The organism is Persicitalea jodogahamensis, from assembly GCF_014651615.1.
GTDB lineage: Bacteria > Bacteroidota > Bacteroidia > Cytophagales > Spirosomataceae > Persicitalea > Persicitalea jodogahamensis.
This window is the reverse complement of sequence record NZ_BMXF01000001.1, coordinates 692059-749729: the sequence shown is the minus strand read 5'-3', so window position 1 is coordinate 749729 and position 57671 is coordinate 692059. Positions and strand designations below refer to the sequence as shown.

General features: G+C 50.9%; 43 protein-coding genes (2 of these 43 only partly in view). 28 read left to right on the top strand and 15 right to left on the bottom strand.

What is annotated here, in order from left to right:
- Both IE117_RS03035 and IE117_RS03030 read left to right on the top strand, forming a co-directional pair.
- On the top strand, positions 1-94 hold the 3' portion of the coding sequence (locus IE117_RS03035) for a polyprenyl synthetase family protein (RefSeq protein ID WP_189562862.1). Its footprint begins 881 nt before the window's first position; 94 of the gene's 975 nt are visible here — the last part of the coding sequence; its start codon lies beyond the left edge, outside the window; its stop codon occupies positions 92-94.
- 111 nt (positions 95-205) lie between these two features.
- On the top strand, positions 206-826 hold the full coding sequence (locus IE117_RS03030; protein WP_189562861.1) for a rhomboid family intramembrane serine protease: 621 nt from the start codon (positions 206-208) through the stop codon (positions 824-826).
- A 65-nt stretch (positions 827-891) separates the two neighbouring features.
- Here the strand turns inward: IE117_RS03030 and IE117_RS03025 are convergent, their stop codons facing one another.
- From IE117_RS03025 to IE117_RS26505, 3 genes are all read right to left on the bottom strand, one after another.
- The gene (locus IE117_RS03025) at positions 892-1554 is read right to left on the bottom strand and encodes a phosphatidylserine decarboxylase family protein (RefSeq protein WP_189562860.1); all 663 of its coding nucleotides are present in this window, start codon (positions 1552-1554) and stop codon (positions 892-894) included.
- A gap of 101 nt (positions 1555-1655) precedes the next feature.
- On the bottom strand, positions 1656-5003 hold the full coding sequence (gene secA, locus IE117_RS03020) for a preprotein translocase subunit SecA (RefSeq protein ID WP_189562859.1): 3348 nt from the start codon (positions 5001-5003) through the stop codon (positions 1656-1658).
- Positions 5004-5460: 457 nt separating this feature from the next.
- Complete coding sequence (locus IE117_RS26505) at positions 5461-5652, bottom strand: GNAT family N-acetyltransferase (RefSeq protein WP_374757958.1); 192 nt, start codon at positions 5650-5652, stop codon at positions 5461-5463.
- Between the two features lie 264 nt (positions 5653-5916).
- Here IE117_RS26505 and IE117_RS03010 point away from each other — a divergent pair, with 264 nt between their 5' ends.
- Entirely contained in the window at positions 5917-6519 is a 603-nt protein-coding gene (locus tag IE117_RS03010) for a 2OG-Fe(II) oxygenase (RefSeq protein WP_189562857.1), read from the top strand.
- On the opposite strand, the gene IE117_RS03005 is transcribed toward IE117_RS03010, so the two are convergent.
- The 3 genes from IE117_RS03005 to IE117_RS02995 all read right to left on the bottom strand — a co-directional run bounded on the left by IE117_RS03005 (position 6516) and on the right by IE117_RS02995 (position 8793).
- The gene (locus IE117_RS03005; RefSeq protein ID WP_189562856.1) at positions 6516-7775 is read right to left on the bottom strand and encodes an MFS transporter; all 1260 of its coding nucleotides are present in this window, start codon (positions 7773-7775) and stop codon (positions 6516-6518) included. The two genes, IE117_RS03010 and IE117_RS03005, sit on opposite strands and share 4 nt — an antisense overlap.
- Before the next feature lie 92 nt (positions 7776-7867).
- On the bottom strand, positions 7868-8308 hold the full coding sequence (gene arfB, locus IE117_RS03000) for an alternative ribosome rescue aminoacyl-tRNA hydrolase ArfB (RefSeq protein WP_229580258.1): 441 nt from the start codon (positions 8306-8308) through the stop codon (positions 7868-7870).
- Complete coding sequence (locus IE117_RS02995) at positions 8287-8793, bottom strand: GNAT family N-acetyltransferase (protein ID WP_189562854.1); 507 nt, start codon at positions 8791-8793, stop codon at positions 8287-8289. Before IE117_RS02995 ends, arfB begins: the two co-directional genes overlap by 22 nt.
- A 167-nt stretch (positions 8794-8960) precedes the next feature.
- On the opposite strand from IE117_RS02995, the gene IE117_RS02990 reads away from it, so the two are divergent.
- The 3 genes from IE117_RS02990 to IE117_RS02980 all read left to right on the top strand — a co-directional run bounded on the left by IE117_RS02990 (position 8961) and on the right by IE117_RS02980 (position 12603).
- The gene (locus IE117_RS02990) at positions 8961-9707 is read left to right on the top strand and encodes a DUF3291 domain-containing protein (protein ID WP_189562853.1); all 747 of its coding nucleotides are present in this window, start codon (positions 8961-8963) and stop codon (positions 9705-9707) included.
- A gap of 85 nt (positions 9708-9792) precedes the next feature.
- Complete coding sequence (locus IE117_RS02985; RefSeq protein WP_189562852.1) at positions 9793-10488, top strand: YjjG family noncanonical pyrimidine nucleotidase; 696 nt, start codon at positions 9793-9795, stop codon at positions 10486-10488.
- 78 nt (positions 10489-10566) lie between these two features.
- Positions 10567-12603, top strand: a complete 2037-nt coding sequence (locus IE117_RS02980) for an FAD-dependent oxidoreductase (RefSeq protein WP_189562851.1) — start codon at positions 10567-10569, stop codon at positions 12601-12603.
- Here the strand turns inward: IE117_RS02980 and IE117_RS02975 are convergent.
- A complete protein-coding gene (locus IE117_RS02975; RefSeq protein ID WP_229580256.1) occupies positions 12583-13017 on the bottom strand; it encodes a group III truncated hemoglobin in 435 nt (144 codons plus the stop codon). The genes IE117_RS02980 and IE117_RS02975 overlap by 21 nt on opposite strands.
- A gap of 110 nt (positions 13018-13127) precedes the next feature.
- Here IE117_RS02975 and IE117_RS02970 point away from each other — a divergent pair, with 110 nt between their 5' ends.
- From IE117_RS02970 to IE117_RS02940, 7 genes are all read left to right on the top strand, one after another.
- Positions 13128-14204, top strand: coding sequence for a S41 family peptidase (locus tag IE117_RS02970; RefSeq protein ID WP_189562850.1), 1077 nt, complete (start codon positions 13128-13130; stop codon positions 14202-14204).
- Positions 14201-14983, top strand: coding sequence for an acetylglutamate kinase (argB, locus tag IE117_RS02965; protein ID WP_189562849.1), 783 nt, complete (start codon positions 14201-14203; stop codon positions 14981-14983). Before IE117_RS02970 ends, argB begins: the two co-directional genes overlap by 4 nt.
- 165 nt (positions 14984-15148) lie before the next feature.
- Positions 15149-16492, top strand: a complete 1344-nt coding sequence (locus IE117_RS02960) for a c-type cytochrome (protein ID WP_229580254.1) — start codon at positions 15149-15151, stop codon at positions 16490-16492.
- A gap of 17 nt (positions 16493-16509) precedes the next feature.
- On the top strand, positions 16510-19929 hold the full coding sequence (locus IE117_RS02955; RefSeq protein WP_229580252.1) for a CRTAC1 family protein: 3420 nt from the start codon (positions 16510-16512) through the stop codon (positions 19927-19929).
- Between the two features lie 96 nt (positions 19930-20025).
- Positions 20026-21279: a vanadium-dependent haloperoxidase gene (locus tag IE117_RS02950; RefSeq protein WP_229580250.1), complete on the top strand. Its 1254-nt coding sequence runs from the start codon at positions 20026-20028 to the stop codon at positions 21277-21279.
- Positions 21280-21506: 227 nt separating this feature from the next.
- Positions 21507-24851 carry a SusC/RagA family TonB-linked outer membrane protein gene (locus tag IE117_RS02945; RefSeq protein ID WP_229580248.1) on the top strand — a complete coding sequence of 1115 codons (3345 nt, stop codon included), beginning with the start codon at positions 21507-21509 and terminating at the stop codon, positions 24849-24851.
- A gap of 37 nt (positions 24852-24888) precedes the next feature.
- Positions 24889-26589 carry a SusD/RagB family nutrient-binding outer membrane lipoprotein gene (locus IE117_RS02940; RefSeq protein ID WP_189562847.1) on the top strand — a complete coding sequence of 567 codons (1701 nt, stop codon included), beginning with the start codon at positions 24889-24891 and terminating at the stop codon, positions 26587-26589.
- A gap of 84 nt (positions 26590-26673) precedes the next feature.
- On the opposite strand, the gene IE117_RS02935 is transcribed toward IE117_RS02940, so the two are convergent.
- Together IE117_RS02935 and argH are read right to left on the bottom strand one after the other, a co-directional pair.
- Complete coding sequence (locus IE117_RS02935; protein WP_189562846.1) at positions 26674-28203, bottom strand: FG-GAP repeat domain-containing protein; 1530 nt, start codon at positions 28201-28203, stop codon at positions 26674-26676.
- Complete coding sequence (argH, locus tag IE117_RS02930) at positions 28200-29552, bottom strand: argininosuccinate lyase (RefSeq protein ID WP_189564208.1); 1353 nt, start codon at positions 29550-29552, stop codon at positions 28200-28202. The genes IE117_RS02935 and argH overlap by 4 nt, the downstream gene beginning before the upstream one ends.
- 324 nt (positions 29553-29876) lie before the next feature.
- Between argH and IE117_RS02925 the strand changes: the two genes are divergently transcribed.
- Positions 29877-30782 (top strand): DUF1338 domain-containing protein, encoded by a 906-nt coding sequence (locus tag IE117_RS02925; protein WP_229580238.1) that lies wholly within the window; start codon positions 29877-29879, stop codon positions 30780-30782.
- A 101-nt stretch (positions 30783-30883) separates the two neighbouring features.
- Here the strand turns inward: IE117_RS02925 and IE117_RS02920 are convergent, their stop codons facing one another.
- Positions 30884-33769 carry a putative LPS assembly protein LptD gene (locus tag IE117_RS02920; protein WP_189562844.1) on the bottom strand — a complete coding sequence of 962 codons (2886 nt, stop codon included), beginning with the start codon at positions 33767-33769 and terminating at the stop codon, positions 30884-30886.
- Between the two features lie 80 nt (positions 33770-33849).
- Here IE117_RS02920 and IE117_RS02915 point away from each other — a divergent pair, with 80 nt between their 5' ends.
- The 3 genes from IE117_RS02915 to IE117_RS02905 all read left to right on the top strand — a co-directional run bounded on the left by IE117_RS02915 (position 33850) and on the right by IE117_RS02905 (position 37530).
- The gene (locus tag IE117_RS02915; RefSeq protein WP_189562843.1) at positions 33850-34641 is read left to right on the top strand and encodes an N-acetylmuramoyl-L-alanine amidase family protein; all 792 of its coding nucleotides are present in this window, start codon (positions 33850-33852) and stop codon (positions 34639-34641) included.
- Between the two features lie 54 nt (positions 34642-34695).
- On the top strand, positions 34696-35691 hold the full coding sequence (locus IE117_RS02910; protein ID WP_189562842.1) for an MlaD family protein: 996 nt from the start codon (positions 34696-34698) through the stop codon (positions 35689-35691).
- Between the two features lie 225 nt (positions 35692-35916).
- Positions 35917-37530 (top strand): acyl-CoA carboxylase subunit beta, encoded by a 1614-nt coding sequence (locus IE117_RS02905; RefSeq protein ID WP_189562841.1) that lies wholly within the window; start codon positions 35917-35919, stop codon positions 37528-37530.
- 16 nt (positions 37531-37546) lie between these two features.
- Here IE117_RS02905 and IE117_RS02900 read toward each other — a convergent pair whose 3' ends face one another.
- A complete protein-coding gene (locus tag IE117_RS02900) occupies positions 37547-39112 on the bottom strand; it encodes a hypothetical protein (protein WP_189562840.1) in 1566 nt (521 codons plus the stop codon).
- Between the two features lie 209 nt (positions 39113-39321).
- Here IE117_RS02900 and IE117_RS02895 point away from each other — a divergent pair, with 209 nt between their 5' ends.
- Positions 39322-40566: a M43 family zinc metalloprotease gene (locus IE117_RS02895; RefSeq protein WP_189562839.1), complete on the top strand. Its 1245-nt coding sequence runs from the start codon at positions 39322-39324 to the stop codon at positions 40564-40566.
- Positions 40567-40620: 54 nt separating this feature from the next.
- Here the strand turns inward: IE117_RS02895 and msrB are convergent, their stop codons facing one another.
- Positions 40621-41064: a peptide-methionine (R)-S-oxide reductase MsrB gene (msrB, locus tag IE117_RS02890; RefSeq protein WP_189562838.1), complete on the bottom strand. Its 444-nt coding sequence runs from the start codon at positions 41062-41064 to the stop codon at positions 40621-40623.
- A 344-nt stretch (positions 41065-41408) separates the two neighbouring features.
- On the opposite strand from msrB, the gene IE117_RS02885 reads away from it, so the two are divergent.
- The 4 genes from IE117_RS02885 to IE117_RS02870 all read left to right on the top strand — a co-directional run bounded on the left by IE117_RS02885 (position 41409) and on the right by IE117_RS02870 (position 47861).
- Positions 41409-43817: a TonB-dependent receptor domain-containing protein gene (locus IE117_RS02885; RefSeq protein ID WP_229580236.1), complete on the top strand. Its 2409-nt coding sequence runs from the start codon at positions 41409-41411 to the stop codon at positions 43815-43817.
- 167 nt (positions 43818-43984) lie between these two features.
- Positions 43985-45172: a hypothetical protein gene (locus IE117_RS02880; protein WP_189562837.1), complete on the top strand. Its 1188-nt coding sequence runs from the start codon at positions 43985-43987 to the stop codon at positions 45170-45172.
- Between the two features lie 104 nt (positions 45173-45276).
- Positions 45277-46380 carry a caspase family protein gene (locus IE117_RS02875; RefSeq protein WP_189562836.1) on the top strand — a complete coding sequence of 368 codons (1104 nt, stop codon included), beginning with the start codon at positions 45277-45279 and terminating at the stop codon, positions 46378-46380.
- Between the two features lie 20 nt (positions 46381-46400).
- Positions 46401-47861, top strand: coding sequence for a C1 family peptidase (locus tag IE117_RS02870; protein ID WP_189562835.1), 1461 nt, complete (start codon positions 46401-46403; stop codon positions 47859-47861).
- 2 nt (positions 47862-47863) lie between these two features.
- Here the strand turns inward: IE117_RS02870 and IE117_RS02865 are convergent, their stop codons facing one another.
- From IE117_RS02865 to IE117_RS02855, 3 genes are all read right to left on the bottom strand, one after another.
- Positions 47864-48037 carry a Z-ring associated ZapG family protein gene (locus tag IE117_RS02865; protein WP_189562834.1) on the bottom strand — a complete coding sequence of 58 codons (174 nt, stop codon included), beginning with the start codon at positions 48035-48037 and terminating at the stop codon, positions 47864-47866.
- 90 nt (positions 48038-48127) lie between these two features.
- A complete protein-coding gene (locus IE117_RS02860) occupies positions 48128-50149 on the bottom strand; it encodes a tetratricopeptide repeat protein (protein WP_189562833.1) in 2022 nt (673 codons plus the stop codon).
- A gap of 123 nt (positions 50150-50272) precedes the next feature.
- A complete protein-coding gene (locus IE117_RS02855) occupies positions 50273-51472 on the bottom strand; it encodes a glycosyltransferase (RefSeq protein WP_189562832.1) in 1200 nt (399 codons plus the stop codon).
- Positions 51473-51508: 36 nt separating this feature from the next.
- Here IE117_RS02855 and tgt point away from each other — a divergent pair, with 36 nt between their 5' ends.
- The 6 genes from tgt to IE117_RS02825 all read left to right on the top strand — a co-directional run.
- On the top strand, positions 51509-52642 hold the full coding sequence (gene tgt, locus IE117_RS02850; RefSeq protein ID WP_189562831.1) for a tRNA guanosine(34) transglycosylase Tgt: 1134 nt from the start codon (positions 51509-51511) through the stop codon (positions 52640-52642).
- Positions 52643-52842: 200 nt separating this feature from the next.
- Positions 52843-54303: an OmpA family protein gene (locus IE117_RS02845; protein ID WP_189562830.1), complete on the top strand. Its 1461-nt coding sequence runs from the start codon at positions 52843-52845 to the stop codon at positions 54301-54303.
- 118 nt (positions 54304-54421) lie between these two features.
- A complete protein-coding gene (glf, locus tag IE117_RS02840; protein WP_189562829.1) occupies positions 54422-55531 on the top strand; it encodes a UDP-galactopyranose mutase in 1110 nt (369 codons plus the stop codon).
- A 7-nt stretch (positions 55532-55538) separates the two neighbouring features.
- Positions 55539-56300 carry a polysaccharide biosynthesis/export family protein gene (locus IE117_RS02835; RefSeq protein WP_189562828.1) on the top strand — a complete coding sequence of 254 codons (762 nt, stop codon included), beginning with the start codon at positions 55539-55541 and terminating at the stop codon, positions 56298-56300.
- Complete coding sequence (locus tag IE117_RS02830) at positions 56297-57061, top strand: tyrosine-protein phosphatase (protein ID WP_189562827.1); 765 nt, start codon at positions 56297-56299, stop codon at positions 57059-57061. Before IE117_RS02835 ends, IE117_RS02830 begins: the two co-directional genes overlap by 4 nt.
- Positions 57045-57671, top strand: the beginning of a protein-coding gene (locus IE117_RS02825) for a GumC family protein (protein ID WP_189562826.1). It continues 1812 nt past the right edge of the window; the window shows 627 of its 2439 coding nt (coding positions 1-627); the start codon lies at positions 57045-57047; its stop codon lies beyond the right edge, outside the window. Before IE117_RS02830 ends, IE117_RS02825 begins: the two co-directional genes overlap by 17 nt.

Sequence of the window (57671 nt, the reverse complement as noted above, 5' to 3'; positions counted from 1 at the left end):
AGGCTTTGACTGTCTGGAAAGGCTGCAAGCCGAACCCGCTCGAAAAGAACCACTTTTAAGCTTCGTGCATCAGCTGGTCGAGCGGGAGAACTAATCGTCGATGAGCGATTGATTGAATGACGGGGCCACCCGAGCGGGGAATCTTTCTTTCGTCTGCCTGCTTTATCATCCAATCAACCTCTTATCCTCTCATTCAAAATTGCCCATGTCTCTCACACTTATCATTATTCTTGTTACAGTCGCAATCAGCTACTATTCCTGGCAGAATCCCTCGACGCTGGAAAACATGGTCCTGAATCCTTATAAGGTTTCTAAAAAAGGCCAATACTACCGTTTCATCACGTCCGGTTTCGTTCACGCGGATTTCATGCACCTTTTGTTCAATATGCTCACGCTCTGGTTTATCGGCGAGGGCATCGAGCGACTTTTCGGGATGTTGTTCGGGGGCAACGGGCGGATTTATTTTGGAGCTTTGTACCTGCTCGGAATCATCGCTTCGGATGTTCCTACCTTTTTGAAGCATCGAAACAACTCAGGATACAACTCCCTGGGAGCATCGGGTGGGGTAGCTGCCGTATTATTCGCAGCGGTACTTTACGCGCCGTTGCTGGAAATCTGCCTTTACTTTTTGTTGTGTATCCCCGGCTTCATCTTCGGCATACTGTTCATCGGTTATTCCTACTACGAATCCCGGCGGGGAACGGGTTTTGTCAACCATGATGCCCACATGTACGGAGCTATCTTCGGGTTGCTCTTTATGGCGGCAGTATACCCGGCAGCTGTACCAGGGTTTTTCCAGCAAATTAGTGGCTGGCGGTTATTTTAATTGAAAAAGTACCCTCACTCCTAGCTAATGATGGATTAGGCGAGCGTACGCAGTTACGCCTGACCCTATGACTTCAACTCGGCAAGAACCGTTACGCTACCCACTGTCTTATCGTTCAGGTTCACTTTTATTTCGGCGTCCAACGGCACGAATACATCTACACGCGAGCCAAATTTGATAAAACCCATCTGGGTACTTTGTTTCACTCGATCGCCTTCCTTGACGTACCAGCGGATGCGCCGGGCCACGGCGCCCGCAATCTGACGAAACAGGATCTCTACCCCCTGTGAGTTCTGAATCACGGTAGTTGTGCGCTCATTGTCGGTACTGGATTTCGGATGCCACGCCACGAGGTACAGCCCGGGATGGTACTTGAAGTACTTCACCACGCCGCTGATCGGATTCCAATTAACGTGAACGTTGAGCGGCGACATAAATATGCTGATCTGACGTCGGGGGCCTTTGAAATACTCATTTTCCACCACCTCTTCTATTACCACTACTTTGCCGTCGCAGGGAGCTATAATCCGGCTTTCGTCGGTAGTTACGACCCGCGCGGGAACACGAAAAAACTGGACGATCAGAAAAAAGAACACAACACTGGCAACCAGTAAAAGCCAATGCAGCCAGACTAACTCAGGTATAAAATAACGCACGCCCCAGTTGATCAGGAGCAAAAGTAGAGCCGTACCGCCCATTATTACATAGCCTTCCTTATGGAGTTTCATTTTTTAAAGTTTATGAATTTATCAGTCAATGAATCAGAGTTATAGAGCACTCACTCACAAACCCTGAACAGCGCAGGCTGCCCTTCATAGGATCCAAACTACTATTCCATTACCACGCAAACTCCGTTTTCCACATCCTGCTCCACTTTCTTATACTTAATATTTTTCAAGACACGGCCATCGCGATACTGCACCGTTACTTTCTGATTGCGATCAGCAATTTTGATCGAACGGGCAGGTTGCTGCTTTACGGTATTTTCCATGTGACGTGCATGCTGGTTGGGACCATTTTCTCCAGAGTCTTCGGTTTCCTCTCCCCGGTTAGTTTGCAGGGCCGGATTCGGCTGCCGACGGGCTGGTGGTCGCTGTACGTTTTCCGGCGCAGTCTGCTCCTGAGGAATATCAGCTTTCATCAGGAACGAAAGCATGTCGAAATTCACCTTGCTCAGGAAGCGCTTGAATAGCTCGACGGATTCGAATTTGTAAATCAATAGCGGGTCTTTCTGCTCGAACACGGCATTCTGCACCGACTGCTTCAGATCGTCCATTTCGCGCAGGTGCTCCTTCCATTCCTGGTCGATAAGCGAAAGCACGATAGCCTTTTCCATCTCGCGGACAATTTCACGTCCCTCAGTTTTGATGGCTTTTTCCAGATTCACCACAACGCCCGCCTGCCTCATTCCGTCAGTAAACGGAATCATGATTTCGGAAATCGTAGCGCCGCGCTCGGCATGAATCTGCTTCAATACAGGGAGGGCCTTTGCGGCAATCGTCGCGTTCTTTTCGCGGTAATGCTTCTCTGCCGCCTGGTAAAGTTTTTGAGAGCGCTGAGCGGCATTCATCCCGCCGTATTCACTTTCGTCGAAAGGCGGTTCAATGCCAATGGCAGTCAGTGTGGCCAGTTCAAATTCGGCGTAATCGCTACCAGTACTAGCCACGATATCCTCGCAAACGTCGAACAGCGTGTTGGCAATGTCCACCGCCAGGCGTTCACCAAACAGAGCATTGCGACGACGGCGATAAATGGCGTCGCGCTGGTAGTTCATCACATCGTCGTACTCAAGTAGTCGCTTCCGGGTTCCGAAGTTGTTCTCCTCTACCTTACGCTGAGCGCGTTCAATCGACTTAGTAATCATGCTGTGCTGAATCACCTCCCCTTCTTCCAGGCCCATGCGATCCATGACCTTGGCCATGCGGTCAGAGCCGAAAAGTCGCATCAGATTATCTTCCAGCGATACAAAAAACTGCGACGAGCCCGTGTCGCCTTGCCGTCCGGCACGTCCTCGCAGCTGGCGGTCGACCCGGCGACTTTCGTGCCGCTCGGTACCGATAATAGCCAGCCCGCCCGCTGCTTTGGCATCAGGCGTCAGCTTGATGTCGGTACCGCGTCCTGCCATGTTGGTGGCGATAGTCACCGTGCCGGGAATACCCGCCTGAGACACCACGTCAGCCTCGCGCTGGTGCTGCTTAGCGTTAAGTACCTGGTGGGGTATCTTACGTAAAGTCAGCATCCGGCTTATGATCTCCGAATTTTCGACGGAGGTGGTACCGACAAGCACCGGACGGCCACCTTCAACCATCTCCACGATTTCGTCGGCCACAGCATTGTACTTTTCGCGCACCGAGCGATACACTTTATCTTCTTCGTCCTTCCTGATCACAGGAACGTTAGTCGGGATGGATACGACGTCCAGTTTATAAATTTCCCAGAATTCGCCAGCCTCCGTTTCGGCCGTTCCAGTCATACCCGCCAGTTTGTGGTACATGCGGAAGTAGTTCTGTAAAGTGACGGTGGCATAAGTCTGCGTGGCGTCTTCGACTTTTACACTTTCCTTGGCCTCTATAGCCTGGTGCAGCCCATCAGAGTAGCGGCGACCATCCATGATACGACCGGTCTGCTCATCCACAATCTTAACTTTTCCGTCCATAATGACGTACTCGACGTCCTTTTCGAACAGATTATAGGCTTTCAGCAACTGGTTGACTGTATGGATCCGCGCAGCTTTTACAGTATAATCGCGAATTAAGGCCTCTTTCTTTACGACACGCTCTTGTTCGTTGAGTTCCGCATCTTTCTCTATATCATTTAGCTCGACAGCGATGTCGGGCATGATGAAAAAGTTGGTCTCAACCGACTCGCCGGTCAGGAAATCAATGCCTTTTTCGGTGAGTTCAATGCTGTTTTGCCGCTCGTCGATGGTGAAGTAAAGTGGCGCGTCAGCTTCGGGCATCCGTTTCTGATTTTCGGCCAAATAGATACCCTCGGTTTCCTGCAAAAGGGCTTTCATACCGCCCTCACTCAAAAACTTGATGAGAGGTTTATACTTAGGCGTTCCGCGGAAAGCACGGAACAGTGCCAATCCACCCTCTTCCTTATCTCCGGCAGCAATCTTTTTCCGTGCGTCGTTTAGCAGTTCCATGGTCAGCTTACGCTGCGCTTCCACGATACGGGCTACACGAGGCTTGAGTTCCATATACTCCTGCTCGTCGCCTCTCGGCACAGGACCACTGATAATAAGGGGAGTCCGGGCGTCGTCGATCAGCACGGAGTCAACTTCATCCACCATTGCAAAGTGGTGCTTCCGCTGCACGAGCTCCTCCGGCGAGCGAGACATATTGTCACGGAGGTAGTCAAAGCCGAATTCGTTGTTGGTACCGTACGTCAGGTCAGCTTTGTAAGCGTTGCGCCGGGCCAAAGTATTGGGTTCGTGGCGGTCGATACAGTCCACGCTCATGCCATGAAACTCGAACAAAGGGGCATTCCATTCCGCATCACGTTTGGCAAGGTAGTCGTTTACCGTTACAATGTGAACGCCTAGTCCGGCCAGGGCATTGAGGAAAGCGGGCAGCGTGGCTACCAGTGTTTTACCTTCACCTGTGGCCATTTCAGCAATTTTACCCTTGTGCAGCACTACACCCCCTACCAGCTGTACATCATAATGCACCATCTGCCAGCGGGTAGGCTGGCCGATCACATTCCAGGTACTCTGCCAAATGGCTTTCTCGCCGTCGATTGTAACGTGCGACTTCTTCGCTGCCACTTCGCGGTCGAAGAAGGAAGCGGTCACCTCCAATTGGTCATTTTCCTTGAAGCGACGGGCCGTTTCCTTGACGATAGCAAAACCTTTTGGCAGAATTTCTTCCAGCACTTTCTCCAACTCTTGGTTGCGCTCCTCGCCAAGATCATCGATTTGCTTGAATATCGCTTCCTTGCTATCTACGTCTGGCTCGTCCTCTGCCTGCTGCTTGAGCGTAGCTATTTGGTCGTCGATTGGTTTGAGTTGCTCAGCGATGTATGCGCGCAGGTCAGTAGCCCGCTGCCGCAGTTCGTCGTTGGAAATAGAGGCCAACTGCTCGAACTCAGCGTTAATACGACCCACATAGGGCGTGAGTTCCTTCAAGTCGCGATCGGCCTTAGTGCCGAAGAGTTTACTGAATATTTTTAACATGGTGATTTCTTATATAGTGTTGAAGCCGCTCCTGGTCAAGGGTATCGTCAATTTATCGAACAAAATTTGAACGCATGCGAGCGGCGAAACTTTTCCAATTAATGTTTTGAAAAATAATACGCCCGAAAGCCGCTGAATGCCAGATTGTCAGTCAGACTGAGTTTCAAATCGCAAAGTTAATTCTTTGGCCGTTGGTTTTATAATTTGATTTTGCAGAAGTAGAGGGAAGATTGATTATTAGCAGGTTGCAGAGAATTCAAAGGGTACTTTTACCAGATATGAAGATGATAAGCAGCAGATGGCAGGTATGAATCTGAGCGGCTAGGCCGATTTCATCGCTGAATCCTCACTCAGCTTGTCGTACACATTCAGGCTGATAAATTTGCCGTTTTTCACTTCCCAGTCAGCCATCGTACCTTCATGCCGGAAATCGAATTTGGTAAAGAATCGTTACCGTTTACATTTCCGGTTTCCACAAATCATTTGATTCTGCGCAGGATGAGTGGTCAAAACCGTAACGACAGATATGGCTGAAAGTTTCTGACATGGCCCCTTTCCCCCAGTAGTCTGTGAGCAACCAGAACCCGATTTCGATCTTTATATGTTCCATTGATAGGTTACTCAGCTCGGCACCGCCATGATCAGTCATTACAGGCATATTCTTTTCCCTCTGTCCAATTCATTACCACTGCCAACACCCCAAAACCTCTGCAAAGTAGGACCAGTATCGGATTTGACTTTAAAGTTTAGTATCAAAAATAGACTCCTCATTCACTCAATTTGAGTGAATGAGCCATAGTCTTGTCCTCGACATGGATTCCCAGTATATTCACGCCAAATTTCTCGGAATTCGCAAACTTGACTCTTGAGTACAGCTATCCTGAATCATACAACCTAAACGCTTCTTAAAAAAATGCCTAAGTTATTCCCTTACATGCACGTCGAAAATTTTCTCAGCGACGAGCTTAGCCAGCAGATATTCGACTACGCCGTCGGGAATGAGGACAAGTACACGTCTGCACAAGTCGGTAAAGAGGGCAAAGTCAATGAAAAGATGCGAATTTCAAAAGTATGGCGTGACCTTGGCCCATTCGATGCCATACTCCATGAAAAAATTCACGCATTTTATCCTGAAATGCTGAAAGGGTTAAAAATGGCAGATTTTAAAAGAAGGGAAAAACTCGAACTTGAAATAGCAGCTCATGGCGACGGTGCTTTCTTTAAGCCCCACATTGATATGCGACTGGGCGAAACCGGTGACCGGGTTCTGAGCGCAGTGTACTACATGCACAGTATGCCCAAGGCATTCAGCGGGGGACAATTGAAAATCTACCCACTTGAAATTATGCCCGGCGACGATGAACCCGTCATGCTGGAACCTACCCACAATTCACTTTTAGTATTCCAGTCTTATGTCCACCACGAGGTGCTGCCCATCGTTTGTCCGGGGGCGACGTTCAAGGATTATAGATTTGCGATCAATTGCTGGGTTCATAAAGCGTCACCTGCCTCCTAAGCTTCCAGAAAATCCAGATCCTTATCATGCGTTTCCGGAATAGTAAGCGTGGAGTAAAATCCAATGGCATAGGCTAGCACGCCCACCGCAAATCCCGCCAGGATGACATCCAGCGAAGGCTTCCAGGCTACAAAAAGCATATTCATCGGAATCAGGGCACCGCGCACGAAGTTGGGTACGGTGGTGGCCGCCGTCGCCCGCAGGTTGGTGCCGAACTGCTCAGCTCCCACCGTTACAAACATGGCCCAGTAGCCTGTACCCAGACCCAGCCAGCAGCAAAGTGCATACAGCATTTCGGCAGATTTTATGCCGGCAAAAAGGAAAAGCAAGACACCAACCAGCGAAAAACCCATCATCCAGGCGATCGCTTTCTTTCGTGAACGCAATGCTTGGCTGAGAAAGCCGCTGCCGAAATCGCCCGCCGAAATACCGATATAAGCCCACATAATAGCGAGACCGGGATCAATCGTTTCAGGAATGCCCAGCGCTTTGCCGAACTGGTTGCTCTGGTAAGCCAGAATCCCGATACAAAACCAGGTGGGCATACCGATACCGATGCATTTGAGGTACTTGATGAAGCGTTCTTTGTTGGTAAAGAAAGAGAAAAAATCGCCTTTCATCACGTGCGCCTTATCGGTGATATCCTTGTAAATCCCCGATTCCACTACGCCGACCCGTAGCAGCAACAGCAAAAAGCCCATTGCGCCGCCCACGAAATAAGCGATGGTCCAGTCGCCCGAGAGCCGGACGGTGAAAGTACCTACCACTGCTCCCAGTAAGCCAACGCCCGCCACCAGTGAGGTACCGATGGCCCGCAACTCCTTGGGCAAGCTCTCTGACACCAGCGTGATCCCTGCTCCCAGCTCTCCTGCCAAGCCGACACCCGCCACGAAGCGCAGCCATTTGTAGGCTTCAATCTTATCCATGAATTCTATCTGGGGAATAAAACCACAGGCAACGTTGGCCAGCGAATAAGTAATGATGGAGCCAAAAAGTACCGACAACCGTCCTTTCTTGTCACCCAGAATTCCCCATAAAAGGCCGCCTAGCAATAACCCGATCATTTGGTAATTGATGATGTCGGTTCCCACGGCGTCGGCCTGTTCCATGGTCAGGCCCAAACCCAGCAGACTGGGAATACGCACAATGCCGAAAAGCTGCAGATCGTAGATATCAACGAAATAACCCAGGGCAGCCACAATGACCGGGAGGCTGAACAAGTGCTGATATTTAGTTTTACCTTGGTAGGTCGTCATAAAGATAAGGGAGGGGTATGAAGAAAAGGTGAGAAGTGAAACCTAAGCTGCTCAAAAAAAAATTCTGCAAGAAAAGTCAAATCAACGGCATTTTACTCTCTCGGCGGTTTTCGGCGCATCTTTTTAGTTTCTGAGCGTTGCTTTTTGGACTGGATTCTGCGTCGATTCGAGGCCAGCGTGGGGCGCGTAGCCCGACGGCGGCGCGGCACAACAAAAGCTTCCCGGATAAGACGGTCAAATTTCCGGATTACCCTTTCCTTATTGGCCAGTTGGCTACGCTCGGTTTGGTGGATCAGAATCAAGACGCCTTCGTTTGTAAGTTTATTGGCAAGCTTTTTCAGCAGAAACTCTTTCTGCTCTTCATTCAGTGCCTGTGAATTGGGGATATCGAGTCGGAGTTCGACTTTCGTTTCGACCTTGTTCACGTTCTGCCCCCCTTTGCCGCCGCTTCGGGCGGTCTGAAAGGCAATCTCGGGGTGGAGTACTTCGGGATTTATTTTGAGTTCAGATATCATGGTTGCTTTCCGGTCCATTTCATGAAGTTTTTCATCTCCACAAAGCCCAGTTTTTCATAAAGAGGCTTTCCGGCGGACGAGGCATTCAGCGTTACATGCCCGATCTCTTCTTCCTCACACCACTGTAGCATAGTTGTCACAAGCGATTTTGCCAAGCCAAAGCGGCGGTAATCAGGCTCAGTAAACATGTTCAGAATGTGTGCCTGCATTTCCAGGGGACAACTCAGGCCGCTTTCCAATGGAAAGGGCGCGATGCGGCGCAGCAATAAACCACCGCCGGCCACAATTTCGTCGCTATTGTTAGTCACCAGCCATCCTTGATAAGATTGGTCGGCCACAGCTTCTTCAAAGTACCGGACACATTGTATATACATCTCCTCATAACCTTCGGCCAGCAGGTCATTCATCGCAAGCCACATTTCGCAGCGGTGCCGGGCCAGGGTTTGCGCATCGGCAGGCGTGGCACGCCGGATGACGAATTCAGGTAATGTATCAGTTCCCATTGTAGCAAAGTACCGGACTTTGTATGTCCTTTTCGATCGACCGGGACATATTCTCCCCGTTCGAACAAAAATAGTGATCAAAATGTAAGATTTACCCGGCGTACCCGACTGGAACGGGGTTTGTTACACTTTTCGATCCGGTATCCATACACTAACCACCCATTCAATTGTTCCAAATACTTCACCCCAGCAAAGCACTCGACCCCGTGACGACGTTCACGGTATTCAAGTTTGCCAAAGAAAAGATCTGGTGGGCCTTTGGCCAAATGGGTCGCAAAACCCTGGAAAATCCCAAAGGCGCGACATTCAGCAAGATGCTCGGCAGCGGGCGTAAGGGCTTCGACATTATTCCCAATTTTCGTCAATACACTTTTCTGGCCCAATGGGAGAGCGCACAATGCGCCGACGAATTCTTTGCGTCTCCCGATTTCAGGAATTATGCTGCCCAGACCGCAGAACACTATACGATCAAAATGAGTACGATCCAGTCACACGGCCAATGGGATGGGGCGGAACCTTTCCAGACTGCGGAAAATATCGAAAAAGAGTACACGGGCCCAATTGTCGTACTGACCCGCGCGAAGATCAATTTCACCAAACTACTGGATTTTTGGCGACACGTCCCCAAAGCTCACCTTTCCTTAAAAAAGTCCAAAGGCGTACTGCTCGCATTCGGCATTGGTGAAAACCCCATTACCCAGCAGGCCACCATCAGCGTGTGGGATAGTGTGGAGTCGCTGAAAAAATTTGCCTATCACCGTCCCGGACATAAAGAAATCGTGAAGCGCACCCGACAACGCGGCTGGTACAGCGAGGAATTATTTGCGCGATTCATCCCTGTTGCAGTGGACGGTGGGGTACTTTTTGGATACCCAAAAATCGACAGCCCATCCGAATCAACCGTTGGTTTTTAATTTTTTAAGCGACAGTTTTGTTCGACCTTAGACACACGCAGTGTGCTATTCCAGCAACCTGAACCCATTAAAATATATTAGATTCTTGCCTTACCAACACTTATTTTTCGACCTCGACCATACACTCTGGGATTTTGAACGCAGTTCCGGCGAATGTCTGACCGAAATATACCAGACCTTCGATATGGCAGGGATGGGTATTAATTCGATAGATGATTTTGTTAGTACCTATCTTCGAATCAACTACCAACTCTGGCGGGAGCTGGAGCGTGGCGAAATCCCGCATGGGCACATCCGTGAACATCGGTTTCGGCGGGTGTTGGAAGAGTTTGGCGTTCATGCCGGTATTGATTTCCGTCCTATGGAGGAAGCCTATATGGAAATGTTGCCCACAAAATCATATCTCATCGATGGCTCGCTGGAAGTACTGAACTATGTTCGGGACCAGGGCTATATATTGCACGTGCTCACCAACGGCTATGACCTGGTGCAGGGCAAGAAGATGCGGAGCGCGGGAATCTTCGATTATTTCGTTCATATCGTGACTAATGAAAAAGCCCAGGCTCGCAAGCCCGACCGTCGCATTTTCGAGTATGCCCTCCAATGCGCCGGAGCAGGGTGCGACAACGGCCTGATGATCGGCGACAACTGGGAAGCCGACATATTGGGAGCTAAGGGCGCCGGGATGGATACCGTTTACTACAATCCGGCAGGAAATGTTTTCGATGAAAGTCCTACCCACGATATTCGGCATTTGCGGGAGTTGATGGAAATTTTGTAAGTATAGTACCTTCCTTAATTACTTAATTTCTACAGCGAGATTACTCCTGCGTCCTTTACAAAATTCAACAAAGTTTTTATGAGGGTACTTTTCCGACTTACACTTCTGCTACTTTGCGCTTCTACCGCCTTTGGCCAGAAAACTTACGACATCTGCGTCTATGGTGGCACGTCGGCGGGCGTCATCGCGGCTTACACCGCCAGGATGCAGGGTAAATCAGTGCTCCTGATCGAACCCACCAAACGCCTCGGCGGGCTGAGTTCTGGGGGACTGGGCCAAACGGACATCGGAAACAAATACGCCATCACGGGTGTAGCGCGTGACTTTTACCGCCGTATCGGACAACATTACGGCAAATTCGAGCAGTGGACTTTCGAGCCACACGTGGCGCTGAATCTTTTTAACGAATACATCGACCGGGCCAAAGTAGAGGTTTGGTACGACTACCGGCTTTTTTCGGTAGACAATCAGAAGGGAAAAATTCAGGAAATTGTGGTGGAAAATTCGCTTTATCCTGAACCCAAGACAAACCGTACCGTCCGGGCAAAAGTCTACTTAGACTGTACCTACGAGGGCGACCTGATGGCCAGGGCGGGTGTCAGCTACGTGGTGGGCCGTGAAGACAACGAGGTTTACGGCGAAACCTGGAATGGAGTTCAACTGCTCGACAAACACCAGTTTCCACCCGGAATCAGTCCTTATAAAACACCTGACGACCCAAGTAGCGGTTTGCTATGGGGCATCAGCACGGAACCGCTTTACCCGATTGGAAGCGGCGACAAAAGTGTGCAGGCTTACAACTTCCGCATCTGCCTCACCAGCGACCCGGCCAACCAGATTCCGATCACGCGCCCCGCCCGCTACGATTCCACCAAGTACGAGCTGCTACTGCGGCAAATTGCCATCGAAAAGCCTAAACACATTAACTGGGGTGTGATGCACATTGCCGACATGCCCAATAACAAGACCGACATCAACAACAAGGGCGGCCTTTCCACCGACATGATTGGAGCCAACCATGCTTATCCCGAAGCCGACTACGATACGCGACAAAAGATTGTGCAGGATCACTTGGACTATACCAAAGGCTTCCTCTACTTCGTGGGCCATGATCCCCGAATGCCTGAACATCTGCGGAAGCAAATGCTGGAATGGGGATATCCCAAAGACGAGTACCTGGACAACGACCATTTTTCACCCCAACTCTACATCCGGGAGGCGCGGCGCATGAAGGGCGAATACGTAATGACACAGCACCACTGCGAGGGCGAAGAAGTAGCCCCGGATGCCATCGCCCTGGCTGCATACAGCATGGATTCGCACAATTGCCAGCGGCTAATGGTACCCAACCCTGCCACCGGGAAAATGATGGTACAGAACGAGGGCGACGTACAGGTGCATGGCTTCGGCCCCTACCCGATCAGCTACCGCGCCCTCACGCCTAAGCGTACCGAATGTACCAACCTATTGGTGCCCGTAGCCCACTCGGCCAGCCACATCGCCTACGGCTCTATCCGCATGGAGCCCGTGTTCATGGCCCTCGGTCAGGCGGCAGCCCAGGCAGCGGTGCTGGCGGTGAATAGTCAAACTACCGTGCAGGAAATAGACATCGCCGCATTGCAAAACAGACTTAAAAACGATCCGCTGGCCGACGGCAGCACACCCGAAATTCTGCTCGACAACGATGTGACACCGAAGGCTGTGACGATAAGCGGCAAATGGCGTATTGAACAAGGGGGTGGAAAGTACGCTGCTTCGCAGTTGGTGGACGACGCCAGGAGTGAGGAAATCAAGTCAGTACGCTACACCCCTGAGATTCCAAAAAATGGCAAATACACCGTTTATGTTTTCAACCCTTATCCGGGTGGAGGTGGCGGAAATCCCGCCCAGTACGATGGGGCAAAAACAGGAAAGTCCAGCCGCACTAATTTGAAAATAAAAGCCGGAAAAAGAACGGAAAAGGTAGAATTGGCAACCCAAACGCAGGTTAATGAATGGATCGAAGCCGGTACTTATAGTTTTGTCAAAGGCGGAGAAAACTTTGTTGAAGTATCAAACGAGGGCTCAGAAGGTACCGTGGTGGCCGACGCCGTGCTATTCGTTCCGGTGAAGTAAGGAGGTGTTGGTACCCGCGTTTATTTGTCCGATGCGGTGTTCCATGACCGCGGCAATATTCATGGCCCGCATTTTGGCTTCAGCAGCCTTCTCGCCTTCAAATAACTCATCCACGGTCTGGTAAAAGAGCGCGAGCCAGGCATCAAAGTACTCGGGTCGGAAAGGATGGCTTTCGTTCAGCTTGAAGTGCGGCGGCATGGGTCGGCCCCGGTAGTTCCCGCTACCGAACAGAATACCTTCCCAAAAATCGTACATCTTGGGCAGGTGTGTGTCCCAGTTGACGTTCGCTATTTCGTTGAAAATTATGCCGATGGTGGGATCATCACGTACTTTGTCATAGAAAGTATTGACAAGATTTTCCACATCGGCGCGGCTGGTTATCTCAGGAAGCATAGGTACTTTTGGGGTAGTCATCGTTTCTTCAACAGCGTTGATCACTTCTTCCGTTCAGGCATCAAGTATGATATTAGTCATTAAAGCGGTGGATAAAGAACGAAGAGTCCTTTTAAGAAATTTGGCAAACTATGTTTCTCAAAATAGTCTCCATTGTCAGCGCCATCGTTCTAGCGATCTGCTTTTCCTGCCAAACCTCACAGAAGCTTTTTAAACGGAAACCCACGGAAAACAATGTCTCTCCGCAGGCTCTTGATTATTTTGAAAAGGCATTCGGATACATTCGTTCCGAGGCCTATCACCGAAAAGAGATTGATTTTGACAAGATTGGAGTGGCGGCGCTTGAAAAAATGGTCAACGCCCAAACTTCCGCAGACACTTATGGCGCCATTGCATACGTACTAGCCGAGTTGAAGGACCGACATAGCTTTTTTACTCCACCCTCTAATACGCGCGAGATGTTGGCTCCGCATGTTTCCGGAGAAAGGACGATGCCTTTCGAAGCCTCCGTCATTGATAGGGAATATGGCCTAATTGTGCTCAATTCTTATAATTCTCCTTATAAATCGGAAACAAAACCAATCGCTGACAGTCTCTATCGCACTTTACAGTACTTTGGGGAGAAAAACATCAAGGGAATTATCATTGACATGCGATTCATGGAGGGCGGGACGTACGTTCCTTTTGTTGGAGGTCTTGCGCCCTTGCTTGATCACGACCTCTCAACCGGCCATGACATGTTGTTTGGCTATGTTTATAGTAATGGCAGAAAAGAACAAATTGGAACGTACAAAGGAAGCATTTTTACAAAAGGTGGCCGTAAGCAGGCTCAGCTTATCCAACTTTCTAACTGGAAACCCTTACCGGTAGCAAACCTGCCCATTGCTATTATCGCCGGAAAATATACTGCTAGTGCAGGCGAGATGATTTTAATTCCCTTTCTTAGTCTGCCTAACGTACGAACTTTTGGCGAGCCAACATACGGTGTACCCACCGGAAAAAGCAATATCTTTCTCGCGGATAGTGCGATGATCTCACTAGCAAATTCTGCCACCTTTGACCGCAACGGAAAAGTGTACGACGGGCCGATTGAACCCGATGTCAATATCAATACTTTTAAGAACGGAAGTCCACCAGACAGTTTGGTAAAAGTTTATCTGGCGGACAGCTTAGCCAAAGCCTGGATCGATAAAAAAAGCTTTCAATGAAATTAACAGTAATAAAAATCGGCGGCAACGTCATTGACAACCCTGATGCCTGCGCGGCTTTTCTCAAAGCCTTTGCCCAACTCCAAGGCCCAAAAATCCTTGTCCACGGTGGTGGCAAAATCGCCACACAGACCGCCGCCAAACTCGGCATTGAAACCCAAATGATCGATGGCCGCCGCCTGACCGACCGACCTATGCTCGATGTGGTAACGATGGTATACGGAGGACTAGTGAATAAAAACCTGGTAGCCCAGTTGCAAGCCAACGATTGCAACGCCATTGGCCTCACGGGCGCCGATGGGGGCATTATCCGTTCGGTCAAGCGTCCGGTCAAAACGATCGACTATGGCTTTGTGGGGGACATCGAGGAAGTGAATTCCGGGCAAATCGACGCTTTGCTGTTAAGTAGTTTGGTACCTGTCATCGCGCCGCTGACGTACAGCCGTGAGGGCTTATTGCTCAACACCAACGCCGATACGATGGCTTCGGCGACAGCGGTGGCGATGGCTGAGCGGTACGAGACAAATTTGGTTTATTGTTTCGAAAAAAAGGGGGTACTTTCCGATCCTGACGACGATGAGGCCGTTATTCCAACGCTGAATCCCGCGTCCTACGCAGCCTATAAAGAAAGTGGAGTCATTTATAAAGGTATGATTCCGAAGTTGGATAACGCTTTTGCTGCCCTGCAATCCGGCGTAAAGCGGGTGATAATCTGTCACGCTGACGATTTGATAATGGCGTCGGAAGGGAAGGCCGGCACGGTGCTGGATTTGACTTAAAATTTCAAAAAGAAAACTGCCGGAAAATAATCGCTCTGAACGCGGAAGAGTGGATTGTTTCTGTATGCGAGTTACGGGAAATGCCGCCGGAGCCAGAGCGCAATTAGCCTTCTTTATTGAAATTTTTTAATTTTGAGAAAAGCGCGGCTCACCTTTTCTCGAAAAATGATTCTAAAACCAATAAAGTACCTCTTCTCCTGTCTGGCCGTAATTTGTCTGACCGCGGCAACGGCTCGTGCTCAATCCGTTACTTTTTACGAGAACATTCAGCCCATAATTCTTAATAATTGCGCGGTTTGCCATCGTCCGGGTGAAGCCGCCCCCTTTTCCCTCATCACCTACGAAGATGTAGTAAAGCGGTCTAAATTCATTCGCAAGGTAGTCAGCACCCGCTACATGCCGCCCTGGAAGGCGGATGACCATTACGTGGATTTCGCCAATAACCGTTCGTTGGATGATTCGGAAATTGCCAGCATCGTAGCCTGGATAGACGCCGGCACGCCCAAAGGAAAAGGAAATCAAAAAGCCGAAAAGGCCCTGCTCGAGCGGGCCGAAGCAGGGACCGCCTACGAGCGTAAGCCTGACCTGACACTTAGGATGTCGGAACCCTTTGTCCAGCAAGGCGACGGGAAGGAACGATTCATGGTGTTCAAAGTACCCTTTGAAATGGCAGCGGCAGCCAACGTAGAAGCTATAGAGTTCACTTCGAATAATAAAAAAATCATTCACCATGCCAACTTCGCCATCCATCCGGTGGAAGACGCCACCATCGACTTGTACAATACCGTCACCAGTGTCAACCTGAGCGGCGATTCGAAAAGCGACTACCTGCAATGGCTGAAGTACAAGAAAGAAATGACCTACTACGGTGGATGGATTCCCGGAGCTACCTTCGAAACTTACCCCAAAGGCATGGGTTGGGTGATGCCCCGCCGGGGTGTAGTGCTCCTTACGGTTCATTATGGGCCTTCGGCGATAGATGCGGAGAGTATCAACGGGGTCAACTTTTTTTTCAAGAAGGAACCGATTGAACGCGAGGTGAAAGTCATCAGTCTGGGTTCGGGTGGGATCGGCCAAAAGGACATTACGCCGCCATTTATGATCTTTGCCAACGAGGTCAAATCGTTCGCGCTGCGCGTGGCGAATAATCAGCCCGACGTGTCGTTGCTTTATGCCTGGCCGCACATGCACCAATTGGGTAAGTCGTTTAAGGCATACGCTACCAAGGCCGATGGAGATACGATTCCGCTGGTCAGGATTCCGGCCTGGGACTTTCGCTGGCAGGAAATATATCGCTATAAAAAGCCCGTGCTGCTTCCCAAGGGAGCCGTCGTACACATCGAAGGCACTTACGACAACACGGCCCAGAATCCGATGAATCCCCACGACCCGCCGGAGCTGGTACTTTCGGAGGGCAGTATGCGCAGTGACCAGGAAATGATGACGCTGATTCTGATGTACGTCGAACGAAAGGAAGAGGATAGCCAGTTGACTTTTGACTGGGAATAAAGAACCTAAAAAACTTTATGCAGAGTACTTTATCTAAACTTTTTCCGGATAGTTTGAAACTACTCCTGCTAATGGCAGGATGCTGTCTGGGGCACGAAGCCATCTCCCAAACCCTCTTTACTCGCCTGCCGGGCGAAGTGACGGGCGTGAACTTTGTGAACAAGATTGAAGAAGACGATTCCCTGCACATTTTTCGATACGAGTACCTTTACAATGGCAACGGCGTAGGCGTGGGCGATTTCGATAACGACGGTTGGCCTGATCTGTTTGTGGCGGGCAATACGGTACCGAATAAGCTATACCTCAATCGCTCGGCCAAAAAATCGGGCACGATCCAGTTTGACGATGTCAGCAAAAAAGCGGGCATCGAGGGCAATGGTACCTGGGCCGTCGGTGTGAGTGTCGCCGACGTAAACCAGGACGGCTGGCTGGATGTGTACGTCTGTCATTCGGGATTTTTTCGGGATAGCATGCAGCTTTCCAATGAGCTTTTCATCAATCAAGGGTTAGTAAAGGGGGTCCCGGTTTTTAAGGAAATGGCCCGCAAAATGGGCCTCGATGCTCCCGGAACGCTCTCCACGCAAGCGGCATTTTTCGACTACGACCGCGACGGAGATCTGGATATGTTCCTGCTGAACCATTCCAATAACACCGTCGATGCTTTCCTCAATACCCGTGAGGTGCGACGTGCTTTCAGTCCACACTTCGGCAATCGCCTGTTTCGGAATGAAGGCGGCAAAAACTTTCCGCGTTTTAAGGATGTGACGCAGCAGGCGGGTATTGTCAACAATGCCCTGAACTTCGGCCTGAGTGTGACTGTGGCTGATATCAACCAGGACGGCTGGCCCGACCTATACACCAGTAGTGATTATGCGGAGGTAGATGCCTACCATGTGAACAACCGCGACGGTACTTTCACCGAATCACTGCGCGAGTCATTTACTCATATTTCCGAGTTTTCGATGGGAGCGGACGTGGGTGATTTTAATAACGACGGCCGCCCCGATGTGCTGACGCTCGACATGCTACCCGCCGACAACTACCGTCAAAAATTACTGAAAGGTCCGGACAAGTACGATCAGTACCATCTGCTGCTTGATAGTGGCTACTACCACCAGCAAATGCGCAATATGCTCCATTTGAATGTGGGCCAAAACCTAGAAAAACAAGTAAAATTCAGCGAGATAGGCCAACTGGCGGGCATCTCCAATACCGACTGGAGCTGGGCCGGACTCATGGCCGACTTCGATAACGACGGTTGGAAGGATATTCTGATTACGAATGGTTACCTGCGGGATTTTACGAATATGGACTTCCTGAAATACACCGTTGCCGATGAGCAGTTGAAAGAAGCCGCCAAGGGGAATCTCAATTTCAGGACCTACGGATTGGTGCAGAAAATGCCTTCCAACAAGCTACAAAACTACGTACTGCGCAACCGGGGCGGCGAAGCAGCTGATGGGTTACGGTTTAAGGATGTGTCCGACCAATGGGGCCTGACCGAAGCTACGGTTTCCAATGCCGCCGCCTACGCCGATTTCGATCAGGACGGCGATCTGGATATTGTGATTTCGAATATCAACGAGCCAATCTTTATTTACCAAAATAACGCCCCGAAGAATAACTACCTCACGCTGCGATTGCAGGGAAAAAAGTCCTCGGCTAGTACTTTGGGAGCCAAGGCGTGGACATACGCTGGTGGGAAAATGCAGTACCAGGAGTGTTACCCGGTGCGCGGGTACTTGTCGTCGGTGACTACGGATTTGCATTTTGGTTTGGGCAAAGAAACCAAGGTAGATTCCGTCGTGGTGGCTTGGCCTTCGGGCGAACGCACGCGCTTGGTCAACCCTAAGGCCAATCAGTTGCTGGTAGTTGATGAAGGCAAGGCTGAGAAAGGTAGTTTGAAAAATATTCTGGTGAAAGAATCTGCTCCGACACTATTCGAGCAGCTCGCTCCCTCGCAGACCGGCCTGGACTTTTACCACCAGGAAAATGAGTTTGTTGATTTCAAGGTAGAGGTACTTATTCCCTACCAGTTGTCGCGCATGGGCCCTGCCCTGGCGCGGGGCGATGTCAATGGCGATGGCCGGGAAGACCTGTTTTTTGGTGGAGCGGTCAATCAGTTTGGTGCTTTGTACCTACAAACCGCTGATGGTCGCTTCACTGCCGCACCCATTCAGCCGTGGCGGCAGCACGTGACATCTGAGGAAGTAGCGGCGCATTTTTTCGATGCGGATGGCGATGGCGATCTGGATTTGTACGTCGCCAGCGGTGGTAATGAGTACGAAGCACAGTCACCAGAATACCAGGATCACCTGTATATTAATGAAGGAAGCGATACGCTTCGCTTCGTCCCGACGGCATTGCCTGCCATGCTAAACCCAAAACAGTGCGTTGCCAGTGCCGATATAGACGGCGATGGCGACCTGGATCTGTTTGTCGGAGGCCGCGCCGTTCCGGGTGCCTTTCCTGAAGCCGCCCGCAGCTATTTGCTCCGCAACGACAGTCAATCAGGACAGGCACGTTTTACGGACGTCACCGCCGAATGGAGTGAGCAACTGCTTGCACCCGGCATGATTACCGCCGCGGTATTTACGGATTTGAATAAAGACGATCGCCAGGACTTGGTACTTGCGGGCGATTGGATGGGCATTCGCACATTTGAAAATACAAAAGGAAAGTTTGAAGAAGTTAAAAGTGCGGGCTTGCAGAACACCGAAGGCATGTGGGCATCCCTCACCGCCGTCGACCTCGATGGCGACGGTGACCTGGATTTCGTGGCGGGCAACTGCGGATTGAATACGCAATTCAAGGCCTCTCCCGAAAAGCCCATGACCCTTCATTACGACGACTTTGACAAAGACGGGCTTGTCGATCCGATCATCAGCTATTATATAGGGGATAAAAGCTACCCGATGTTCTCGCGGGACGAAATGCTGGATCAGGTAGTTCCGCTCCGGCGAAAGTACCTTTCGTACGAGTCGTACGCCGGCGCCACCGTAGCGGACATGTTTGGCGCGGAAGCCGCTGCCCAATCCAAAAAACTCTCCTGCACCCAACTGGCAAGCGTGGTGTTGGAAAACAAAGGGAGCTTCGATTTTGTAGTACACGAACTACCACGCTCCGCACAATTTTCCCGAATCAGCGGTGTCCTGGCTGACGACCTGAACGGGGACGGTAAAAAGGACCTGGTTGTGGCGGGCAACTTCGCACCTTACCGCGTGCAACTGGGCCCCGCCGATGCTTCTTTCGGTTTGGTTTTGCGGCAAACTACGCCCCTGAATTTTGAGGCCGTCGGGCCGGAAGATACGGGTCTTTGGGCCAGCGGCGACGTACGCTCGCTGGAAGTAGTTAGCGTCAATGGGGAAAAATGGCTGGTGCTGGGCCGGAACGACGATGAAACAACAGTATTTCGAATCAATCAAATTGAAAAATAGAATCAGATGCGTAGTTTCAGGCATATACTCTGTACGATAGGCTGCCTTTTTGTGGCAGAGGCGGCGGGTGTATGTCAGTCTCAGTCTCCCACTGAATTGTTTCATCGCGCCCAGAAAAATCTTACCCGCACGATCGTTCACGATATATTTTCGCCTCCGGTAGCCAGTCGTGTCTATATGTACGCCAATGTCGCGGCTTACGAAATTCTTGTACTGGATAAGGAAAACTACCTGAGCCTACACGGCCAGATTTCGGGCATTCCGAATGTAGCGTCTATCCCTGCGCAGGGTACCATAAACTACCCTTTGGCCGCGCTTCAGGCTTTCTTCAAAACGGGTGGAAAGCTGGTGTTTTCCGAAAACTTATTGCAAGACAGCGTGGCGGTGCTCCTTCACGAAATCGGCGAAGATGACCCGGAAGTCTATAAAAACTCTCTGCGTTTTGGACAGGCCGTCAGCGATAGCATCCTGAAATGGGCCGCAGAAGACCAGTACCGCGAAACGCGACGCACCCGCCGGTATGCCTATAGCAAAGCACCCGGCAAATGGATTCCTACCCCGCCGGGCTACATCCCCGCCGTCGAACCCTACTGGAACCGCATTCGCCCGCTGACGCTCGATTCGGCCCAGCAATTCAAGCCCGCACCGCCACCCGCATTCAGTACTGATCCCAAAAGTGAATTCATGCGCCAAACACGGGAAGTGTACGATATAACGCGAAGTATGTCAAAAGAGCAAACGCTCGTTGCCAGCTACTGGGATTGCAATCCTTTTTACCTGAATACCCAGGGACACTTAAATTTCGCAACCAAAAAACTATCCCCCGGCGGGCATTGGATGTCCATCGCGGGGCGGGCAGCCGCCACTGCGAAACTGGATATGGTCGCCACCGCCGGAGCCTACCTGATTACTTCTATCGCGCTTTTCGATGGATTCATCAGTTGCTGGGACGAAAAGTACCGCAGCCAATTGATTCGTCCTGAAACGGTTATCAATACCTACATCGACGAAAAATGGCGCCCGCTGCTTCAAACGCCCCCCTTCCCAGAGTACACCAGTGGACACAGCGTTATCTCCACCGCTTCCGCTACCGTTCTGGCCGACTATTTTGGAAGCGCCTTCGCTTTCGTGGACGATACGGAGGTCGAGTACGGCTTGCCTGAGCGAGCTTTCGGATCATTTAGGGCAGCATGTGATGAAGCTGCCATCAGCCGGCTGTATGGGGGCATTCACTACCGGGCAGCTATTGAGGAAGGCCAGGTACAGGGTGAGCTGGTTGGCAAGATGGTTTTGCAGAAGATCAATCTGAGTCAGAGAGATAACCACCCGCGCGCTGTAAAGAGCAGATGATGCGCCTCGGCCATTCTGTCAAGCAAATCCGTTGATTCTCTTTATATCTTTTCAGATTGACAGGAATCAAGAATCATTTTTAATTTTTTTTAATAAACAGTCTTGTTGCTTCAAAAAAATCCATATCTTTGGATATATGTTTGGTTCTCATTAGATTAACCATACTATACATTATACGTTTACCATCCTTACTTTATTAAATTTTTACAACTAACTATCTATCTACTATGCGATTAAAAAATCTACCTTCTTATCGCGTGCTCATGCTACTCTTCGCGCTGTTCGCTGGCACGACGAGTGGTATGGCGCAAAATCGACAGGCCGTCTCCGGTACTGTCAGCGACCAATCGGGCGTGCCTTTGCCGGGTGTATCCTATTTGGTAAAAGGCACTAACAATGGTGGTGCCACCGATGCGAGCGGAAAATTTCGGGTCAACATCGCTTCTGACGACGCCATTCTGGTTTTCTCTTCCATTGGCTATCTGGGCAAGGAAGTACCCGTCGGAAATGCCAGCACTTTAACCGTCACACTCGAGGAAGACACCAAACTACTCAATGAAGTAGTTGTTACGGGCTTCGGTATGACCACGGAAACGCGCAAGCTTTCTTTTTCGGCTACTACTATCGATGGCACGGATATCACCCGTACCAACAATGCCAATATGGTCAATGCCCTGCAGGGAAAAGTCGCGGGTGTCATGATCAACCAGGGCACGGGGGGACCTATGTCCTCGTCACGCATTCGTATCCGGGGTAACGCCTCCCTGAGTGGCAACACTCAACCACTGTTCGTCATTGATGGCGTGCTGATCCGTCCCGGTACTTCAGGAGCTAACTCTTGGGGCGCGGGCCAGGACTTCGGTAACATTATGAAGAACATCAATCCTGACAACATCGAGTCAATGACGGTGTTGAAAGGTTCTGCAGCCAGTGCACTCTACGGCTCAGAGGCACTGAACGGCGTAGTAGTTATTCAAACCAAGAAAGGACGCACCAACACAGGGCTGGGCGTAACCTACAACCTCACGACCTCATTTGAGAATGCGTATCAGTTCCTGGATTTGCAGAATCAGTATGGCGCCGGATTGGGGCCGTTTCCGATCGGCGCCGATGGTACACGCGAAGTGGAACGCGCCAACAATAACTGGGTTTACAACTACGGACCCAAATTTGACGGGCAGCCCGTTCGTGACCTGGATGGCCGCATGATCCCCTGGCAGGCCAACGATCCGTTGAGCTTTTTTCAGACGGGTAAGTATATTAACCACAACGTTGCCATTGAAGGAGGAAACGATCGGGGATCTTTCCGGGCCTCTTATTCGGGGCTGAAAAATACCACCATTATGCCCGCTGGTACCGAAATGAAGCGGAACAACTTCAATATTCGCGGCACACAGAAGATCGGCAAAATATTCAGTCTCGATGTGAGTGCAGACTACACGGACAACGACATGGTCAACCCTATCCGTCAGGGAGGCAACTTCAATCCCGTGTTCAGATTTGTATTCAGCCGTCCTCGTTCACTTGACATCGATTACTGGTCCAAAAACTACGAAGATCCGGTTGCGGGCGGACGCCGTCAGGGTGCCAACGACCCCTATTTCATCAGCCAGTTCATGTGGGATACTTTTGAAGACCGTCAGTTACGGAATGAGAAGGTTTTCCGTACCAACGTAGACCTAAACGGTAAGCTTACCCCCTGGCTGAGCTTCTTGCTGCGGGGTAACATCCAAACGCAACTTACCACAGGAAGTGGCCGTCAACCCGGACCCAACGCAGGATACTCGGGAGGCTATTACAGTGAGTTCACCGAAAACGAAAATCAATCCCGTATTCAGGGCTTGTTGATGGCCAATCATCAATTCGGGGATAATTTCAACGTCAGCTTTAATATTGGCGGTGAAAGTAACCGCATCAATGGAGGACGCAGGTTCTCTGCCTCTACCAATGGTGGATTGCGGGTACCGAGGGTTTATTCACTAGCCAACAGCCAGAATACCCTGAATTACGATAACGGACTAGCGTCTTCCCGCCGCATTGATGCACTCTACGCTTACGGGGATGTGACATATCGTGACGCACTGACGCTTAATTTCAGCGTCCGGAATGACTGGTCGTCCACGCTCACTTACGCCGACGGCAGTGGTGATTACTCTTACTCCTATCCTGCTGTGGGTTTGGCCTGGATATTCACTGAGTCACTCAATAGCACCCCCAATTGGTTGTCGTTTGGCAAGCTGCGCGCCAGTTATGGCTTCACCGGTGGTGACACAGACGCCTACTCTACTAACCGGGCAGGAAATTACAGTCCTCAAGGACAGTACACTTTGCCCGATGGTAGTCAGATCAATGTTTCCGGTTTCAGCGACAACACGCTTCCTAACTACAATCTGAGGAATCGCCTCGCCCGTGAATGGGAACTGGGGGCTGATGTTCGATTCTTCAGCGGTCGCATTGGCTTGGACTTTACCGTATACAATAAGTTGACCCGTAACGAGATCCTGAGCTTACCGATTGCTTCGGAATCAGGTCTCAATCGTAAACTGGTGAACGCGGGTGAGATTCAGAACAAAGGTATTGAGCTGATGATCAACGCCACACCTATCAAGAGGGGTAAGTTCGAGTGGAACACCAACATCAATTTCACCCGCAACCGTAACAAAATCCTTGACCTGGTGGAAGGTACCGATACCTACGAGCTGGCTCTTGGATTTGGAGCCGATGTCCGTTCCATCGCTAAAGTTGGCGAGCAGTACGGTATGCTGGTAACGCCTTACGGCTTCGCTACTTACGAGTCTGCGGATCCCAATAATCCTGCCAATGGCCAGCGCGTTATTGGCGCGGCCAGCGGAACCACTGGCGGCTACCCTTCGTACCTGCGGAGCGGTGCTTACGGTCAGGGCAACAAGGAGCTCGGAACGATGATGGAGAATTTCCTGCTCAGTAACATGAACAACTTCCGCTACGGCAACTTCACGGCCACCGTACAGTTGGACGGCAAGTTTGGTGGGTTGATGGGCTCCGGCACGCACCAGTATGGTTCGGCCAACGGTAGTTTCGCAAACAGCTTGTTCGGACGCGACGCCGAAACCGGCGGTATTCAGTTTACCGATGCGCAGGGCAATGTCCGCAACGACGGTATCATTCCGGAAGGTGTACTAGCCGATGGCTACGAGGTGAAAGTGGGCGACAATCTGGTCGATCTGGGAGGAATGCCTTATTCCGAAGCAGTAGAAAAAGGCTACCTGACTCCTATCCCTGCTTATGCTTACTACGAAAACCTTTCACAGTGGAGTTCCGGAATTCGTGAATACTCCGTGTTCGAGAACTCGTGGGTATCACTCCGTGAGGTATCGGTGGGCTATAGCGTTCCTGCCTCGGTTCTTGAGAAAATTAAAGTGCAGTCGTTGCGCGTGAGCCTTGTGGGCCGTAACCTGATGTACCTCTACCGCACGGCCAAAGATGGCATTAACCCCGAAGGCCTATACAGCAACCGTCCGGGTGAGTTTATGGAATACGGCGGACTGCCGTTCAGCCGTAACCTCGGCGTTTCGGTCAATGTCGGTCTTTAATCCCCATTCTTTGGTTTACTAAAAAAATAGAAACAATATGAAATTCACAAAATATAAATTTGTGTTGTTGGCAACCATCGGGTTTCTGACAGCATCCTGCGAAAAACAAGCCTTCGTGGACATCAATACCGATCCTGACGTCCTGACGGAAATTCCACCCCAAAATCAGTTTCTGCAGGCCACGAGCCAGATTCATGGCCAGGATTTTGAGGCGTACTACGATCTGTACCGGCGAATCATGCCATGGATGCAGTACACGACTGACCTGAACGGTAACCAAGGGGCATTTACCCAAAACTTCGATAACTTTTCGGGTCGCTACGGCAGACTTTATAACGGAATTGGAGATCGCCTTACTGATATTGAGAAATTGGTGGAGGATTTGCCAGCCGAGGAGCAGCCCCGTTACACGAACATGATTCGTATAGCCAGGATTCTGAAGGCCTACTATACCTTTTACGTCACCGACATCTACGGCGCTATTCCGTATTCCGATGCCTTCCAGGGTAGGTACGGTGGTACTTTAACGCCAGAGTACGACACACAACAGGAAATCTTTACTCAGCTCGATAGCCAGATCAAAGAGGCGGTGTCAACTTTGAAGGCTAGTCCTACGGCCCCTCAGATCAGCTTGGGCCAGTATGATCAATACTTTGGTGGCAACGCCCAAAAGTGGATAAAGGCAGGCAATGCTTTGCGGCTCAAGATCGCGATGCGCCAGCTCAAAGTAAACAAAGGCCCCGCCGAGACAATCATCAAGGAAGTACTGGCCATGCCCGCTACCGACCTGATGTCCTCGAATGAGGATGGCTGGGTGTTCACCGCTTACGCTGGTTTCACGGCAGGAGGCAACTGGGATCCCACCTCACTACGTGCACCCAAGCCCATCGTGGACTTCATGTGGAAAACAAAGGACCCGCGCATTGATGCTTTCTTCACTCCGAATCTATTCTCACAGGTGAATGTCGATCGTCTGATCGCGGCTGGAAAGCTGCCCGCGGGTACCACGGCACCCGAGCGTCGTTACGTAGGTAGTTTCACCAGTCCCGACGATGCGCAGCGCGCGGTCAACATCCAGCGCTATTACTCGCCTCCACAAATCGTGGTCAACGGCCAAAACGTGCTCATCGATACGCTGTCGTTCATTCAGCCTCGCCTGTTCCGGCCCGCTCAAGCTGACGCTCAGGGTAACGTGGGTGGCGGACTTAACTACATCCCTGTAATCACTTATTCGGATTTTGCATTTATGCGCGCCGAAGCCGCAGCACGCAGCATTACTGGCGAAAGCGCCAAAAACTGGTACGAAATGGGTGTGACGAGCTCTATCAATTGGTACGACAAGGTAGCTGTGGGATCCAACCTGACAAACTACACCCCCGTGACTCAGGCCGAAATCACTGCTTATCTGGCTATGCCGGAAGTAGCTTTCGATCCGAGTAAAGCGATCAATCAGATTGCCAGCCAGGCATATCTTCATTTCCTGAAGCAGCCAGCCGAAGGCTGGGCCAACTGGAAGCGTACCGGGTTCCCCAATCCTACCTCGGTAGTTCCCATGCCCACGCTTACAAACAACGGGGCCGCATTGACCATTGCGCGCCGCGCACCCATCGGGCTGCTCAACGAGAATGATCCAAACTACCTGAACAAGAAAGCAGCTTATGATGCCATGCTTGCCTTACCGGGTTTTGGCAATGATTTGCAGGACGCCAAGGGCCGCGTTTGGTGGGATGCACCCTAATTTTTAGATTGATTGCATAACACCTAAAAAAGGAGAATCGAAATTTCGATTCTCCTTTTTTCTTACCTACCCATCCTTGTTTGATTAACGAAAGGTATTCTCAAGTACCACTACCCCTTTTTTCTCCGTTTTCCAGCGTTCCAGAAATGCCTTTGGCGTAGGCGTGATAGCCAGGTAAAAAGAGCCCAGCAGAATGTCCAGATCTCCATCCTGATCCACATCGGCGGCATCCATGGTGAGCCAGCGGCCACGATTGGGATCGGGGAAAGTACGGGGCGTAAAGACATTGTTTCCTTTGTTTTCCAGGTACACAAAACTCCGTACCGGTTTGAGGGCAAAATCAGGAAAAAAGGCGATGGCGGCAATGTCGAGGTCACCGTCCTGATCGAAGTCGCGGGCGAGGGCCTGCGTGGCTCCGTCGAGTGGAAAGAAGAATTTCTCTTCGAACTTATCCTTGCCTTTATTGATAAAAATTCTAATACCGTGGTAGGGCTTTAAGGTATAGGTCTTATCACCATTATCGCCGTTGGCGTACAGAATATCCAGCTTACCGTCATTATTAAAATCCACCAGCTCAAAGAAACCCGAGCCATAGGAAGGCGGGAAACGTAGCAGGATTTTCTTGGCAAAATTTCCTTTGCCACCATTGAGATATACGGCAATCTGCTCGTCGCCCTGTGCGTAAAGTACCCACAAATCGGGGCGACCGTCGCCGTCGTAGTCTTGCCAGTAGGTCATGCGCGCGCCGGGCCGCTCTTCGATCACATGCATGGTCATTGAGTCGGTAGTTGTAGCGGCGTACCAAGCTAGTTTGCCGATGTAGTTTCCGTATTCACAAACGATCACATCTTCCCGCCCGTCCTCATTCACATCGGCGTAGGTGGCATGTACGGGCCGTTGCAAATCGCCTACCACGCGTCGTCCGCGCCAGTTTCCGTCGGTCTTCCGGATGGAAAGTAATGAACCTTTATGCTCATCGTTCGGATCCATGTACCCCATGCTGAGCACATTCCAGCCGCCGTCCGACTGCGCCCTGAAACCGGAGAACGGGCTTTCAAAATTGAACAATGAATCCACCGCTTGTAGCTTTGGATTCAAAACGTGCATCGCCCCCGAGCGGTGGCTGGTCCAAACCTGACGACTGAACGGATCGTAACGTACCGCCGTCACTGTCGCTTCCAGCGGGCTGAGGATGTTTTTTAAGCGGAAACCAGGTAACGACTGCAGGCTATCCTGCCGGGGACGCGGCAAAGTTTCGGGCGCATTCCGCACATAATAATCCACTATACTCGCCCACTCCTCCTCACTAACCAGGGGTTCTTTGGGAAAGATATCAAGTTGCTCTATATGTAGTTGCGATTCGTAATTTTGAAAAAAACCGGAATCGGTTTCAACGGTTTTCAGCCCCAGCCGAGGCGCCATGTAGGGTAGTGCCCCCTCGGCCCAGGTTTTTTTGTCCAACAATGAAGGCTCCGGAAAAACATGGCAGCCGGCACAGTACTGGTGCGCCAATACTTCGCCGTTGGGCTGCTGACCCGTCCCACACGACCAGTAAGCCAGTGCGCCTACCGCCAGCAGTGTGGTACTTAACCAGATCCTTTTGAATGAAATCACGCTTTGAGTAAGTTCTGAAAAGCCTTTTCCACCTTATCAAACTCAAAACGAGCCAATTCGTTATCCATACGTTGGTATATTTCTTCCAGATTCAGGTTGCCGATGCTGCCTTCGTGGGTATGTTTGAGGTCGCGCGAAGGCCGTAGTTCATCGCCGCTATAATTTCCCTCCCCTATTTCCTTGCCCACTTGCCGGTATGCGTCTCGGAACGGCACGCCCTGCATCACCAATTCATTCACTCGCTCGACGCTGAACAGTAAATCGTAACGGCTCTCGTCCAGTAGGTTCGTTTTGACTTCCATATTTTCCAACATAAAGGCGGCTACGTCCAGACAATCCAGCATTTCGTCAAACGCGGGCATCAGGATTTCTTTCAAAAGCTGCATATCGCGGTGGTAGCCCGAAGGCAGATTACTCAGTACCAGCGTCACCTCCATCGGCAGGGCTTTCAGGCGGTTGGTTTTGGCGCGGAGAAGCTCGGCCACATCGGGGTTCTTCTTGTGCGGCATAATACTACTTCCCGTTGTGAAGGCATCGGGCAGCACAATGAAGCCAAAATTCTGGCTATTGTACAAGCATACATCCATCGCCAGGCGCGATACGGTAGCGGCGAGCGACGCCAGGGCTGTCAGCGCGGCTTGTTCGGTGCGCCCCCGGCTCATTTGGGCATATACTACATTATAATGCAAACCCTCGAAGCCCAGCAATTCGGTCGTCATCGTACGATTCAGGGGAAAAGATGAACCATAACCCGCACCCGAACCCAGCGGGTTGCGGTTGGCCAGGCGGTAGGCGGCGTTGAGTTGCACGACGTCGTCAATAAGCCCTTCGGCGTACGCCCCAAACCACAGTCCAAACGACGACGGCATGGCAATCTGCAAATGCGTGTAGCCAGGCAGCAAGTCATTTTTGTGCTGTTCGGCGCGGCTTTGCAGCACGTTGAAGAGTTTTTCAGTGGCCTGCACAACCTGTGTAAGGCGGTCGCGAACGTAGAGTTTCAGGTCAACCAGTACCTGGTCGTTGCGGGAGCGGCCGCTGTGTATCTTCTTGCCGGTATCACCAAGTTTTCGGGTGAGTAGTAGTTCCACCTGCGAATGCACATCCTCGACGCCCTCTTCAATGATGAATTCTGAGGTTTGTGTTTTTTTATAAATCGCTATGAGTTCAGTTTGCAAATCAGCCAGTTCGTCGGCTGTAAGCAAACCGATGGATTCAAGCATTATCGCGTGGGCCAGGTTGCCCAGTACGTCAAATTCGGCCAGGTGGAGGTCCAGTTCGACATCACGACCCACGGTGAAGCGTTCAATTTTTTCGGAGATGACGGTATTTTCTTTCTGCCAAAGTTTCAAAATGTAGGTAGTTTTCGGGTAAGGTACCATAGACGGGCGAGCTGCCCGTACCACAAAGCCCAAAGTTCGGGAGGTTTTGGGGATTATCCGAGGACTGCAGTTGGTTTCTGATTTGCTGGCTTAAAGGCAGGAATAGTGTGGATTCTGCTGGTATGTACGGGTGTTGAAGTCGATTTTTGAAAGAATTCAGTTGTCACTGCCCATAATCCATTCCAGGATTTAGAAAACGTTTGTTAGTCAAAAAATTTTGGCAAGATTGAATTCCAAACCCCTGCCTTTCGTTTTTTCAGAACAAAACCTTCGACGACCATTTTTATGAATCAGATGCAATCTTCAGAAAACCCACCGCTCGAAATAGTAATGAATGGCCTCATGCGCCGCTACCAGGAGCGCGTCCCCGATGTGAATATTATACTCGATGCTATGGTAGATGAAGGTATTATACCTGACACCGGAAATATCGAAAACGACCACATCGCCTTTCGTACGCTGGGCGTACCGCATTTGGGGATAGCCTCTTTCGAGAAAATCTTCCTGCACTATGGCTACCAGAAGCGTGACTACTACTACTTCGAGGGCAAAAAGCTCGACGCCTATTGGTTCAGTCCGCCGGAGCCAAACTACCCGCGAATTTTCGTCAGCGAATTGCGCGTAAACGAGCTTTCTCAGGAATCGCAAAGCATTATTCGAAGCTACACCAGCGAAGTTAAAAGCGATCCTGTGGACAGTCTGGATTTAAACAATGGCGAAGCGGTGGATGCCTTTCTCCACCAGCCACTCTGGCGTACTCCGACCCTGAGTGATTACCTTACTTTGCTGGAAGAAAGCGAGTACGCTGCCTGGGTAATCTATAACCGCTATTACCTCAACCACTTTACGATTAGCGTCCATAATCTGCCCGAAGGCTACAATACCGTAGCGGAGTTCAACGAATTCCTGGAAAAACACGGGATCAAACTCAATAACTCCGGCGGCAAAATTAAAGAAAGTCCCGACGGCGGTTTACTACAAAGCTCCACCGTGGCGCAGATGCTGGAAGCCGATTTTGCTAACGGCGAAAAACATATGATTTCGGGTTCTTACGTAGAGTTCGCCGAGCGGCGCGTCCTGCCTGAATACGCTGAACTGCCTGCTGACCAGATCCAACGCCAGCACCGCCGCGACGGCTTCGAGGCAGGGAACGCCGATAAAATCTTTGAAAGTACCTACACAACCCAGACGGGGAAGTAGTTGAGAGTTGAGATGAAATCGGGTTCACTTTGAACCTCTTTAATTCAAAAGACTTTCCCCCCTTGTACCTCTGCTACTTTGGTACTTTGCTCTTCGAATCCTCAATACCCGCTTCGGTCCACGAACGACCGGCGGCGCGACAGCTTCAAGTCCTGCAAGATAGATGATTTGGCTTTGAGCGTAAATGAGTAGTTGCTGGCCCGCAGACGGTTGCCCGCGAAGGGCGTCCAGTTGAACGACATATCCCAGCAGTGCAGGTCGCGGTAGAGCGACACCGTGGTGATCGACGGACTCAGGGCCTGGAAATCGAAACCCGTTTGCAGGCTCAGCTTCCACTTGGGCGTTAGGCTCAAGTCGCCGTTGGCGCTGAGGGTTTGGATGATCTGAGAGGGTTGCAGTCCGAAACGGCTCAAGCCAAAGTTGTAGTTGATGTTGACGTTCCAGGGAATATCGAAATCTACGTACAGGTTAGGATTGCGCTGGATAAATTCCAGGTTTTCTGCCGTGGCCTGCGGATTGGCGGGATTGGGTGCAGCCGGCTTTTTCTCAGGGTCTTTTTTCTTCGGATTAAAGCTCTTGGAGAAGGTCACGTTCAGATTTGACAGCCGAGCCAGCCCCTGCCCGCGCTTGATCGCAAACTCATTGATGCGAATACCCGCCGTATTATTCGGGCTTCGCGTATCGAGGATATAAGCGTAGGGATCGAACGTCATGTTGAAGTTCAGGTTCAGGTCTTTAATCGTAGTGTTAGCATTGACCGACAGGTTGGACAAGTTCAGCGAGTCAGCGATAAGGTTATAACTACCATTGAAACTCAGATTGTCCAGCAGGGATACTTTTTCAAACTGCTGGTCGGCGGTATCGCTCTTCGACCGCAGCTTCATCTCAAAGGAGTTATTAAGGTTATAGGAAATTACCCCCGACGCCCGCCCGTTGCTGGAAGTACTACCGATGCCCCGGTAACGCGACAGAAAGCGCGTTTCGCCATCGTCGTTGATCTGGGTGTTTTGGTAAAAACCAAAATTATCGCCCGAGAAGTCCGGGGTATAACTGAACGAAACCGACGGTATCACCGTGTGCCGAATCGCTTCCAGCCGCTTTCCCCTCACAAAAAAAGTACCATAAAAGCGCGTGTTTAGTCCTGCTCCCATCGAATAGCTGTATTCGCTGCCCACGCGGTCGATGGTGTCGATGCGAATCTGGTTATTGCCCAAATATTGGTAGCTATACTGTTTGGAGAAGACCTCGCCCTGCAAAGAAATGCTGGGCGTGAAATTGATAAAACGCAGTAGTTTGAAGTTAGGGAGCGAAATGGGGATCGAGTAACGGCCGTTGAAGCGCGCATCTTTCAACAAATCAGGCAGGTTGTCGAAATTAAAATCGACCACCTGATCGCCCGCTGTGCGGGCGCTGTCTATTTCATTGACGACAATGAACTCCAAACGCGAATAGGTCGTATCGATGGCCGACAGCGTGTTGTTGACGCTATAATCACCGTTGAAGTCCATGCCAAGCCGGAAGCTTTCGTACCAGGCACCCCGCCCGCCGTTGAGTGCAAAAGGAGCGATCTGGTTGACGCCAAAGTTGAACTGCGTCGAAACGTCGGTCTTTCCGCCGGTTTTCAATCCGGTTTCGGGATCGGGCGTGCCGAAGTTCTGGTTTACGCGGAGACTAGCCCCGGCGCGGGCGTACTGCCCGAAGGTACGGTTGTACTGCACCGATGAACTGGCGACGTTGGAAATGTACTTTTGGTTATCCTGCGCATTGTACTGGTTAAAGCTATTGCTGGTCACGTTCACATTAGCCGAAAAAGTGGAGTTGCCGCGCGGCACAGGCGCGTGCGACCAGACCACGCTAAAATCATTGCGGCCCGGGGTATTCAACACCTTGTCCAGTTCGTCACCGGATTTGTTGCGGTTGAAGCGCAGCGATACGTTGCCATTGTAGCGATAGCGTTTGGTATAGACCGAACTGACCCCCAGCCCCCAGCTTCCAGTAGAATATATCTGTCCGGTAACGGTAGCGTTGAAGTTTTCGCTGACGGCAAAGTAGTAGCCGCCGTCGCGTAGGTAAAAACCGCGTCCGTTGGGCTCTTCCCCGTAGGCCGGAAACAGAATACCCGAAGTGCCGATTTCTTTTTTCTTGGGAAATGGGAAAAAGCCAAACGGTAGCCCCAGGGGCAACGGCACGTCGGCAATGACCAGATTGAACGGCCCTGACACGACCTGCTTGTTGTCGATCAGCTTGATTTTGGGGGCGTTAATGTAAAAGTGCGGATGTGTGAGGTTGCAGGTCGTGTAGATGGCTTTTTTAATGTACAAATTGCCTTCCTGATCTTTCTTGACCTGTTCGCCCCGGATGTTCCCCTCCCCCTGCTGCGTAACTACCCCCCGGATGAATCCTTTTTTGGTTTTGTAGTTGTAGCGTAGTTCTTTGGTATTGTATGCCTCCGCCCCATCCTGAAAAATGGGTTCGCCGATGGTTTCCTTAGTGGTGGAATCATACGTACCTCTTGCAAAAAGCTCGTTAAGAGTCCAGTCGATGCGGATGTAGTCGGCTTTGAGGTTGATGGTGCCGTAGGTCACTTCGGCCTCGCCGTAAAGGTGCACCTGCTTGCCGTCCACATCCATAATCGTAGAATCTGTTGATTTATACTCGACCGTGGATTGCAGGTCGCTTTGCTTGGCTAGGGAATCTACCCGCAGTGAATCGGAACGGAGCGAGTCCAGCCGGATGCCCAGGGTGTCACCCGTGGCGATACGGACACCGCTGGGCAGTGTCGTCGAATCGGTCGCAGTTAGCGTATCGGAGGTTACGGAAAGGGGGGAAACAGGGGTTTGACTCGAAGCCGAGGAGTCAGCCTTCGCGGCTTTGCCGAACAGGCGACCGGAACGGCCCGATTGTTGCTGAGTCCTTACGCATCCCACTAGCAGAAGTACGCACAGGCTCAGCGATATACTAAACCACTTTTTTTTCAGTTGTATCAAAAAGCGTATTTTTGCCTAAAATTCAAGATGTCAAAATTAGTGGAGAAACCACTAAGGAGTAACGCACGAAGCAAAAAATAATGTTAAAAGTTCTTAAAATGGCGGCTGCCTCGGGTGGTTTAGTGTTAAGTTTGGCCTTCGCCTTCCAACAAGAACCCGTTTCCGAAAACAACCCGGGCTTAATCGATGTGGTAGTTATTGACGCTGGTCATGGTGGCCACGACCCCGGCACACGTGGCAAAGTGGCCCGCGAATCCCGGACTACGTTGAAGATTGCCCTCGCCCTTGGCAAAAAAATCAAGGCCGAAATGCCGGAAGTAAAAGTCCTCTATACCAGAACCTCCGATGTTTTTGTGGAGCTCGATGAGCGCTCAGCCTACGCCAACCGCAACCGCGCCGACCTGTTTATTTCCATTCACTGCAATGCCGGCTCCAGCCGCGCGCTCGGCACCGAAACGTACGTAATGGGATTGCACAAGTCCGAGGCCAACCTCGCCGTTGCCAAGCGCGAGAACTCGGTAATTTTGAAAGAGAAAGATTATAAAGAAACGTATAAGGGCTTTGACCCTACCTCACCCCTGGCGCATATTATGCTGGCCAACTACCAGAGTGCTTACCTATCGAGCAGTCTGCTGTTCGCCAGCCGGGTAGAACGGCAGTTCCGGTCGGAGTCGAAGCGGCGGAGCCGGGGCGTCAAGCAGGCAGGATTCCTGGTGCTATGGCGGACGAATATGCCCAGCGTGCTGGTGGAAACGGGTTTTCTGAGCAATCCCGAAGAAGAGGCTTACCTGAATTCCACAGATGGGCAGGACGAGGTAGCGGAGGCGGTCTACGGTGCTTTCAAGCAGTACCGCAAGGAGATGGAACGATAATAGTGGTATTTTCGTAGCAGAAACAAACCTTTTCCACCCTCACGCTTCAACTCAATGAAACTCTCCCGCGAGCTGAAAGTAGGCTTACTGTCGGTCGTTACGATCGGGATGCTTTACTTTGGCTTCAATTTTTTGAAAGGATCCGATATCTTTTCACCGAATAAAAAATACTTCGTTATTTATAATAATATCGACGGCCTGACATCCTCCAACCCCATCATGCTGAATGGGTTAGTGGTGGGTCAAGTACGGAAGATAGTAATAGAGCAGGATAAGAACAATCGCCTGTTGGTGACGCTGGATATCCGAAAAGACCTTGTATTTCGGAAAGGTACGCAGGCCATACTGGCCGACGGCGGCCTGTTGGGCGATAAGGTCATCCGGCTAAAAATTAGTCCTACGGGCAATGAGCTGCAACCCGGCGACACGCTGATAGGCAATCAGGAGGCGGGTATTCAGGCACTTTTGCAGGAGCGCACGCTACCCGTCATCACCCACGCCGACTCGCTGGTGCAGAATCTGAACACAGTCACTAAGGGATTTCAGGAAACCGGAGCCATCCTTAATCAGGTACTCCGCAACTTTGACCAAACGGGCAGCGCCTTTCGTGCCACGCTTCAGCAAAACCAGAAGAGCCTGGCCGAACTCACCGCCAACCTGAGCAAGCTATCCGGTTCGCTCATCGAAACCGAAAAGAAGATCGGCCCGCTGCTGACTAAGACGGGAACCTTCGCTGACTCGCTCAACGCCCTGCGCCTGGGTGAGACAGTTAACCGGGCCAATCAGCTGGTTGGGCAGATGGAACAACTTGTCGCGGCAGTCAAAACGGGTCAGGGTACTGCCAGCAAGCTCATCAACGACGACAAACTTTACAACAACCTCAATTACACCATCATCAGCATGAACCAGTTGCTGGCCAATCTGCGTGAAAACCCTAAACGATACGTGAACGTATCGATTTTCGGCAAGAAAGATAAGGGTCCCACGGAGTCGCCCGTGGATACGACGCTGGAATTCAAACAACCGATGGTGGATTCGTTACAGAACTGAGTTCTACCTACCAGATTCAGAGTTAGTCATTGTGGCCTTTGAATTTTTGGAAGCCGAATAATTCTGCATCGAAAGGTACCAGGCAGAAGAAGGTATCGCGTTTGGATGACTCCGGCGATCTCCTAAAAACAAAGCTTTCAGAAGTCGTTTGCTTGCGGGCGGGCGACTTTTTATTTTTGGTGCAGATAAGTACCACCAGTTTTCAAGAAACACTTCATCGACACCATGACTAAGCCCAGCTCTTTAACCGAACTCATCGACGACCTCAATGTCCGCTACGCTACGGCAAAGCTCGGCGGTGGCATCAAGAAAATCGAAAGCCAGCATAAGAAAGGAAAACTTACTGCCCGTGAGCGCATCGATTATTTGCTCGACGATGAGGCATACTTTCTGGAAATGGGTGCCTTTGCCGGGGACGGAATGTACGAGGAAGAAGGCGGCTGCCCGGCGGGCGGTGTGGTAGTGGGCCTTGGCTACGTATCCGGGCGGCTGTGTGTAATCGTGGCCAACGATGCCACCGTGAAGGCCGGAGCCTGGTTTCCAATTACAGCCAAGAAAAACCTGCGGGCGCAGGAAATTGCGCTCGAAAACCGGCTGCCGATCATTTACCTTGTAGATAGCGCGGGCGTATATTTGCCCATGCAAGCGGAGGTATTTGCCGACAAAGAACATTTTGGACGCGTTTTCAGAAACAACGCGCAGTTATCGGCCCAGGGTATTCCGCAGATTGCCGCCATCATGGGTAGTTGTGTCGCGGGTGGCGCTTACCTGCCCATCATGTCTGATGAGGCCCTGATCGTGGAAGGCACGGGATCGGTGTTTCTGGCCGGGCCTTATCTGGTCAAATCCTCCATTGGGGAGAATGTGGACTCCGAGACGCTGGGCGGTGCCACCATGCACAGCGAGGTTTCGGGTGTAATCGATAACAAGTACCCCGACGATAAAAGCTGCCTGGATGCCATCCGTAAGTCGATGAGCAAGCTGGGGGCCCCCGAAAGCGCCGGGTTCAGCCGTGTGGAAGTTGTAGCGCCCAAGCGCCAACCCGACGAAATCTTCGACATTCTGCCCGCCGACCGCTTCAAGCCTTACGATATGGGACAGTTACTGGAATGCATCGTGGATGCTTCCGAACTGGACGAATACAAACCCGACTATGGAAAAACGCTCCTCTGCGCTACCGCCCGCGTCGATGGTTGGGCCGTGGGTATTGTGGCAAACCAGCGCACGGTAGTTAAGTCAGGGAAGGGTGAAATGCAAATGGGCGGGGTGATTTATGGTGAGGCCGCCGATAAAGCCGCGCGTTTCATCATGAACTGCAACCAGAAGAAGATCCCGCTGCTGTTTTTTCACGACGTGACGGGCTTTATGGTGGGTAGCCGGGCCGAGCAGGGCGGCATCATTAAGGATGGAGCCAAGATGGTGAACGCCGTGGCGAATTCGGTGGTACCGAAATTTACCTTCATTGTTGGTAATTCTTACGGCGCTGGCAACTACGCCATGTGCGGCAAGGCCTACGATCCGCGCCTGATTTACGCCTGGCCCACCGCCCAAATGGCCGTGATGAGCGGAGCCGCTGCCGCCAAAACGCTGGTGCAGATTGAATCAGGTTCTCTCAAAGCCAAGGGCAAAGAACTTACACAAGAGGCCGAAGACGAATTATTGAAAGAAATCACCGATCGTTACGACGCGCAGCTTTCCCCCTACTACGCCGCCGCCCGTCTGTGGGTAGACGGCATCATCGACCCGCGCGAGACGCGGCGTATCATCTCATTGGGCATCGAAGCGGCGAACCAGGCTCCTATTATGAAAGCCTTCAACGTGGGGGTGATTCAGGTCTAGAGGAAATGGAGGTGTGTCAGTCGTAGCCGTGATACAGGTACACTGCCCCATAAGTCCAATGAGGACCTTTCAAGCCAGGGTAGTTGAAGCGATCCATCATCAACGCCACATAGCGAAACGGATAGCCCGGCGGTAATTGCACCACGTTGGGCCATACGCGCGTGCCTGAGACGGCATCCCAGGGCGGAAGATCCATTTTTAAAGTACCCGCTTCTTTCAGGTCAGGATAAGTGTATATATAAATTTCGCGCTCGGAACTACCCGAAAAGCAGTAGCGCTTGTCCCCTATTTTCTGGACAGAGGTCCCCGTCGAGTTGCGACTTACGGGTCCGGCAATTTTCGTGTAGCCTTTATTCCAGAAATCGGATTCCAGCACGATGGCCTTGTACCCGTTTTTCTGATTCTCACAGGTCAGCATCCGCCACTTGCGGGCCGTTGAATCGAACAGAATGTGCGGGTCTTCGATGTCACCAACCATCCCGAAAGGCTCGGCGTGCATCACAGAAAAACCAAAGCGTGGGTCGCGCTGACTTTCGATGGCCAGCAGTTGTTTCTTTTCCTTGTCTATATTGGCATAAGCACTGAATCCGGTCGTCAGTCCCCGCCAAAGCTTGGTGGGGCGGTCGTAGAAAATGTGCGACGCAATTTCATTGCGAAGCAAGCCGTCGTTGCGGTCGAATACTACAATCCCTTCCAGTTTGAGATCAAATACCGTCGGGTCAAGGCTAAAAATCCCCTGCACGTGGTGAGGCAGGGCGCGTCCCCGAATGGACATGGTGTACCAAAGCCGCCCCCGGTCCAGGTAAGGGTCGCCGTTTTCGTAGGTAATCGCCCGGATGTCGGCCAGGCCATTGCCCGTACTTAGCGTAGACGCCACGGAATTGACAACCACTTTGCCTTTATTGAGCTGCACGAAAAGCTTTGACTGAAAAGATTGGAGACACTCTTTTTTTCGTAGATCAAGGTACTTGTTAAAATCGCTTTGCCCAATGACGAGCGGCAGGCCGTCATTCTGTACGTAAAGATTCAGCCCGCTCCCCAGCATTTGCAGGATTAATCTGCCGTGAAGTTTTTCTTTTCCGGTCGGGTCAAGCGCGATGGATTCATCGGCTACGATTTTTTGATTGCTAAGTACCCTTAGGTGCGCGCCGGTAATTGTTTCATTCGCAAAAACTACGGTAACAAAAAACTGATTTTCCTTTTTGGCATCTGAGAATTCAAAACCGATTTCTCCTTGTCCGGCGGAGGAAGCCAGGTCCAGCGTGTACGTAGCGAAGGGATTAAAGCCACAAAACCAGATACCCGTCCGGGTTTCTGGCTCCGACTGAATGACCAATTGATGGCCCTCTGTCGTTACAGAAGCCTGTGAATTCAATTCATGGTCCACAGGGTACATGGCCGACATTCCGACTACCTCGGCCGGGTTCAAAACGGCCAATGGGATGGCCTGGTCCTGATCAAACACCAACCTTCGCACGCCTTGCCGGACAAATTGAATGGCATCCGGTGGGGTTTGCGATTGTGCATTCAGATCATAGGAGGCAAGAAAAATAATTATCAGGAGCGTCCCGAGGCTTTTCATAAATTAAATTGGAAGGTAGTTGGTATAGTGACGATAAAAAAGAGACTTATTCCCGAAAAAGGCAAAAGGGAAAGTGACCGAATACTGCCATTTCTCTGGTAAAACAGCTTTTGAGCACGATAGTACTTTCTTCTAAAAACAAGAAAATCCGGCTTGAATCGTTCTTAAATTCCTCGCCAGCTGATCCCCCGAAATCCAACTTTACTGCCATGAAAAAGACCCACGGACTTTTTGTGCTCCTGGCCGCCGTCGCGCTAAGCTGCACACCGCCCGATGCTGCCCTCGAAAAGAATTATCAGCTCGACTCCACCCATACCTTACGATTGGACACGCCCGAGGGGCAGGAAATCCTTATTGGCGATCAACTGGATTTACGGACTCTGGTAAAAGTGACCGACCGAAATGGACAGTCCGTGAGCGTTCCGGCGCAGGCAGTTCAATACCTGGTCAATAACCAACCCGTTGGTGGCTCACAATTTCAGGCGACGGCGGTCGGAACTTATACTTTTGCGGTGAAAATCGGCAATCGAACCACGAATGCATTCACGCTGACGGCATTACCCTACCAATTGGTAAGGATTCCCGTCGTGTTTCATACCGTGAATTCCACCCTTACCGAAGCACAAATCAACCGCATGGTCAAGGGAATGACGGACGCTTTCCGCAATAAATGGAATCCTTACAATGGGGCCAAAGATGAAAACGCGGTAGATAACTTCGTGGAGTTTTATGCCGCCGAGACGAACCCTTCGGGCCAATCGCTAGCCATCAATGGTCTCGACGCCGTGACTTCTTCACGAACTACCTTCACTTCGCAACAGGCAGTGTATGAGGCCTGGAACAGTTACTGGAATCCGAATCGTTTTCTGAACGTATGGGTATATACTATTTCACAAGAAGAAAGCCTGAGTGGCTTTGCGTATAACCTTCCCGTTACCCGGGCCAGCGCAGGCTTTCGGGTGCAGTCGGCCAGCCGTACTTCGCCGGATTTGCCTTACGGTGTTTATCTCAATAAAATCGATATCAACGACAGCCGTTCAAGTACCCTGGCCCACGAAGCGGGTCACTTATTGGGCCTGAACCACGTTTTCGACGGCAACGGTGACGAAAGTAAGTCGTGTAGCAGCACCGATCCTGACTATTGCGCCGACACACCCTACTACGACCGCGGCGCCTACATGGACAACTACCGTGCGCTGCGTCAGCGCCGCACCGCCTGCGACGGCACCAGCTATGTGAGCACCAACATCATGGACTACTACCTGGGCTACGAAAACTCTTTCACCCGCAACCAGCGCGACCGCATCCAATACACGCTCAACTACGGCCGTTGGCTTCCCTCCCCGGCTAACAACGATCCCCGAGCGCGGCAAGCCGCAGAAATGGACTATATCAAAAGGCCAGATGACTACGTGTACGTCCCGCCCGTCATCTGCGCAAAAGAAAATGAGTGATGGAAGGTGTTGTATAATACAACCATTCATCACTCATCATTTCTCATTTGCTTACTACTCCTCCACTTTCTTTATCGAAGCCGAATTGATGCAAAACCGTAGTCCCGAAGGCTTGGGACCGTCGGGGAAGACGTGGCCCAAGTGGCCGTCGCAGACGTTGCACATCACTTCCACGCGCTGCATTCCGTAACTGGTATCCAGATCGTACTCGATGACGTCCTCTGCCACGGGTTCTGAAAAACTCGGCCAACCCGTACCGGACTCGAACTTCACCGTCGAGTCGAACAATGGGGTGCCGCAGGCGCGGCAGGCATAGAGGCCCGGTTCGTGGCGTTCGCAGTACTCGCCCGTGAAGGCACGTTCGGTGCCCTTTTGGCGAATCACCTGATATTCTTCGGCGGAAAGCTCTGCCCTCCATTCTGCGTCGGTTTTCTCCACTCTTCTGGGAGGCGTGGGATTGCCTTCTTTGGCGTAGGTTATTACGTCGGTCCAGGTCATAGTTTCAATTTTGAGTTAGTGACGGGGCAGCCCCCGCTGTGGTAGAATCAATCAATAAGTATTGTGCCCTATACCCATCGGTACTTTGGCATATAAAACTAACACCGCGGCTAAACGTTATGTTTCCTCACTCTGAATAAGGCTAGTTTACCACGGAATAATTCTACGACTCTCTTTTTCATTCAATTTTTATAGGAAAAAGAAAATTGAAAAGCTATACTTGTCTTCTCAACAATTACCTGGTTAAAGTATTATCAATCAGCCTTATTTATAAAGTAACTGATTTAAGAAAAAACGACTAGCTAATTTATTCCTAAACTCAATTTGTTCTAAAAATACAATTCTTGAAAAAGTTATCCAGTGTCCTGAGTGGTTTCGCTTTCTTACTGACTTTGACCGCAGCGCAGGCGCAGACTTCCGAAACTACCCTAACGGCCAGCAGCGACCTGGGCGAAATCATTGGTAAACTGGTGGACGCCACAAATGATGACCCGGCCAGTTTTGCTACCGTGGCGCTAACCAGGCCTGACTCCTCTGTCGTCAGTGGGTTGACCGCTGACGAAAACGGCGTGTTTCACCTGATTGGTGTGAAGCCGGGAAACTACCTGATTCGGGTTACCAATATTGGCTACCAAACGCTTTTTCTTCCCAACGTCAATATGCCCGCCGAGGTCACGACAACTGACTTAGGGATAATCCGGCTGGCTGCGAACGTGCAGAATTTGAACGAGGTAGTTGTGCGCGCCGAGAAGACGATGATCGTCTCGGACATCGATAAGAAAATCGTGAACGTAGGACGCGACCTGCTGGCATCGAGCAATAACGTAAGCGAGTTACTGGAAAAAGTACCCTCCGTATCGCTGGACGAAAATGGCAATCCGATGGTGCGCGGCAAAGGAAGCGTGGTGGTACTTATCGACGGCAAACCTTCGACGCTTTACGGCAATGACGTGGCCACAGTGCTGCAATCGTTTCCTGCCGAACTCATCGAGCGCATTGAAGTGATGACTACACCCTCAGCCAAGTACGAAGGCGAAGGTGCGTCGGGCGTGATTGATATCATTACCAAGAAAACCAAAATCGTAGGTACCAGCGGCAGCCTGCGCGGGACGCTCGGGGCGCAAAACAATAGCAACGGCTCAGCCTACCTCAGCTACAAGACCAACAAGTGGGCCGTGCGCGCCTCGGGTAGCGTACGCAATCAGATATGGTACTACCGCCGCACTTTGGACCGACAGAATTTCCTGGGCGATTCTACTACTTTCTTCTCCCAGCGCGGTACGGGTAGCAGTCAGGATACCGATTATTTTGGTCGCCTGGGCGTCAATTATGATTTCAGTGAGAAAAGCAGCATCGGCCTGACGGTGAACTACTCACACAATAAGGACGTGGACAAGTCAGAAAACACCAACCAAACGCTGGCCCAGGAAGGTACTTTGCTCGAAAAGTTCGACCGTTTCTCGACCGGTACTACTTTCAACGACAACCTGAACGTCAACCTGGATTACCGTAAACGCTTCGCCAAGGAGCGGCAGATTTTCACCGTTTCGGCTAATTACAGCAACGGTGTTTCTGATGGCGAGTCAGAGTTTGACCAGCAGAGCGATTACGCCTATCTGGTGCGCCGTCAGCGCAACTTGCAGGATAACAACCGGCACGAAGCGGTGCTTGACGCAGACTATACCTGGCCCATCAGCCCGAGTTCCACCCTCGAAATAGGCGCTAAAAGCCGGATGCGCCGCAGCCACAACGACAACGCCTTTTATACGTTCGATCAGGAACTTGAAGACTTTTTGTTCAACGAAAACGTCAGTAATATCTTCGGCTTCGAGGAATACACGCACACGGGTTACACTTCCTTCACCCAGAAAAGCGACCTGTGGGGTATTCGTGCCGGTCTACGCCTGACGGATGCCACGCAGAAAATTGATCAGATCAGCCGTGCGCAAGCCTTCTCCACGCATTTCTTTTATCTGGTCCCTTCCTTCGCCGTTACCCGGAAGCTGGATGATGAATCGCAGGTCAAGGTCAATTACAGTCGCCGTGTCCAACGCCCAAGTTCGGACGCGCTCAACCCCTTCACCGACATTTCGGACCCGCGTAATATCCGCTCGGGCAATCCCAATCTGAAACCCGAATACGTCCATAAGGCCGAAGTAGGTTATTCGCAGTATAAGGAACTGGGTGGCTGGGGCCCGGCGCTATTTCTGGACTTCTCCAACAATGCCATCACGCGTATCCGCACCATCGACGCGGCGGGTATCTCGTATCAACGCTACGACAACGTGGGCCGCGAACTGTCCTACGGCTTTGAGACAGATTTTTCCAAAAAGGTCGGTGAAAAGCTAAAACTCAACGCCAGTGGCCGGATATTCCGCAGCGAAGTGGTGTCGCTGGCCGCCAACATCGACAATAAGATTTGGAGCTACTCCGGCAACCTGAATGCCTTCCTGGAACTACCCCTACAAATGCGGGCCTCGGCCTACGTCACCTACGACGGTCCCCGAGCCATCGCGCAGGGTACCCGTCCCGGCGTGTTCGTAGCCAACCTGGGCGTCCGCCGCGACTTCTTCGAGCGGAAGGCCACGCTTTCGGTGAGTGTCCAGGACCTCTTCCTTTCGCGTATATACAGGTCCGAACTCAGTACGGACACCTACACTCAGAGTTCTCTCTATCAGCGTACCAATCGCTTTGCGGGCGTAACCTTCCACTACCGCTTCGGCCGTATCTCGGCTCAGGGGGAAGAAGGGTAAGCTAATGTAGCAAAGTTCCAAAGCGACAAAGTACCGAAGCGCGAGTTTAGGAGGGGACTCCCATCATTGTAATCGCTCTGTGTTTCAATGACTTTATCGCTTAAATTTCCTATATTTGGATAACCTCAACTTGCTGGAAGCCAGCAAGAGATCCAGATATGGGATACATGAAAAAACTTTTCCTCACCTTTTTGTTTCTTGTCGCAGTCCTCGACGCCAAGTCGCAAACCCTTCACGCCATCATGGTTTCCGACGTGGAAGACCCCAAGCTAGGCGGAATCAGTTTGCGTGACGAGGAGGCCATTCTACAAATCCTGAAAACCGCCGAACGGGGGACGGGGATGAAACTCGAAACCTACTACCTTAATCGCAGTAGTTTCACGGCAAAGGCCGTGCGGGAGACACTGAGCCAAATGCGGGTCGATTCCCGAGATGTCGTTTTTTTCTACTACACCGGACTTGGGTATTATCCTGGCTCAAACGATAAATTCCCGACTTTGAAATTGAAGGAAAGTGCCCTGCGGCCGCTGCTTTTCTTCCTCAATGATAACTCGCTTTCATTGGACGAGGTAGGCGATATCCTGCAAAACAAAGGCGCACGGCTGAATGTCGTCATGGCTGACTGTCGCGACACCGTCGAGGATTTGATGATCACTGAGGGAGGAATCATCTTCGACGAAGATATGAGGGATGTGTTCCTGAAAAAGCTTTTCCTGGGTTCCTGTGGACTGGTGAAGGTACCTAGTGCCACGAAAGGGAAACAAGTTTGGGCAAATCAGAGCCAATTTGGAATCGGGTCGGTTTATACTAGTAATTTCAACAGCACCTTTAATGACTTGCTGGAAGCACAGTTCAACGGCGTGCGACAAGCCACCTGGCCACAGGTGATGAGAAGTGCGGAGTCGAACGGAATTTATCCCAGAAACGATGATCGTTCGCGCCGGGTAGATACCCAGCAAGCCGTTTACGAAATCAAAGCTTGTTCGGCTTCCCAACAGCGCCGAACTACGCGGTATGCGGCCTATAAATATTCCCTCACCGTGGGGAATATTCAATCAAAGCTCGATAGGTACCGAAAGTCCGGGGGCGATTTCGAAAAACTCAGCGATGAAATCAGTCGGGCTTTCCGTCGGAATGCCAAAATAAATCTCGTCCGAAAGAACAAGTACCCTGATAGCTACCCCCAAGCTAAAAAAACGGAAGCGAAAATGAGCGTCGCTGATTTTTTAGCTCAGTTCAAAAGTACCTCGGCTCAGATTCAGGCCGTTTATCCCGAATTCGGTAGCTTTCAACGAACGCCGAATAAAGAGTACCTAACCGAGTTGACGATCATCGAAGTGTTCGATGAGTTGTAATTACTCTCGGCATTGAACTGCACAATGTACACGCTATGAAATGGATTACGCTAGTACTGATATTCTTATCTTTTTCGGTCAGGTCACAAACCCTCCATGCCATTTTGGTTTCCGACGTCGAAGATGCCCAACTGGGCGGTGTCAGTCTACGTGACGAGGAGAAGATCCTGCAAATCCTGAAAACTGCCGAGTGGGGTACCGGCCTGAAACTCGAAACGTATTATCACAATCGTGCAAGCTTCACGGCTTCCGCCATTCGCGACAGGCTAAAGAGTCTGCCGGTTCAACCCAGGGACGTAGTTTTCTTCTACTACACGGGACTGGGGCATTATCCTAATGCCAATAGCCAATTTCCGGCTTTCAAGTTGAAGGAAAATGCAATGCAACAGTTGTTGGGCAGGAAGCCGGCCCTTTCGCTCGACGAGGTGGGCGATATGTTACAGCAAAAGGGCGCACGACTCAATATCGTCATGGCCGACTGCCGTGATACCACGCTAGAGTTTTCAATTTATCCTGGTCCGCTTCTGGATGAGGATGTCAAGGAGGTGTCTTTGAAGAAACTATTCCTGGGTTTCTGCGGGCTAATCAAGATAGCCAGCGCCAAAAAAGGGCAAAAAGTTTGGGGAGATACGGGTAACGGATCGCTATATACCTTCATATTCAATGAATTTGCTTTTCGGGATTGTCTCCAATTCGGGTTTATCGGCGTGAGGGCAGCAACCTGGCCGCAACTTCTGAAGCGCGCCGAAGCACATCCTAAGACTTTTGACTTTAATGACATTTCCATAAATCCTGCTTCAATCGATCAAACACCCGTATTCGAATTTGGAACCTGTACGGCTAAACAGCGCAGCAATACCACAACGTACCCTTCGTACCAGAATTCCATGACTACCGGAGCTATTGAAGGAAAATTGTCTTTCTATAAACGCAAAGGAGGAAATTATGAAGAAGTGAGTGGGATAATCAGCAAAGCCTTTTATCCGAATGCTGAGATAGAACTGAAACGTAAAAACAAGTACCCCGCCAGCGATCCACGGGCCAAGCAAGTCGCCGAAAAAATGAGTGTAGCGAACTATTTGGCTCATTTTAAAATAGTAGCCAATCGCATAGAGGACGTGAAGGTGGACGCCACGAGTGTAGAGCGAAATCCAAATTATGAATATATCACCAGCCTGACCATCATTGAAACCTACAAAGAGTTGTAAAATTCAACCTGCTCTACCTTATGCGCTATGTCCTATTTCTGCTATTCCCGCTTTTGGTACATTCCCCAGTTTATGCCCAAGGTTTGAACTTCGACGATACTACCTACGAGAAACTACCACAGAAGTACTCGGCCCGAACGACTGGTAGCGGTCAACTACCAATTCGTGTCGACCTGTCACCTTACACGCCCAGCGTAATGAGCCAGGGCAAACTGGGTACCTGCGTAGGCTTCTCCTCAGCTTACTACGCCCGCACGATTCTGGAAGCGGTGAGCCGGGGCATCACCGACCGCGCCCAGATCGACGCACTACGTTTCTCCCCTTCTTTTTTGTACAATGCTATCAAAGACTCGACGGATTCGCAGTGTATGAAAGGAAGCTTGATCGACGATGCTTTGAATTACATGAAAGAAAAAGGCGTAGCCAGCTTTGCCGACAAAGGCTACCCCGAGTGTGAAGCAAACGATCCTGAGTTTACTTCCCCGGATTCCCAAATTATGGATTATATCCGGCTCTTTGGCTTGTTGGAAACCGAAAATGCGGTAGCAACTACCAAGAAAGCCCTCTCCGAAATGACGCCCGTCATTATCGGCATACAAACTACACCCTCGCTCCAGGAGCTCGGTTTCTTGGGGAAAATCTGGCGTTGGATTGTGCGGTTGTTTGGCGGTGAAGATGATACTGGGTTGTGGAAACCCACCAAATCGAATAAAAGGGGAACCGGACATGCCGTATGCGTGGTCGGGTACGACGATGACCGATATGGCGGCGCCTTTAAGATGGTCAATAGTTGGGGAACGTCCTGGGGCGAGGATGGGTACTTTTGGGTCACCTATCCCGATTTCGCTGAATTCACCAAGTACGGCTACCAGGCTTACCTGCCCATCGCGCCTGATTCTGCCGGCGTGACGATGGCGGGAAGCGTATCTGTGCAGTCGGCCACATTCGTGACCGATAACGAAGTACCTTACGTACGTAGCGTCGAAGGGAAAATCAATCAGGGCAGCGAAAATCAGGAAGGCATGGTGGCCTATACGCTACGTGACGCTCAGCGAACGGGCAGCAACTTCAAGTTCGTCGCCGAAGTGGATCGACTAGCCTATGTATACGTCGTGGCGGCTGACGCGAGCGAGTTGCGCACCGAGATTCTATTTCCGGTGTCGGGTAAGGTTAGTCCCATCATCGGGGCAAATACCCAAATGCTTTTACCATCCGAAGATTTGCTCTATACCTTAGTAGGTGAGCCCGGCATCCAGTATTGGCTGTTCCTTTTCTCGGAAAAAGAACTTGATATCGAAAAGTATGTTTTCGACATGAACGAGGCACAAGGGAATTTCACCAACCGCGCGTTGACTGCTTTCGGGGAAGACCTCGTACCCTACGAGAAAGTAGAATACGACGACCGGAAAGTAAATTTCACGCTACGTGGCCAACACGAAGGACATATCGTGCCACTACTCATAAGTTTACAGCAGAAGTAGCTCTATTTTTTCATCCGCGAGCCAATCAGATAGCCGACAATGAGTCCCACCACCAAACCGATAATGAGGGAGGTCGTGTCGATCGAGAACGGCGGCGTAGTCTCGACATGGCCCAGCGCGAAGACATTGATGGAAGATAAAACCAGGAGGCAGGTGAAAATGAGGGCGTTTTTCATAAGGGTAGAAGGGTTTGAGGGATGCGTGTTATTGAAAACACTATTCAATATTCTATAAAAATAGAATAAAATTGTCTGATTATTAAATGCTTAGGTCTTTAGTGCCAAAGTAAATTCGGTGCCTTGAGTTACTTCGCTCACTACCTCCAGCCGCCCGTTATGGCCTTTAGTGACGATGTCGTAAGAAAGTGACAGGCCCAGCCCGGTACCTTGCCCGGTAGGTTTGGTGGTGAAAAAAGGCTGGAAAACTTTACCGATGTATTCGGGAGCGATGCCCGTCCCGTTGTCCTTTACGCTTATTTCCACTCCGTTATCCCGGCGACGAGTGGACACCAGGATGGCAGGCTGATAGTTATCGGGACTGTGTTCCTTCTTTTCAGCCACAGTATAAAAGGCATTTTCCAGTAGGTTAAGTACTACCCGCCCAATGTCGCCAGGGACGACTTCTAACTCCGGTAAGTCCTCCGCCAAATCAAGTTTTAGAACATCCTTGTATATCTTGTCCTTGGCGGTCATACCATTATAGGCAAGCTCGGTGTACTCACGGGTAAGAGCGTTGACATCAGTTTTCTCCCTGCTACCGCTATTACGGCGGCTATGCTGCTGCATCCCGCGCACGATAGCTTCCGCCTGCTTGCCGTGGGACAGAATCTTGGCTTCATTCTCGCTCAAATCACGCACCAGATCCAGTACTAATCCCTCCTCACCCCGCTGGCTGTACGCCGCAACGTCTTCTCCTTCTACCTTTGATATTTCATGCAGTAATTCCTCCAATAGCTCCACATTGACCTCCGCATAATTATTTACAAAATTGAGCGGATTCTGAATCTCGTGGGCAATTCCCGCTGTGAGCTCGCCCAGTGAAGCCATTTTTTCGGATTGTATCAGCTGATTCTGGGTAGTTTCCAGCTCATTGAGCGTGGCTTGAAGCTCATCTTTCTGCTTTTTTAACAGAATATTAGCCTTTTGTCGATTGCGGCTATTCCGGTAAAGCAGAAATACGATAACCATCAGGGCAAGTAGCCCGGCCACCAATGTTTTCGCAAGGACACGCCCCTCGTATTCGACCCTATCGCTCTCTACCTGCTGCAACCGCAACTGCTCCTTGAAGTCCAGGCTCTGAATCTGTTTGATTTTTTCCCGATCAAACATTTTCTCTTTGGCTTGGGTCGAAATCTTGAAATATTCATAGGCCTTGGCCTTGTCCCGATCTTCAAAAAAATCGGTAAGCAAAGTACTGACGTCCAGAATTCCCTTAGGATTGTCGACCTCCTGTGCGAGTTTCAGAGATTTTTGTGCGTAAATAAGGCAGGAGTCGAAAGCGTTCGTTTCCTGAAAGGTGCGCGCCATCTCGAAATACGTCTGACCAAGGTACCTCTTGTCGTTTACGGCTTCGGAAATTGGCACAGAGCGGCGGTAGTACGCCAGGGCCAATTGATATTCTTTCTTACGATAATGGACATAGCCTAAGTTCAGAAACAGGACACCACTCGAACTCTTATTGCCCTGCCGGACGGCCAGTTCGTAAGCGCGCAGGGTGTAGGTCTGTGCTGAATCTAGTTCGTCGATCAGAGCATAATCGAAACCCAGGTTAGTCAAAGCTACTTCCAGTAATTTGTTGTCTTGAAGCTGTTGGGCGAGGTTTTGAGTTTTTTTAAAATACTCGATTGCCCTTTTGGAGTCCTTCTGTTCGGAGTACAGAATACCAATACTGTTGTTTATTTTGGCCATTCCCTCCAGGTCGTCATTCTCCTTGGCTACCCGCAATGCTTCCATGTGTAGCTCAAGCGCCTTGGCATAACTACCCACATTTCGGTAAATAGTCCCTAGACGATTCAGATTTCGGGTGGTGCCCAACGAATACTTTGCCTTTTCCGACAGTGCCAGACCTTGCCGCGCGTACTTCATGGCGTCTAACGGTTGGGAATACATGAGCGCCCCCCCCAACTGCTCCAAAACCATCGTGCGCGATGTATCGGGCAATATCTGGGAAAGCAGCTGTTTCAGGCTATCCGCCCGAGCCGACTGAGCCCAGGCCGAATTGGCCAGGCTTAGTGCCAGCAGAAACGCAGCCAGGAAGAGATAAAGAGTAAAAAGTCGGTACTTTACCAAAGCCGGAGGAAAGCCAGGGAAGCGTACTGGTCTTCGGGAAGTTGTAATTTAAGCTTTTTCAGCTAAAACCAGCAGATCGCTGACAGTAAGACTTGTAGCTCGTATTCAGGCAGAGCTGAAAACCTACCGCCACGTAACCTTTTTCTTTCTTTTTGAGAACACCAGCCCGCTCATGCCTACGTAATAGACAAAGAGCGCGAAATCCATCGGAATGAAGCTTAGCCAGGCCAGCGTACGATCCAATCGCTTGTTGATAGCCTGTAAAACCAGGGTCTGCACCAGCCATCTTAGTACGAAGGCTCCACCGAGGATTTGTAACAATAAGATATCAAACCTAAACAAACCCCACGTCAGAGCCAGCAGCCCCACCACCCAGACACCGACATGCGAAGCCGATAAAAGCCCCAACCGGAGTTTATTGGCACTACGGTAGTGTTTACCCACTGACAGATGTCGCTTCTTTTGTGTGAGCCAGGCTTTCCAACTCTTTTTGGGAAAGGAATAGACGAACGAATCAGGATCGAGATTGACGGCGGTATTATTGGTAGTGGCCGCCTGGTTCATGAAAAGATCGTCATCGCCGCCTACAATGTGCTTGTGTTTGTAGAAGCCTTTATGCTGAAAAAAAAGCGCGGTACGGTACATCAGGTTGCGGCCTACGCCCATATAAGGTCGCCCGGAAATAGCCAGCGACAGATACTGTACAGCCGTATAGAACGTCTCGCAGCGGATAAACCAATTGAGGAGCCCCGATGCCTTATAGTAGGGAGAAAACCCGAGTACAATCTCCTTATCTTCATCCAATTGCCCGGCCATGCTTGCGAGCCAACCGGTGCTGGCGGGGCGGCAGTCGGCGTCGGTCATCAGTACTACGGGATAGCGGGCGTGTTTCATGCCCACGGTCAGCGCATATTTCTTGGGCGTGATGTGCGGGTACTCTGTATCAATCCTCACGAAGCGGACGTGCGGCCATAGTCCGGCACTTTCTTTCAAAAAATCGTCGGTACCGTCCTCCGAACGATCATCGAGTACGATTACTTCAAATTCGGAGTATTCCTGAGCATCAAGCAGCGGTAGCAATTCCCGCAGATTTTCGAGTTCATTCCACGCACACACGAGCACAGTTACGCCCTCGGGGGACGACCCACTGGCGTTTTCTTGCTGATAATTCGCCAGCCGGGAAAAGACGAACAGGTAGTAGAAAAGCTGGATAAATAGGAAGACGCCGAGGAAGGCAAGTAAAATTTCGGTCACGCGGCCACAAACATTGATAGAGGGATTTTCGGCAAATATACATTCATTGTCAGCAATCTTTGCGGGCATAGCTGTATTTTTGCGGCCCGCCAAGCCGGATACCCAATGAAATTTACGCTCGAAACCCAAGATACCCAAACCAAGGCCCGCACCGGAGTCATCGAAACCGCCCACGGCTCAATTCAGACGCCGATCTTCATGCCTGTCGGCACAGCAGGAACAGTGAAGGCCGTTCACCAGCGTGAACTGCGCGACGATATAAAGGCTCAGATTATTCTGGGGAATACTTACCACCTATTTTTAAGACCTGGTCTTGATATTATCAAACAGGCGGGCGGTCTGCACCGTTTTAACGGCTGGGAAGGACCTATCCTGACCGACAGCGGCGGCTATCAGGTGTATTCGCTGGCAGGAACCGGTAGGAAGATAAAAGAGCATGGTGTGGAATTTCGTTCCCATATCGATGGTTCACTCCACACATTTACCCCCGAAGGTGTGGTCGATATTCAGCGACAGATCGGAGCCGATATTATCATGGCCTTCGATGAATGCACGCCGTACCCTTGCGAATACGAGTATGCCCGGGCCTCGATGGAAATGACCCACCGCTGGCTAAAAAGATGTTGTGAGCGCTTCGATGAAACGGAAGGATACTACGGTTACCCCCAGACCCTTTTCCCCATTGTGCAAGGTAGTGTTTATAAAGACCTTAGGGTAAAATCAGCCGAAACCATCGCTGCCGCCGGACGGGAAGGGAACGCCATCGGTGGACTATCGGTGGGCGAACCTGCCGAAATTATGTACGAGTTGGCAGAGGTAGTTTGCGACATTTTACCACGCGATAAACCCCGATATTTAATGGGTGTCGGCACGCCTGCCGATATTCTGGAAGGAATCGCGGTGGGGGTAGACATGTTCGATTGTGTGATGCCCACCCGCAATGCGCGTAATGGTATGCTTTTTACAACCGAAGGCATCATCAATATCAGGAACCTGAAATGGCAGGACGATTTTAGCCCCATTGATAAAAATCTGGGTGGGTATGCCAGCAGTTTCTATACGAAGGCTTACCTTCGCCATCTTATCCGGTCAAACGAAATGCTGGGAGCTCAGATTGCCAGCATTCACAATCTGACCTTTTACCTATGGCTGGTCGGGGAAGCGCGACGCAAGATCGAACAGGGTGATTTCGGTACCTGGAAGAACGTTACAATAAAAAAAGTGATGCAAAGACTTTGAATATTTCAAATCATCGCTTTTTTTAGTTAAAAAATTAGAATAGGCCCGCATTTAATCCGATTTTAGAAAGCTTTGGCAGTTGGTTAACTCATTTAGTTACCATACTTTTGTTGCCAACTGAAAGGAACGGACAAACGGAAAGTGATAGTAAAAAACGTAAGAAGAATCCTTGTTCATCAAATAACGCAATTATTGATAGTATGAAAAAAGTATCCCTGTTAATCGGTTCGCTCGTTTTGGGATCAATGCTGGCGCTCCCGTCGAGTGCCCAGTATGTGCAGCAGACGCAGCCCAACTCACCAGATTATAACCCCAAAGCTTCCTATGAGGGCCCCTATAAGTTGAATACTTGGTCGATTGGTGTTCACGTGGCCCCCACTCTGTTTTTTGGAGACTTACGGGAGTACGACTTTTTTCCTGTAAGTGGAAATTCGAGCGACACCCACAGCGAGTGGGGTACTTTCGAAGGAGGTATCCAAATCAACAAGCAGCTTTCTTACCTATTTGGCTTGAAAGGTGACGTGTCTGTTGGTAATCTGACCGGTATGAAGCGTCGGAATTATTTCCGCTATTTCAAGACCAACTATGTGGATGCCAGCCTCTCCGGAACTGTCAACCTGAAAGGGCTTCTGCTAGGCCCAACTAAAATGAAACACTGGAAAGTGGATGCTTACGCCGGTTTTGGCATGATGTGGTACAATGCCACTTCCTATGACCTGACAGGCGGTGTCGAACTTCGCAACACGGGTGCCACCAATGACTGGATTATTCCCGTCGGATTGGAAATAAGCTATGAATTGACGAAGCGACTGGACTTGGGTCTGGATTTTCGTCTGAATAACGTCAACTCCGATTTTGTGGATGCCACCTACGGCGGCGATTATTCGCGTGACCCGAATGGCTTCAACTTCGAGACTTTGCCTACGGCCCGCAAAGGCAACTCTGCGTTGGATAAATATGGTTATGGTGCCATAGCCCTCACCTACAAGCTGGGCAAAAACCCATTACGCGTGAGCAAAGTAGATGGCAAGTACACCTACGATCCGGATCAGGGCGGCTACTACCACCTGCGTTATACTGACCCCCGTTTGTTGGTTAAGCCCCCGAAAATCCTGACGATGGAAGAAATGGACTCCGTGGCCAAGGCCAACCGTCCTAAGGACATCGATCCTAGATTGCTGCTTGACACCGACGGCGACGGTGTGTCTGACTTCTTCGATAAAGAGCCTAACTCACCCGCTGGTAGCGTCGTGGATGGTAGCGGTCGCGTAATCGACTTCGATCAGTACGTGAAGAATGCCCTCGCAAATGGAGCAGCCTGTAATGAGATCTTCGCTAACGTGATGTTCGATACGGACAAAAACGAAATCAAGCCTGAGTATCGCGAAATGCTCAACAACGTAGCTACGCTGATGAACCGCTCCGGCTGCCGCCTGCAATTGGCTGGTCACGCTGACCGCCGCGCTTCGGATCGTTATAACATGGCTCTGTCCCGCCGCCGCGTTGATGCGGTCCGCGACTACCTCGTCAACGAAGGAGGCCTGAAAGATCAAAGCAAAGTAGTTGTTGACTACTTCGGTTCATTCAAGCCTATCGCCGACGGTGCCACTACCCAGGGTCTGATGAAGAACCGCCGCGTGGAACTACGCCTGATGCCCTAACGGCTCGGACATTTCCCTACAGAAATACATCAATAAGAGAAAGGCTCCCCTCGGGGAGCCTTTTTTCATAGTGATTCGTTAGCTTTGTGACTTACAGAAATAGAGTATATATCCATCAATGAAGAAGTACGATTATCTAATCGTGGGTGCCGGGCCATGGGGTAGTGTGTTTGCCCATGAAGCAACAAAGCGCGGAAAAAAGTGTCTGGTAATTGACCGACGCCCCCATACAGGAGGAAACACCTACTGCAAAGAAGTGGAAGGAATTAATGTCCATACTTACGGGGCACATATCTTTCACACCAACGATAAGGCTATCTGGGACTATGTGAATTCGTTTGTTGAATTCAACCGTTATACCAATTCGCCGGTAGCCAACTATAAGGGTGAACTATACAACCTGCCCTTCAATATGAACACGTTCTACCAGTTGTGGGGCGTGACTACGCCGGAAGAAGCCAAAGCCAAAATTGCCGAACAGGTGGCGGAAGCGGGTATTACCGAACCGCAAAACCTGGAAGAACAGGCCATCTCGCTGGTGGGTACAGACATGTACCAAAAACTTATCAAGGCTTACACCGAAAAGCAGTGGGGTCGAAAGGCTACCGAACTTCCGTCCTTCATTATCAAGCGGCTGCCTGTACGTTTTACTTTCGACAACAACTACTTCAATGACCGCTACCAGGGCATTCCCATCGGTGGCTACAACAAATTGACCGAAGGTTTGCTGGCGGGAGTAGAGGTACGGCTGGGCGTCGATTTTACCGAAGAACGTGAGGACTTGTCTCAGTTGGCAGATACCGTGGTTTACACCGGGAAAATTGATGAGTATTTTGACTTCCGTTTTGGAGCACTGGAATACCGTAGTCTTCGCTTCGACCACGAAACGCTGGATACCGGCAATTTTCAGGGCAATGCCGTGGTCAACTACACTGATGCCGAAACGCCCTTTACGCGCATCATCGAGCACAAGCATTTCGAGTTTGGTACACAACCCAAAACCGTCGTGACCCGCGAGTATCCTCAGGAATGGAGTGAAGGCGCAGAGCCATACTACCCGATCAACGACTCGAAAAACGATACGCTTTACCGTCAATACAAAGCACTGGCCGAAGCAGAAGAAAAGGTAATTTTTGGGGGACGATTGGCCGAATACCGCTATTACGATATGCACCAGGTGATTGGTTCTGCGCTGAAGAAAGTGCGGGATCATTTCGGAGATCAATAAAATCTGGATGAAAAGAAGCTTCGTTATTCTGCCAATTTTTGTGTGTACGCTGCTGTTTGCTTCCTGCCGGAGTCAGCGGCCTGCCCCCGTGCTGAATACTGAAGCGTTGGCCCCCGCAGTTTCGGTGGTTGACAAAGGCGTATACCGGATAAAAGCAGGAGACAAACTCCTCGTCCGTAACCTGAACTGGTCGTCGGAACTCTTTCCTGACCCCGGTCAGGCAGCAGGTAACGTGGGGGCGGGGTTTGAAGCCGTAGTGCGAATTGATGGAAACATTAGTCTGCCAGAAATTGGGTCGATTCCCGTAGCGGGGCGCACCCGACAGGCAGTGGCCGACACTCTGTCCACGTTGTACCGTGATTTGCGCAATCCGCTGTTCGAAGTTACCGTCACCAGCCTGCGTGTCAAGGTGCTGGGGTCGGTTAACAACCAGGGGGTCGTTGTTCTTGATAACGACTTTCTGACATTGGGAGAAATCCTGGCCCGCTCGGGTGGAATCAGGTACACCGAAGCCAGCAACATCATTCAGATCATCAGGACAGAGGGAACGCAGCAACAGGTCATCGAGTACGATTTTCAGGACTTGGGCAACCCGCTAATCATGAATCAAAACATATACGATAACGACATCGTGTACGTTCCGCCTTCACGTGGTTCCGTCCGCTCCATCAAATATCAGCGGGCGCTGGTGCTGGTTCAGCCTGTCATCGCCGCGCTCAACCTGACGTTGATTGTAATAAATTTCATTAGACTAAGTCCCCGCCCATGATCTTGCCTACCTACCCCAAGCAGGCCAATATCAGTGAAGACGGATCTTATCTGGAAAAAATAGGGGCAGATTTGCACCTTCACGTATTACCAGGAATCGACGACGGTTCTCCTTCCGTGGAAGAAAGCCTTCAGATCCTGGCCGCGCATCACGCCGCCGGCATTCGGCGGATTATCGCTACCCCGCATATCCGTTCTGATTTTTTTCCCAATGACCAGCACACCATCCACGCGGCCTGGCAACTTCTGACCGAAGCCGCCGCCGACCACTGGCCCGACCTGGTGCTCACTTACGCCGCCGAACATTTTGGCGACGATTACTTGATGACACTGCTGGAAAAAGGCCAAGTCCTTCCGCTGTTCGACCGTTATGTACTGGTGGAAACCTCCATGCGCACCGAAATGCCGCATTTTCCTCAGGTTCTGCGGGCTATGATCGACCATGGCTGGAAGCCTGTATTGGCCCATCCTGAGCGTTACCGGCCCTGGCAGCAGCGCCCCGAACGATACGCCGAACTACGGGAAATGGGCATTATTTTTCAGGTAAATTTGCTGTCGCTGGGCGGCCAGTACGGCCCCACCGAAAAACTACTCGCTCAGCAAATGGTCCGGCAGGGTTGGATTGGGGCTGTGGGGACGGATTTGCACCGAGCCAACCAATACAGTTATTTGCGAAAGGCTGCCCGCACTCCCGAGTTTGCCATGTTGTGCGATGCGCCCCTTTTGAACCATCTGGTACCCGAGCATGAGGCAAGAAACTGACAGTGCCCTTTTCGAGCAACTTTTGGGCAACTCTGAATCCATTAACTTCAGGAAACTTTTGCAGGTATTCAAAAGTCGCTGGTGGTGGATTTTGATTGCGCTGTTGCTGGCAGGTGCGCTATGTTTCCTTTACCTCAAATTCGTTACGCCGCAGTACATCGGGACGGTCACGCTGAAGTACCTCGACAAACAGTCGGAATTCGATGGCTTGACCGGTTCGAAACCCATGTTCATTTTCGGCACGAGCAGCCCGGACTATCTGACGGAGAAATTTAATGTCCGTTCACCAGAAGTAGTACGCAGTACCCTGGAACGGATGAATAACCCCTTCACTTTCTACCGGGTGAAGGATCTGCGTCAGATCGACGTTTACCCTGCGCGCCCGCTTGTGCTGGAGGTGCTTAGCTATGACCCGGCCAAGTACCAGCATGGTACTTTCTTTCTGGATGAAGACCTGACGCTCCGTTACCAAACGGAAGAGTCCGTCACGCGGCCGCTGCAACTGGTTCGCGGAGCCATCGTGACTCTGCCGGGGCTGGTTTTCAGAATCAGTGAGATCGTCACCGCTGCGGGCTACAAATTCGAATTTAAGTATAACGATCCCGCCCGG

What these genes read in the sequence shown, in the direction of transcription:
- IE117_RS03005 (WP_189562856.1), bottom strand. Translation starts at nt 7,775, where the DNA reads ATGACGACCTACCAAGGTAAAACTAAATATCAGCACTTGTTCAGCCTC.
- IE117_RS02925 (WP_229580238.1), top strand. Translation starts at nt 29,877, where the DNA reads ATGCAATCTTCAGAAAACCCACCGCTCGAAATAGTAATGAATGGCCTC.
- IE117_RS03025 (WP_189562860.1), bottom strand. Translation starts at nt 1,554, where the DNA reads ATGAAACTCCATAAGGAAGGCTATGTAATAATGGGCGGTACGGCTCTA.
- IE117_RS02955 (WP_229580252.1), top strand. Translation starts at nt 16,510, where the DNA reads ATGCAGAGTACTTTATCTAAACTTTTTCCGGATAGTTTGAAACTACTC.
- IE117_RS02865 (WP_189562834.1), bottom strand. Translation starts at nt 48,037, where the DNA reads ATGAAAAACGCCCTCATTTTCACCTGCCTCCTGGTTTTATCTTCCATC.
- IE117_RS02880 (WP_189562837.1), top strand. Translation starts at nt 43,985, where the DNA reads ATGAAAAAACTTTTCCTCACCTTTTTGTTTCTTGTCGCAGTCCTCGAC.
- IE117_RS02900 (WP_189562840.1), bottom strand. Translation starts at nt 39,112, where the DNA reads ATGAAAAGCCTCGGGACGCTCCTGATAATTATTTTTCTTGCCTCCTAT.
- tgt (WP_189562831.1), top strand. Translation starts at nt 51,509, where the DNA reads ATGAAATTTACGCTCGAAACCCAAGATACCCAAACCAAGGCCCGCACC.
- IE117_RS02855 (WP_189562832.1), bottom strand. Translation starts at nt 51,472, where the DNA reads ATGCCCGCAAAGATTGCTGACAATGAATGTATATTTGCCGAAAATCCC.
- IE117_RS02870 (WP_189562835.1), top strand. Translation starts at nt 46,401, where the DNA reads ATGCGCTATGTCCTATTTCTGCTATTCCCGCTTTTGGTACATTCCCCA.
- IE117_RS02945 (WP_229580248.1), top strand. Translation starts at nt 21,507, where the DNA reads ATGCGATTAAAAAATCTACCTTCTTATCGCGTGCTCATGCTACTCTTC.
- secA (WP_189562859.1), bottom strand. Translation starts at nt 5,003, where the DNA reads ATGTTAAAAATATTCAGTAAACTCTTCGGCACTAAGGCCGATCGCGAC.
- IE117_RS02970 (WP_189562850.1), top strand. Translation starts at nt 13,128, where the DNA reads ATGTTTCTCAAAATAGTCTCCATTGTCAGCGCCATCGTTCTAGCGATC.
- IE117_RS02915 (WP_189562843.1), top strand. Translation starts at nt 33,850, where the DNA reads ATGTTAAAAGTTCTTAAAATGGCGGCTGCCTCGGGTGGTTTAGTGTTA.
- IE117_RS26505 (WP_374757958.1), bottom strand. Translation starts at nt 5,652, where the DNA reads ATGACTGATCATGGCGGTGCCGAGCTGAGTAACCTATCAATGGAACAT.
- IE117_RS02830 (WP_189562827.1), top strand. Translation starts at nt 56,297, where the DNA reads ATGATCTTGCCTACCTACCCCAAGCAGGCCAATATCAGTGAAGACGGA.
- IE117_RS03030 (WP_189562861.1), top strand. Translation starts at nt 206, where the DNA reads ATGTCTCTCACACTTATCATTATTCTTGTTACAGTCGCAATCAGCTAC.
- IE117_RS02835 (WP_189562828.1), top strand. Translation starts at nt 55,539, where the DNA reads ATGAAAAGAAGCTTCGTTATTCTGCCAATTTTTGTGTGTACGCTGCTG.
- IE117_RS02995 (WP_189562854.1), bottom strand. Translation starts at nt 8,793, where the DNA reads ATGGGAACTGATACATTACCTGAATTCGTCATCCGGCGTGCCACGCCT.
- argB (WP_189562849.1), top strand. Translation starts at nt 14,201, where the DNA reads ATGAAATTAACAGTAATAAAAATCGGCGGCAACGTCATTGACAACCCT.
- IE117_RS02940 (WP_189562847.1), top strand. Translation starts at nt 24,889, where the DNA reads ATGAAATTCACAAAATATAAATTTGTGTTGTTGGCAACCATCGGGTTT.
- IE117_RS02905 (WP_189562841.1), top strand. Translation starts at nt 35,917, where the DNA reads ATGACTAAGCCCAGCTCTTTAACCGAACTCATCGACGACCTCAATGTC.
- IE117_RS02895 (WP_189562839.1), top strand. Translation starts at nt 39,322, where the DNA reads ATGAAAAAGACCCACGGACTTTTTGTGCTCCTGGCCGCCGTCGCGCTA.
- IE117_RS03010 (WP_189562857.1), top strand. Translation starts at nt 5,917, where the DNA reads ATGCCTAAGTTATTCCCTTACATGCACGTCGAAAATTTTCTCAGCGAC.
- msrB (WP_189562838.1), bottom strand. Translation starts at nt 41,064, where the DNA reads ATGACCTGGACCGACGTAATAACCTACGCCAAAGAAGGCAATCCCACG.
- IE117_RS02980 (WP_189562851.1), top strand. Translation starts at nt 10,567, where the DNA reads ATGAGGGTACTTTTCCGACTTACACTTCTGCTACTTTGCGCTTCTACC.
- IE117_RS02910 (WP_189562842.1), top strand. Translation starts at nt 34,696, where the DNA reads ATGAAACTCTCCCGCGAGCTGAAAGTAGGCTTACTGTCGGTCGTTACG.
- arfB (WP_229580258.1), bottom strand. Translation starts at nt 8,308, where the DNA reads ATGGACCGGAAAGCAACCATGATATCTGAACTCAAAATAAATCCCGAA.
- IE117_RS02845 (WP_189562830.1), top strand. Translation starts at nt 52,843, where the DNA reads ATGAAAAAAGTATCCCTGTTAATCGGTTCGCTCGTTTTGGGATCAATG.
- glf (WP_189562829.1), top strand. Translation starts at nt 54,422, where the DNA reads ATGAAGAAGTACGATTATCTAATCGTGGGTGCCGGGCCATGGGGTAGT.
- IE117_RS02975 (WP_229580256.1), bottom strand. Translation starts at nt 13,017, where the DNA reads ATGACTACCCCAAAAGTACCTATGCTTCCTGAGATAACCAGCCGCGCC.
- IE117_RS02960 (WP_229580254.1), top strand. Translation starts at nt 15,149, where the DNA reads ATGATTCTAAAACCAATAAAGTACCTCTTCTCCTGTCTGGCCGTAATT.